Raw genomic sequence first — 57,671 nt, 5'->3', positions numbered from 1 at the left:
TTTTATGGCTTTTACTTTTGGCCCAGAATAAATTCCGGGTAAATAGCGTCATGCCAATGAATCAGAACGCGCCCGGAACTCTTAAAGGTTTCGGGCTTTTTTGTTGTTATTTGAGAAATCCCCAATCCCCAATACTTAATTGTTCAGGAGAATGAAACCATGATTAATGCCAAACTTGCTGCACAATCCCATCTAAATCATCAGACAATCGTTAAAATCTCGAAAGAAGTCGCTTTCGGCGGCAAAGAACTGGTAATTATCGGCGGCCCCTGCACTGTTGAAAGTTTAGAACAAATGGAAATAGTCGCCCAAAAGCTATCTACTGCATCAGTACAGGGATTGCGTGGCGGTGTTTACAAACCCCGCACGTCTCCCTACGCTTTCCAGGGTATGGGAGAGGAAGGATTAGAGATTTTGGCAAGGGTGCGATCGCATTACAATATGCCAGTTGTCACCGAGGTGATGTCAATTTCCCAAATTGAAGTAGTCGCCACCCACGCTGATATGCTTCAAGTTGGTAGTCGCAATATGCAAAACTTTGACTTGCTCAAAGCTTTGGGACAAGCTGGTAAGCCAATACTACTCAAACGTGGTTTAGCAGCGACAATTGAAGAATTTGTCATGGCTGCTGAATATATTCTCAGCCACGGGAATCCTGATGTGGTGTTGTGCGAACGCGGTATCCGCAGTTTCGATGATTACACCCGCAATGTCCTAGATTTAGGGGCAGTAGTCGCACTCAAGCAAATCACTCACCTGCCTGTAATTGTAGATCCTTCCCATGCCGTCGGGAAACGGGAACTTGTGGCACCTTTAGCCAAGGCTGCGATCGCTTGCGGTGCAGATGGATTAATTATTGAATGTCACCCAGAACCAGAAAAATCTGTTTCTGATGCCCGTCAAGCCCTTTCCTTAGAAGATATGGTGCATTTAGTTGATAGCTTAAAACCTGTAGCAACAGCCGTTGGGCGCAGTATATCAGAAGCGATCGGGGCGGGTTTGACACCTGCCCCGATTTTTTGTGCTGCTTAAATTTCAGCAAAGGGCGATCGCTTGAATGTCTTAGTCAAAAGATTTCTTTTGGCCTAATTACAAATAGCGATCGCTTTCGTAAAATAAACTTGTTGCTTAGGCTATTCCATTGGTTCTCAAACAATTTTTGCTACACAACCCTATATATAAAAATAAAATTACAACAGTTTAACAACAATTTCTTTCCAAAAGGGGTAGGCGAAAAAAACAATTATTAGTACACTAATGTTTAGCTTAACTAATATTACGCTCATCTAATTAGAATTCATCGCAACTAACCATTTTGCGAAAAATGCGATATTTAATGACCAGCTAGTACGTGTCTGTGCTTCCCCCTTTCCCCCAGATTGTTGATATGCGCTGTTTAGCTACTGTTCAGACGATAAAGCCTTCGTCCTTGGCTGCTCAAACTGTTCCTGGTTTTCAGAGCATTATTCAAAGAGGGCGGTTCTCACTATTTATGTTAAGTCTGGCCTACTTATGTAGTGCCTGTAATGCAACTGACGCCCAATCAAGTGGAAAAGAAGCAGGAAAAAAACGAGCTGTACCTGTGGTGGTTGCCACTGCAACTCAAAAAACAATTCCAATACAGCTATCGGCTACGGGAACAGTAGAAGCATATTCTACGGTATCTGTCAAGTCTCAAGTAGGCGGACAACTTACTGGCGTCTATTTTCAGCAAGGACAGAACGTTAAGAAAGGAGACTTGTTATTTAAAATTGATTCCCGCCCTCTACAAGCCGCGCTGATGCAAGCTAATGCTGCTAAAGCTAAAGATTTAGCCCAGGTGAAACAGGCACAGGCAAATGTCCTCAAAGCGATCGCCCAAGTGAACCAGGCAAAAGCTAATGTAGTGAAGGATAAAGCCCAGGCAACAAATGCAGATGCCCAAGCTCAACGTTATAGTAGTTTGCTCAAGCAAGGGGCAATCAGTAAAGAGCAAGCCGAACAATATCAGACGAGTGCTGATGCTCAACAGGCAACGGTGAACGCAGATCAAGGTGGAGTGGCAAATGCTCAAGCAGCAGTGGCGGCAGCCCAAGCAGATGTACAAAATGCTCAGGCAGCAGTAGCATCAGATGAAGCTGCGATCGACAATGCCAAAGTTCAGCTTTCCTACAGTTCCATCTACTCACCAATTGCCGGACGCACAGGTAGCCTGAAGCTAAATCAAGGGAACTTGGTACAGGCGAATGCCGATGATCCGCTAATTACAATCAGTCAAATTCGCCCGATTTACGTCAATTTTTCCATTCCCCAGCGACTACTGCCAGATATCAAAAAGTACAGTGCGAATAACGGTAAGTTAAAAGTCGATGCTTTACCTCCTAAAGATGCAGGGCATCCGGTACGAGGCGAACTCACCTTTGTTGATAGTGGAGTCAATACCCAAACGGGCACTATTCAACTTAAGGGTACTTTTAGCAATGCTGACGAGCGCCTGTTTCCAGGGCAGTTTGTCAATGTAGTACTCAAACTCAGCGAAGAACCAAATGCCATAACTGTTCCTTCTCAGGCGGTACAGAGTGGACAACAGGGGCAGTTTGTGTATGTAGTCAAACCCGACAAAACAGCAGAAATGCGTCCAATTACCGTTGGTGACAGCGTTGGAAACGAAACGGTGATTAAGCAAGGGTTGAAACCAGGTGAACAAGTAGTCACTGATGGACAATTCAACTTAGTGGCTGGTGCCACAGTCCAAGTGAAACCGGAAGTAGGAAGCAAAGGGGCGGGGGAGGAGAGGGGCAGGGGGCAGGGGAGCAGGGGAGCAGAGGAGAAATAAATAACTCCTAACTCAGCACTCCTAACTCAAGACTCCTAACTCAAGACTCCTAACTCAAGACTCCTAACTCAAGACTCCTAACTCAGCACGGGCTAAACCCTAGTTATCCGCTAACAGCACTCATTCAAAGGAGCGCAATGAACATTTCCGAGCTATTTATCCGCCGTCCAATCATGACAACCCTCGTTATGGTTGGCATTTTGATATTTGGGCTGATCAGTTACCAACAGCTACCCGTTAGCGACCTGCCTAATGTGGATTATCCAACACTCCAGGTAACAGCTAACCTGCCCGGAGCTAGTCCAGAAACGATGGCTGCCTCAGTCGCAACTCCCTTAGAGCAGCAGTTTTCTAGCATAGCAGGATTGAGTTCGATGAACTCTACCAGTTCTTTGGGTACCACACAGCTGACACTGCAATTTGACCTAAATCGGGATATCGACGGCGCAGCCCAGGATGTGCAGTCTGCTATTTCTAAGGGAGCAAAGCAGTTACCGACTAATATGCCTAATCCCCCATCTTACCGAAAGGTAAATCCGGCGGATCAGCCAGTCCTTTACATCTCCCTCAATTCGTCTATTCTGCCCCTCTCAACTGTAGACAAGTATGCTGAGACATTGCTGGCACAACGCCTGTCAATGGTGGATGGGGTAGCGCAAGTGCAGGTGTTCGGTTCCCAAAAGTACGCGGTACGAATTCAGCTTGACCCGGAATCGCTGAGTGCCAAAGGGATAGGAATTGATGAAGTAGCAACTGCGATCGCTAATGGAAATGTCAATCTACCTACCGGAACACTTTACGGTCAGCAGCAGAATTCTACGATCCAAGCAAACGGTCAACTCAATGATGCCGCCAGCTATCGCTCCCTAAGTGTGGCTTATCAAAATGGCGCACCAGTGCAGTTAGGAGAACTGGGTCAAGTCCTCGACAGTGTGGAAAATGATAAGATTGCGAGTTGGTATTTTCCTGTCAAGAAAGAGAGTAAGGAACAGGGAGGAGGAGAGAAGTCCTCAATCCCAAATCCAAAATCTCAAATCCAAAATTCTGGCGTCCGAGCGATCGTTCTGGCAATTCAGCGCCAACCGGGAACTAATACCGTTCAAGTAGTGGATGCAATCAAAAAACTGCTACCCACCTTCCGCACACAGATTCCGGCGGCTGTGAATATGGATATTCTCTACGATCGCTCCCAGTCAATTCGGGAGTCGGTGGATGATGTCCAATTCACGCTGTTGCTTACCATCGCTCTGGTGGTGCTGGTAATCTTTCTGTTTCTCCGCAATATCTCGGCTACAGTCATTCCCAGTTTGGCAGTACCGCTTTCGATAGTAGCGACTTTTGGAGTCATGGTACTACTGGGTTTCTCCCTCGATAACCTATCGCTGATGGCGTTGACCCTTTCAGTAGGTTTCGTGGTAGATGATGCCGTAGTCATGCTGGAGAATATTGTCCGCCACATGGAAATCGGTGAAAGCCGCATGGAAGCAGCCCTAAATGGTTCTAGAGAAATTGGTTTCACAATTTTATCTATGACCATTTCCTTAGTAGCAGTATTTATCCCGATACTATTCATGGAAGGCATTCTGGGGCGGCTGTTCCGCGAGTTTGCCGTTACTATCAGCGTTGCAATCTTGGTATCTGGTGTAATTTCCCTCAGCTTAACGCCAATGCTGTGTTCCAGATTCTTAAGTCCACCTCATCATGAGCAAGAGAGTGAGGGAGCAGGGGAAGCAGGGGGAGCAGGGGAAATCGAGGAGCAGGGGGGAGAGGGAGAAATTCTTAACTCCCAGTCCCCAGTCCCCAGTCTCAAGTCCCGAATCAAAAATTTCAACCGTCGTCTTTACAACTTTTCAGAAAATATCTTTAATGTAATTTTGGGCGGATACGATTGGAGTTTGAAGAAATCGCTCAAGTATCACCGCACAACAATGGTGATTTCGGGAGCAATTCTTGTAGCAACGGTGTATTTATTTATCATTGTGCCGAAAGGGTTTGTTCCCAATGCAGATGTTGGGCAAATTACGGCAACTACTCAGGCATCAGAGGATATATCCTTTGATGAGATGGTAAAACATCAACAGGCTGTAGCTGCGATCGCTTATCGCGATCCGAATGTCGATTCTATCAACTCCAGTGTTGGGGCTGGTGGGCCCAATGCTTCCGCTAATGCTGGCAGAATTTTAATCGAACTCAAGCCACGCCATGAGCGCCATCTCAGTGCTGATGAAGTTGTGCAGGAACTCCGACCGAAGTTGTCAGTTGTGCCTGGAATCAAAGTTTTCTTACAAAATCCCCCAGCCATTAATGTCGGTGGACAACAGACAAAAGCGCAGTATCAATTTACTCTGCAAACTCCCAATATTGAAGAGCTTTATCAGTATGCTCCAGTTTTAGAAGAAAAACTGCGATCGCTCTCAGATTTACAAGATGTTAACAGCGATTTGCAAATCAAGAATCCTCAAGTAAAAGTAGACATCAACCGCGACCACGCTTCGGCTCTAGGTTTGACTGCCAATCAAATCGAAACTGCCCTGAGTAATGCCTATGGCACTCGCCAAGTTTCCACCATTTACGCCCCCGATAGCCAGTATCAAGTAATTATGGGCGTGGAACCAAAATATCAGCAAAATGCCAATGCCCTCGATTTACTTTCAGTTCGGGCCCCCAGTGGACAACTTGTACCTCTCAACGCTGTAGCAACCTTGAGCAAAGATGTGGGCCCCTTGACCATCAACCACAAAGGGCAACTTGCTTCTGTCACCTTCTCCTTCAATCTCAAGCCAGGAGTTTCTCTCGGTAACGTCACAGGTAAAATTGAGCAACTCGCCCGTCAAACCCTGCCACCTACTATTAGTACAGCCTTCCAAGGTTCAGCGCAGGCATTTCAATCTTCGATTCAGGGCTTAGGATTGCTACTGCTGGTTGCCATCTTGGTGATTTATATCGTGTTGGGAATTCTCTACGAGAACTTCATTCACCCGTTGACAATCCTTTCTAGCTTACCCTCTGCCGGATTTGGGGCAATACTGACCCTGTTGCTGTTTCAAGTTGACTTGAATATTTATGCCTTCGTGGGCATCATCTTGCTGGTTGGCATTGTGAAGAAAAACGGGATCATGATGGTTGACTTTGCAATCATTGCCCGTCACAACGGCAAAACCCCCTATGATGCTATCTATGAAGCCTGCTTGGTGAGGTTCCGCCCAATCATGATGACGACAATGGCAGCACTGATGGGTACGCTACCCATCGCCCTCGGTTTGGGAGCCGGAGCAGATACACGCCGTCCTCTTGGTTTAGCAGTAGTTGGGGGGTTAGTCTTCTCGCAGTTTCTTACACTTTATTTGACACCAGTTTTCTACACCTACATGGAGTCTTGGCAAACAAAGCTCAAAAAACGCAATTGGCGCAAACAGCCAATTTGATCCTCTCCCGACGGAACAAATAACGCTTGGCTCATTTGTTCCGTCGAGGGATTCTACATTCACAGACTCGCCGTTAGCTTAAACACTCCTAACTGTTAAAAACCGCTTTTAGGAGTTTCTGTAGCATTAGGACTCTCTGTAGTGGCAGGTTGCTTAGTATCGGGAAGTTTCTCTTGGGTACTCTTCTGATTACCTTGATTTTCTAGCTTAGTTAGTGCCTGTTTTGCCAGATTTTCGGCTGCTTGTTTAAATAATGGTTCTATTCTATTTCGCCAATATTGAGTATTAGGCAACTTTTCTGGATGGTTTCTATAATCTAAAACTTTATCCCATTTACCATCATCTATTGCTTTGTTGATCTCATTAGATAACGCCTCCGCCTTCGCCCAATCTTCCTGCCACTGGGCAATCATTTTGCCCGTCTCTTGGATACTAGAAGCAGCATTTGCCGGAATCGACCTCAAAAGTGCGATCGCTCCAATTATATCCCCTGAATCATACTTCTTTTTTGCTTGTTCGATAATATTGGCACTGTTATCATTAGGCTGCGATCGTTCTGATTTCTCAGCAGCGTCAGTTGACCCTTTCGGCTTTTCTGGTAATGGAGTTGCGACATTCCTCGATTTTGGTTTTGCCTGAGGAATTGTTCGAGTCGCAATCAGGGTACTATCATCTACAATCCTAGTTGCAATGCCCTTTTCACGTAGGCAAGAAGCCCATTCTTGATTATTGACTATCACAGCCGGGTGTGCCCAAGCCAAACGGCCAGATTTAAGTTTAACTTCTATCCAACCTGCTTTTGTCCGCTTGCCAGTCACCTCAAAATTTGTATTATCAGCAACAGTTTGCAAAATATTACCAGAATTTATCGAACTAGGTTCAGAACGAATATTAGAATTTCCGACGACAACAGCCGAGCATTTATTTGCTAAGACGGTATCTTTACCTGTAAGATTTAAAGCTAAATTTTTCACATTTGGATATACATTTGCTACCAAGGCAGCTGCACCACCCGCCAGTAATATGCCAATTAATATCGGCCAGGGGTCGGATTTACTAGAGTCTTTACGCGCAGGTTTGACAGGATTTGCTGGTGCAACTGCAACAGTTTGCAGCCGAGATACTTGACGCTGGGATTTGACTGCTTGGTAACTGGAATTTTTGGCGGCTTCTTGAGGTGTGGAAAGTGCAGGTACAGGATTAATCGCGTCTTTACATGCTTGCAGTGCTTCCGTGGCGTTTTGGTAGCGGTCTTTGAAGTGATAACGCACCATTTTGGACAATACTGCCGCCAGTCGATGGTTCACGGTTACTGAATGCCGCCAGATAATTTCCCCCGTTTCCGGGTCTTCTTGCAATTCTGTTGGCTGTAATCCTGTTAGTGCTTGAATAGCAATAATGCCAAGGGAATAGATATCGCTGTTGGGACGGGGTTTACCTTGCCCTTGTTCTGTGGGCATATAGCCAGGAGTACCGATAACCACTGTAGCAGAAGCTTGTCCGCCTACTGTTACCAGTTGTGTACGCAGTTGCTTTACTGCTCCAAAATCAACTAAAACTAACTTATTATCTGAGGCACGACGGATGATATTATCCGGTTTGATGTCGCGGTGAATCACACCTTGGCGATGAACAAATTCCAGAATCTCCAGAACTTCCTGCAACAGTTGAATTACTTGTCTTTCATTCCAACGCTTACCAGGTATAAGTTCCTCAGCTAGGGTATGTCCTTCAATATATTCTTGTACTAAATAAAACTCTTGGTTTTCGTCAAAATACGCTAGCAGCCGGGGTATTTGGTCATGGTTGCCCAGTTTTTCTAAGGTTTCGGCTTCGCTATTGAACAGGCGTTTAGCAGTATCAAAAACTCTGGGGTCAGTTCCGGGTTTAAGGTGCTTGACAACGCAAATGGGATTTCCTGGCCGCCTAGTATCTTGGGCAATGTAGGTTTGACCAAATCCTCCCATCGCGAGGACTCGAATTACTTTGTAACGATGGTCTAGTAGCTTGCCTATCATATTCCCTCCCCAGAGTTATTACCTAATTTTCCAGCTGGTAATAAATATCTCCAAATTTTCTTCAATGAAATCCGCTATCTTGAGAAAAGATTTAGATTAAAAACGCAGCTTTTTAATAAACGCAGACTGTTTATTTTTCTTTTAGTGCCCCTGTTTATTACCAATGCCACCTAAAATAACAAATCCAGTTGCATGGCAGCAGGCTGAAATCCTCATGCAACCTGCTTTCATTCGCGTTATCGACAATATCCGCAAGCAGCTTGATGAATCTTCCTGGACAGGAACTTACCACGATGTCCTGATTTGGCCGCCTAGCACCACTGATGAAATCAAAGCATTGGTGACTGAACTGTTGCAAGCAATGGAAACTGCAACGCCCCAAGAAGCAGATGAAATCAGAGGAACTCTGGCTCGTCTGCCGATGCCCCATCCAGGATATCATCTACGTTTGCAGCGTCAACAGCAAGAAGCAAGTATCGATTTGTGGGAACTGTGTTATGAAGTGTGTTTTCTTGAATACACACCACACAAGGAAGTTGCTGATATTGATACTAGTTTAATCGATGAATTCGGTGAAGTGGATTGGCTGCGTTTGGATGCTAAGTCAAAAGAGTTAGTTGAGCAGGCGTTTGCTAAATTGCCAGAGAGTTGAAGCCCTGAAAATAGAATACACGAACTAAACCCACTTGCGTGGGCTTATTGAGTAAGGCAAAGCTATTTTCAACCTATCTGGAATGTGGGAGAGGTCTATCGCCTATCTGATTCTCTGCAATGGCTTCCAATTATCTAAGGATACTCGAATAGCAGTTACTTCATTCAAGTATTCATTCAGTTTGACTTTTTGAACATTAAGAGTTTCACGAATTTGTTCAGCTTCGGCTTCTCTGGTCTCCCGCTCTTTCAACAAGCGGTCAAACTCATCTTGAAAGCTTTTAATATAGTTATTGATCTGTTGCTCCGCATTCTTAAAGTCATCTAAGACTTGCTTGTGAATGGTTCGTTGTAGAACTTCTTGACTTCCTGATACCTGAGTGTCTATTTTCTGCTTAATTAGTTTAGTTGTTTCGCGCAAATCAACTTCGTAAAAGGAGCGTTGATCTTCAACTTGAATAGTAGCTTGATACGGAACTTGCTCAGTATAACTTTTATCACTTTTGCATATGCTACCTGATTTTTCGATTTTAGATTCTGAGCAGAACTTGGTTTCCGTTTGAGTCCTTGTAAATACTTCTACCTGATGTTTCACTTGTGCATCTATTCCTTGAAATTCAAATCCGGGAAACTGAATAGGATTAATATTTAGCTTAACCTGTAAGGACTCTCCAACATATTTAGATAGTTCATTAGATATTTCTTGAATATCTGCTTGAATTTCCCTAACTAACTGTTCTCTAATTAAAGTTCCGTTTCTGACAAGCTGATCTTGCGTATCTATCCACCAACTTTGAATAAGTGGACTACAAAACTCATTGATAGTACAACCAATATCTTGAGCCTCTTTTTCAGTATCTACTCTAATTTTGTATGGATCAGCAATTTTCAACTGAGTAGAATGATGGCTCTTAAATGGTGCTGAAATAACTTTACTTAATACTTCTACTAAAGGACGCTGTACTCCAAAAGAGAATGCTAAACCACCCAAAATAGGAATATTATTAGGTACAGTCAGACCCATACTTATATTATTGCTGGGAATCTCTGCTTGTGGAAGCAGTTCAGTGATATCCTGAGTATTAGTTTTCGGGTATTCAGTAGAACTAGACTTGGCAATTCGATCGTTAATAGCTTCGATAGAATGTTCTATCTCAAAGCGTATAGTTTTATCAGGATTGCCTTTCTCTCGAATCTCGCGGGTACGCATCAGAAATTTTTGCTGAATTTCTCCAGCTTCACCTTCAGTAATAACAAGAGGTCGTTTTTGTCCATCTCGATATTCCAGAAGTCTGGGAATTTGTCCAGATGGAATATGTCGGACATCTGTACGGCAAATTGTACACGCGGCTGTCTCACTTGCCAGAATATCAGCACCAATCACGGCATTCAAAAAGGTACTTTTGCCAGCTTTCATCGCTGCAATTACGGCCACCTGATACTTCTGCTCTTTCAATGCGTGTAGGGCTTTGTTGATCTCATCCTCAACATTCTGCAAACTTTTTGTATCGTCTCCTTCGCTGAGACGGCCTTGGCGAATTTCCTGAAGGTACTGTAATAGACGTGTGCCAGTGTTGTAAATGCTGTCGTGTGCTGCTTGAAACTGTTCAGAGGACATAATTATGTGAGGAAAAGATTAGTTAAAGCACGTACAGCTTAAATTACTAATGAAAACATTTACCTCAGTGATTGCACTGCTATACTATAGGCGATCGCACTCCATCCCAATCAACAAATCATCCAGGTAATCGCATTGAAAGAAAGCTATATGAACAACCCTGAAGAAGAACTAAAACTACACTTAAGACCCCGTGCGACAGAAACAGTATCAATAAAGATACCAACAGATACATTGCGATCACTCGAAAAAGTAGCAGCCAGTCAAGATATGTCACTTGAAGCCTTGCTCAAGTTATATATTGGGAAGGGTTTGCGGCAAAATTTAGCCAAGTTATGATCTGAGTAGGTACTTGAATCAACTGCTGAAGTTCTAGGAAGACATATCGAATCGAAAAAGGAAATTTTAACCATCATTCAAGAAATTCAAGCTGAAGCAACTCTTAAGTGATGTAAACAAGCTGGGGTGGAAAAATAGTGATGCCTACGGCGTTTAAGCGACACCTATTTCTACCTGAAGTGTCTTAATTTGAGGAAGAACAGTAGCTACTGGTGGTTCAAAATGCAGTGACAAAGCTTCCTCAAGATTAGCCAATGCCTCAGTTTCAGTCTCGCCCTGTAGCAATATCAATCTCCAAACACTGTGCCACAAACCAGTTCCCTTCCTGCCATACGCTTGCAGTAAAAGTTCGTTTCATAAGTTTTTATTGTTCGGCACTGTCTTTTGATTATACGCTACAAGAAAACCAGAGGTAGATTGAAGCCACAAACCCTTATTTGCTAAGATTTCCAGTGCGACAACATTGAAACAGGGCAACTTCTCATCGCTATGCCAACATCTACACTTGACGATAAAGACGCAGCAGCTATCGAAGCTGCCAGAGTTGGGGTTGCAATATGCGATCGCACCGCCTGGGGACGCATCAAAGTAGCTGGCGACGATCGCCTGAATTTCTTACACAACCAAAGTACTAACAATTTTCAAATACTCAAGCCAGGACAAGGTTGTGATACGGTTTTTGTCACTTCCACAGCCAGAACAATTGATTTAGTAACCGCCTACGTTAGAGAAGATGCGGTAATCCTGCTAGTTTCACCCAACCGCCGCCAATATCTCATGGAATGGCTGGATAAATATATTTTCTATGCCGATAAGGTGGAATTATCTGATATTACCCAATACACCAACACTTTCAGCCTGATTGGCCCAGGAAGCGACGCTGTTTTAGAAAAGTTGGGTATTGGCGAACTCATCGGCCAACCTTACGGAAGTCACAAAGTATACACTATTGCTCCGGCTGAAGGAGTGAGGATTGCTGTGGGTAGCGGGTTAGCCGCGCCCGGATACACCTTCACTTTCCCCTATACTGACAAAGAAACGGTGTGGAACAAATTGTTAGAAGCTGGGGCAGTAGAGATGAGCGATCGCGCCTGGGATGCCTTGCGAATCTTACAAGGCCGCCCCGCCCCAGATGCGGAACTCACAGATGATTACAATCCTCTGGAAGTTGGCTTGTGGCAAACAATTTCTTTTACTAAAGGTTGCTATATTGGGCAAGAAACTATTGCTCGGTTAAATACATACAAAGGTGTAAAACAACACCTTTTGGGTATTCGCCTCAGTGCCCCTGTGGAAGTTGGAAGTGCGATCGCAGTTGGAGATGAAAAGGTCGGCAAACTTACTAGTTACACCCAAACCGCTGATGGTTACTTTGGACTAGGTTACATTCGCACCAAAGCTGGTGGTGTAGGCTTAAAAGTCCAAGTGGGAGAAACTGAGGGTGAAGTCATAGAAATCCCGTTTGTTTCTCACGAGTACCCGTAAGCAGTTCAAATCAAAATATCCTTCTCTTTTTCCCTAGCGCCGTAACAAAATTCATCTACCCAAGAAGCTATACTACGGGCATTAGTGGTTGCTAAATTCACTTTGCTTTTAACCTCTTGTGATTGAATATTCGGATCTTTGTCGTTGCTTTTAACCTCAGTAGTAATTGCTAGCGATCGCACTGGTTTGCCATTACTGTTAATCTCAGTAGTAATTGCCAGCAATGCACCTACAGGGATTCGGTTAGATGACGCATTGCTTTTAACCTCAGTAGCTACGGCCGCAGATGGCATAGTTTTGGATTTGGTGTTAACCTCAGCAGTCATTGTCAGCGAGGTTCCTGAAGGGAGGCGTTCTAGGGGCGATTGTAGTGGTTGATATTCGCTTACAAAACCGGAGGCTGGCGTTTTTGCCGGAGTATCTGGAGCAACTCTAGTAGCAAATGCAACTACTAACTCAGGTTTGCGTGTCCGAACTACCTCAGTGGTAGCTGTAAATGATGGCACAAGTTGATCGGCGCGTGGCAAGTTGGAGTCTAGAGTCTTAGCAAGAGAATTAGGCGCAATCTTGGTAGCAGTTACAACCGATGACAGATGTTTATCCTCAGAATACTTCTCATTTGGCGACTCATTTTCAGCTTGGCTGGTAGCTATGGAATAGTCTGATTTTATTAAACGTAACTCTTCATCAGGATTGAAGTTAAGACCTAAAGCAGCGACTATTTTATCTGGATCGTTATTTAGATCCAGCATAAAACAAAGTATTTCATCAAACTGGGGTTCCAAAACAGACAGTGTTGCCAAAATAAAACCGGACAAAGGACGGCGCAGACCATCGTAAGTGGCCCAAATTCGCATTTTGACCAGCCAGGAAATATTTTGCTTGTAGTAAATAAGCCACTTTTGTTTTAAGGATTGACGCAACTGCTGGATATTCATAGGATGCCTCACTTCAGTCAACAAGATTGCAGACCTTGATATTGAAAATTTAGCTTTATTTCTGGGGATGAAACCGATAATAGAGCATCTGTTGGACTCTTTGACCACCTAGCAAATGATTTTCTATCAGTAGAGATACTTCATCCGACTGAACACTGCTATACCAGACCATATCGGGTAATACCAGTACCATCGGCCATAGGTGTCAAGTTAAGCTCAAACTTCCTATGTCAATAAGCATTTATGCTTAACAATTTGGTTTGAAAGGGACAAAAAACGAACTTTTTCAGGGACTATTAATGCTTTGTTTATTAGCATCACTCCCAGCTTGCGTATAAAAGTCAGAAAAAAGTTCACCTTTATACTTCGTTCCTAACAAAACCTATCGTTGACAAATGGGTTTTAACCTTAAGTTGACACTAATGACCATCGGCCCATTGCCACATTGTCCTAAACAGCTGCTAGCCGTTACAGTTACACCAGGGATTGGCAAAGCTATAAAAGCTGCTAAAACCTTGACTGCACCTTGCTTTTTACAAGTACGGTTTTGACAAACCCGCACACATTTAGGAGAAGAGTGTTGGTCTATTATCGGCAAGTTTGATGGTTGAGTGATGTTGGTCATTTGTCCTTTGTCCTTTGTCATTTGTCACTTGTCAAAAGTCGGAAGCTAATGACCAATGACTAGTGACTAATGACTACTCTATTGAAAGTCCTTTTGAGGCTAGCCATTCAGGGTTGAATATCCGCGACTGATACCGAGAACCACTATCACATAAGATGGTAACAATGGTATGTCCTGGGCCCAACTGCTTCGCTAAGGCAACAGCTGCCCCAACATTAATACCCGTTGAACCGCCCATTAACAGGCCATCTTTCCTCAGTAGTTGGTAAACTACCCGTAAAGCTTCTTTGTCATCTATTTGGATGGCATCATCAGCAGGTGCGCCTTCCATATTGGCTGTGACACGACCATTACCGATACCTTCGGTAATGGAGTTTCCTTCTATATTGATTTCGCCGGTTTTGACATAGCTATAAAGTCCACTACCCAGCGGATCGGCAACAACGCATTTAACCGCCGGATTTTGTTCTTTCAAGTACAACGCCACACCAGCATAAGTACCACCAGTACCAGTTGCGGCTGTCCATGCATCTATTTTACCATCTGTCTGCGTCCAAATTTCCGGCCCTGTGGTTTCGTAGTGGGCGCGGCGGTTGGCTAAGTTGTCAAACTGATTCGCCCAAATGGCATTTTCTAATTCAGCAGCGACTCTGCCAGATAGCTTGACGTAGTTGTTCGGGTCTTTGTAGGGTACAGCAGGGATGGGACGAACTTCTGCTCCCAGTGCTGTCAGTGCGTCTATCTTTTCTTGTGACTGGGTATCGGGAATAATAATTAAGCATTTGTAGCCTTTGGCGTTGCAAATATGTGCTAGTCCAATGCCAGTATTACCAGCAGTTCCTTCTACAACGATGCCACCAGGTTTGAGTAGACCTTTCTCTTCTGCGTCTTCGATGATGTAAAGTGCGGCGCGGTCTTTGACGGAACCGCCAGGATTGAGGAATTCTGCTTTACCAAGAATTTCACATCCTGTTTCTTCACTAAAGCTGTTTAAGCGAATCAGGGGTGTGTTGCCAACAGCCCCGACAAAGCCATTTTTAATATCCATTTTGACTGTACCTGTGTGAGTATCTATAAAAATTTTGGCTTATAGCGGTGGCATGATTTGCCTAAAATCCTATGATGCTACTAAAAAAAAGACAAATTTAGAACTAACCTTAGTGATTAACTTCCAGCTTTAGTTTAGCAGGCAATGAAAACTAAAGTAGTAATTGTACTGGGGTTAAAAAATATTTGTGTAAGCTAGTATACTGCATGACTCACGAGTGAATGCTGACATCATTTCATTGTCTTAGATGGAGTAGACACCGATGACATCTGAAAGCGTAGGCGTTGGCGTAGCCTCTCGTAGAGAAGCCCGCCGTAGGCATCGCCAAAAAGAACTTGATCATCGGAAACGTTTACTACGAGAACGAGAAGTTGAATTGCGATTCCAGGAAATGGAAACTAACATCCATCCTACCGATGCGGCTTTTCATCAAACTGTGAAGCATCAGCCAGAAAATTCCCAGAAACCTTGGATGCAAAAAATGATTCTGGGTGGGAAGTTGTTTGCTCTTGGTGTGGTAGCGCTGGTTGTAGTCAGAATAGCCTCAGTGGTGGCTGGATTTCTTATTATTACTGCACTGGGGTGGATGTCTTACAAGTTATTTTTGGAATTTAAAAAAACTAATCTTTAATAAAGGTGTAACTATGATGAATGAGCAAGTAGCAACTGACAGATTTATTCAAGATTTAGAGCGTGTTGCTCAAGTCCGCTCCGAGATTTCTGTATGTTTGAGTAAACTGGCTGAAACAATTAATCAAGCTGAATTGGCTGGAGATTCTTCATCAGGAAAACTCAGTTTAGAGCGAGATATTGAAGATATTACAGTAGCTAGTAAAAACCTTCAGCAAGGTGTATTTCGCCTGTTGGTATTGGGCGATATGAAACGAGGAAAAAGCACCTTTCTCAATGCCTTAATTGGTGAAAATTTATTACCGAGCGATGTTAACCCTTGTACCGCAGTATTAACAGTTTTACGATATGGCCCAGAAAAGAAAGTCACCATTCATTTTAATGATGGTAAAAGTCCGCAACAGCTAGACTTTCAGGACTTTAAATATAAATATACTATTGATCCGGCTGAAGCTAAAAAACTAGAACAGGAGAAAAAACAAGCATTTCCAGATGTAGATTATGCAGTAGTTGAGTATCCCTTAACGATACTAGAAAAGGGAATTGAAATTGTCGATAGTCCAGGATTAAATGATACAGAAGCGCGAAACGAATTATCTTTAGGTTATGTAAATAATTGCCATGCAATTTTGTTTGTGATGAGAGCTTCTCAACCTTGTACCTTGGGTGAGCGTCGCTACCTAGAAAATTATATCAAAGGTCGAGGATTGACAGTTTTCTTTTTAGTTAATGCTTGGGATCAAGTGCGGGAATCACTGATTGATCCTGATGATGTAGAAGAATTACAAGCATCTGAAAACAGATTACGGCAAGTATTTAACGCGAATTTAGCAGAATATTGTACTGTAGAAGGTCAGAATATTTATGACGAACGCGTGTTTGAGCTTTCGTCAATTCAAGCACTCAGACGACGGTTAAAAAATCCCCAAGCTGATTTAGATGGGACTGGCTTTCCGAAATTTATGGAAGCACTGAATACTTTTCTTACCAGAGAACGTGCGATCGCAGAACTTCGTCAAGTCAGAACCTTAGCTAGACAAGCTGTTAATCATACTCGCGAAGCAGTTGCTAGACGAATACCATTACTCGATCAAGATGTCAATGAATTGAAAAAACGGATTGATTCAGTAGAACCTGAATTTAACAAACTCACAGGTATTCGGGATGAATTCCAAAAAGAAATTATCAATACCAGAGACACTCAAGCAAGAACGATTTCCGAATCTTTTCGCAGCTACGTTTTAAATTTAGGCAATACCTTTGAAAATGATTTCTTACGTTATCAGCCGGAATTAAATCTGTTTGATTTCCTCAGTACTGGTAAACGAGAAGCATTTAACACCGCACTGCAAAAAGCCTTTGAGCAATATATCACCGACAAATCTGCTGCTTGGACATTAACTGCTGAAAAAGATATTAATGCAGCTTTTCAAGAACTTTCTCGTAGTGCTGCACAATATGGCGCATCTTACAATCAAATCACAGACCAAATTACAGAAAAGCTCACTGGACAAGACGTAAAGGTACATGCCACTACTACTACTGAAGAAGATAACTCTCCCGGTTGGGCAAAATGGGCAATGGGATTGTTATCACTCTCTAAGGGAAATCTTGCTGGTTTCGCAATGGCGGGGGCTGGATTTGATTGGAAAAATATCTTGTTAAACTACTTCACTGTAATTGGTATAGGTGGGATAATTACAGCAGTGACAGGGGTTTTGCTTGGCCCTATCGGGTTTGCACTGCTAGGTTTAGGAGTAGGATTTTTGCAAGCAGATCAAGCGCGTAGAGAGTTAGTTAAAACGGCGAAGAAAGAGTTAGTTAAACACCTACCACAAGTGGCACATGAGCAATCTCAGGTTGTATACAATGCTGTAAAAGAGTGTTTTGACTCTTACGAAAGAGAACTGAGTAAGCGGATTAACGATGATATTGTATCTCGCAAATCTGAATTAGATAATTTAGTCCAGCAGAAACAAACCCGCGAGATAAATCGTGAGAGTGAGTTAAAACGTTTAAAAGATTTACAGGAAAATGTAATAGCTCAATTGCAAAAAATCGAGGCGGCATATAGCAATTTATTAGCTTACTATAGCTAATATATTTCATGACTCTCGTTCTCAGCTTCTAGCTGGGAATGTATAGCAGGAGGCTCCGCCTCCAATAAAGGAAGTAAGGCGGTAGCCCCAATGATCTACATTACCAGCTTCTAGCTAAGAACGAGAAACTATGCAACAACAATATGAAGGTTACAAAAAATTAGTAGATTCTCTCAAATCTGCATCTGCATTACTGAATTTAGACCACAAATCGCAACTACATCAAGATATAATTACCATTTGCAATCATCTGGTTAATCCTAGCTTTCGGATTGCGGTATTTGGCCCCTTTAATCATGGCAAATCTACTTTACTGAATGCCATGCTGGGGAATCGCACCTTACCAATTGATTTAATCCCTACCACAGGCGCATCGATTACTGTTAATTATGGCTCTGATGTGCGAACTCGCATCATGTTGGTAGATGGGACAGAAATCTATCGCAATGGCACAGAAATTTTACAGCAATTTGCAATTCTTGATGGTAATAGGCAGATGCGAAAAGATGTAGCATCTGTAGAAGTTTTCTGTCCGCATCCTTTCTTGGAAACAGGAGTAGAATTTCTCGATTTACCGGGAACAAATGATAGAGATGAACAAGATAATTTAGTTCGAGAACAACTTCTAAGTGCAGATTTAGTTATCCAATTATTAGATGCACGGAAGTTAATGACTTTGGGTGAACGGGAAAATTTACGAGATTGGCTATTAGATCGCGGTATTAAAACAGTTATTTTTGTTGCTAATTTTCTTAACTTACTCGAACCTGATGAGCAAAAACAAGTTCAAAATCGTCTGTTGTTTGTTGCAGAAAGCTTTAGAGCCGAATTACCTCCAGGTTTTAGTAATTTATATCGCGTTGATGCTTTACCTGCCTTAAGAGCCAGATTAAAAGGCGATGTTGCTGCTGCCAATAGTAGCGGATTAGCGGCTTTTGAAACAGCTTTGCAAAATATTGTGGGGATTTTGCAACCAAATAGTGGTAGTGTGCGTTTGCCAAGAGTGGAAGCGATCGCTTCTCAAATCCAACACTCATTAAAAGCCAAAATTGACCCAATTGTTATTGAATTAAAATTCTTTGATAATAAACAAAATAGCAAAATTGAAATTAAACAAAAAGCAGCTAACTTAATTTATAAAGGTTTTACTACTAGCGTGGGAGAGTTACGCGATTGGCTAGCATTACCTAAATTACTAACAAAATATCAAGCTGACGCGGCAGTTGCATTGGCAGAAAATAACTTTAAAGCTTGGCAAACAAATACTCTTAAAAAAGACCTGACTCAATTGCAATTGGCTGCGATAAAATGGCTTTATCAGGCTTACGAATTTTTTCAAGAAGAACGGCCGCAAGATTTATTAATTCCCTTTCCTCACCAACCACAAGTAATACTACCCCCAAAGCCAAGCAGTACTGATGATTTGAGTGAACCAGGTTCTATCGCTGTTGGTGGCGGTATTGGTTGGTTGTTGGGCGGCCCAGTGGGTGCTGCTGTCGTCGGGAGTATTTCTTATTTGTTAAACAAGAATATCCAAAAACAAGACGAACAATTAGCAAAGGAATCTTATCATCAGGACGTTGCTAAACTTTGTATAACTGCAATTGAAGATTATTTATCTAACTTCAGCAAACAAGGATTATCAATTTTGAATGAATATGAACAGAAGTCCGATAAAGTAATTTGCTTTGAAGTCAGTCAAGAACCAGTAGAATTTACTAATAAACGGGAAAATTTGCAGCAGTTACAAAACGGTTTTAATCAGTTATTACGAGAGTTAGAAAAAGTCAAAATCCTCTCAAATCATCAACCTTATAAAGAAATACCCAAATACAGCAATACCAAGATAAAATATTCGCCACAACCAAAGAGAGTTAAAATTTCCCCTGAAAAAGATTCTGACGTTAAGCAACAACAGGAAAATACTGCCAAGAATACTGGGACAAGGGTAGAATCTGTTTCTACATCACCGCCAAAAGCTTCTCCTTCTCCACGCCCAGAAGAGGTAGAGGCTAAATTTCGTGATTGGGAACTCAATGAAGAAATAGCGCAAATGAAAGCAGAGATGCGTAGTTCTAAGGCTTGTCGTCAGACATCGCCTGGTTTTAAAACTGGTAAACAGCAACATACAACTCAAAGCAACAAAGCACCCACGCAACCCAAAACCCAGACGGAAAAAGATAAAATTACTCGCGCCTACAGCATTTTAGGATTGCCAGCAAATGCTTCTTTAGCTGAGGTAAAACAGGCTTATCGAACTTTAGTGAAAAAATGGCATCCAGATTTGTTTGTGAATCAGCCGCAGCTACAAAAACAAGCACAAGAGAAAATGCACTTAGTTAATGAAGCTTACACAATTTTGAGCGAGAAATGAACAACTAGATCCCCAACTCCTCAAAGGAGTCGGGGATCTTTAGATTATCGTTAAAAAAGGGTGTGATCGCAGAAAAAAAGGCTGTGCTTGCACTCACAATCAAATTTCTGCCTCAGTCAATACCTCATGGCTGAGGTAGAAACATTTTCAATTGCCTATTCAAGATTTTAGCCTTAACGTAGAACTGCTAAGTATATATTAAGGATGCGAGGAGTGGTCATGAGGCAGACACAGGAGCTAGGACAGATTATCATCCTGAATGGTGCTCCGCGATCAGGGAAGTCAAGCATTGTCGCAGTCATCCAGGAGACATTTGATGGTCTGTGGATGAACTTGGGTGTCGATAGGTTTATGCAAATGACTCCCGCACGATACTTGCCTGGGATCGGTCTGCGGCCAGGGGGAGAACGTCAGGACATCGAACCCCTTGTTCCCATTCTGTACAGCGCCATGTATGAGTCCATCGCCGCCCACAGCCGCTTGGGTGTGAATGTCGTGGTTGATGTCGGACACCATGATGCCTACGCAATAGAGCGAGGCATTCTGGCCGATAGTGCCCGACGTTTGAAGGGATTGCCAGTCTTGTTCGTAGGCGTTCGCTGCCCCATTAAGATCATTATGGAACGGCGACAAAACACGGGGGGGAACGTGGTCAGTGTAGCCGACTCGTTGATGCCACATCTAGTTCAGTTATGGCAACGTGAAGTCCACATCCCTGGCATATATGATCTTGAAGTCGATACCTCGGTGTTAAGTTCGGGTGCGTGTGCCGAGGTGATCCGCCAGTACCTCGCAAATAGTCCAGCACCATCAGTATTCCAACGACTCGCTGCACACCATACTTAATTAGATTTAGATTGAATTTTTCTTGCCGACTTGCTTAATATCTACATGAATAATTAATTACAAATTACCAACTAAGAATTATTCAGTCATCATGCAGGAGCAATCGCTTTACCAATACCCTTGAGAATTTGCAATATTTTATACCCCTCTCTAGCAGAGGTAAATAGAGCAAAGACTCGCGATAGATCGTATTGAGGAGTAGGTGTTTGCCTTCATTTAACGTCAATCCGTCCACGCAATACTTCCTCTCCATCATCCAGCAGCAACTCTACTGATGACTCTGCGGCAATTTTAAAAGGAGGGTCGTCAAATGCTGCGATCGCTAGTCAGGGAGACACCACCAACAAGATAACTGTCTCCTCTAATATCGTGTCCGGTTCAAGACTTATCATTAAGGGGGCAGGGGGAAAGAGGGTTTTCTGGTTTTTGCACAGATGCGGGAATTATAACTAATTAGGCGGACATGATATAACACATCATCTTCGCCACGATGATCTAGATATCTGCGCCGCACTACATTCAGGGAGGTTTTTTCAGCTTCAGTAATTTTAGGTAATTTTTCAGACCACTCTGGGAAAAACTGCACGTCCTCAACTCGGACTAAACCGAATCGGTTATGGGTATTGGTTAAGCTGGTAATCGCTTCTGTAGTTGCTGCTGTCTGTATAATTCACTTTACTATTTCTTCCTGTCTATGAAAACCTAGCCTTCCGGTGTTATGGCTTCCTTATATATATTCTGAGATTATTTGATTTTTTATTTCACTAGAACTACTACAATTACTATTGATGCTAGATAATGGGAAGGCTTTGACATTTTCTTCCCAATCTAGCCCAGACAAACAGAACTAACACTTATGCGAACTCACTATTGCGGCGAACTCCGAAAAGAACATATTGGAGAAACAGTTACCTTTTACGGATGGGTAGACCGTCGCCGCGATCACGGTGGTGTGATATTTTTAGATTTACGCGATCGCTCTGGAATTGTCCAAATCGTCAGCGATCCGCAACGCACCCCAGATTCTTACGAACATGCGAACGCCCTGCGAAATGAATATGTTGTCAAAATCACTGGTAGGGTAACACAACGTCCCGAAGAATCGCTGAATACCCGCATCCCAACAGGCGAGGTAGAAATCTATGCCGATAAAATTGAACTCCTCAATGCTGTTCGCAAACAGTTACCCTTCCAAGTTTCTGTAGCTGAGACCGAGACAGTGCGGGAAGACTTGCGGCTGAAATATCGTTATTTGGATTTGCGACGCGAACGGATGGCGCAAAATTTGCAACTGCGTCATCAAATTGTCAAAGCCATGCGTCGTTATCTGGAAGATTTGGAAGGTTTTATCGAAGTCGAAACCCCGATACTTACCCGTTCTACCCCAGAAGGGGCGCGGGATTATGTTCTACCCAGTCGCGTCAATCCTGGTGAGTGGTATGCTTTGCCGCAATCACCCCAGCTATTTAAACAATTGCTGATGGTATCCGGCTTAGATAGATATTATCAGATTGCCCGTTGCTTTCGTGACGAAGATTTACGCGCTGACAGACAACCGGAATTTACCCAATTAGACATGGAAATGAGCTTCATGTCCCAAGAAGAAATTATCGAACTAAACGAGAATTTAGTTTGCCATATCTTCAAAACCGTTAAAGGAATTGAGTTACAACGCCCTTTTCCCCGCCTCACTTACGCTGAGGGGATGGAACGTTACGGGAGTGATAAACCAGATACCCGCTATGGTTTGGAATTAGTTGATGTCTCAGATATTGTGAAAGACTCTGGTTTCAAAGTCTTTCGAGACACTGTTACTAATGGTGGTATCGTCAAAATTCTCCCCATTCCCAACGGTAACGATGTAATTTCTAACGTTCGCATTAAACCAGGTGGCGACTTATTTAAAGAAGCCAGCGAAGCCGGTGCTAAAGGTTTAGCGTATATCCGCGTCAGGGATGATGGCGAAATTGACACCATTGGCGCGATTAAAGACAACTTAAGCGAAGAACAAAAACAAGAAATTTTACGCCGTACAGGTGCAAAAGCTGGACATTTGCTGTTGTTTGGGGCTGGTGATGCTGCTACAGTTAATAAAACTTTAGATAGATTACGGCAAGCGATCGCTAAAGAATTTGGTTTAATCGATCCAGAAAAAATCAACTTGCTGTGGATTACAGATTTCCCAATGTTCGAGTGGAATGCTGACGAAAAACGTTTAGAAGCACTGCATCACCCATTCACAGCACCGCATCCTGATGATTTGAGTGACTTAAAAACTGCACGCGCCCAAGCTTATGACTTGATACTCAATGGCGTAGAAGTTGGCGGCGGAAGTCTGCGGATTTATCAGCGAGAAATTCAACAGCAAGTCTTTGAAGCTATCGGTTTATCTCCTGAAGAAGCACAAAGTAAATTTGGCTTTCTTTTAGAAGCATTTGAATATGGTACACCGCCACATGGTGGCATCGCTTACGGTTTAGATCGTTTGGTAATGTTGCTAGCTGGAGAAGAATCCATTCGAGATGTCATTGCTTTTCCGAAGACACAACAAGCACGTTGTTTGTTAACAGATGCGCCTTCGAGTGTAGATGCTAAACAGTTGAAAGAATTGCACGTTGCTTCGACTTATAAACCAAAGTCTTAGTAAACTAGGGAATTGTCTAAGTAGGGTGGGCAATGCCCACCAATTACTTGATTTAAGAAATTGAAGATAATAATAATATACCTCTTTACTCATAGACATAATTTGTTTCCAAATTTTTAGATGACAACAAACAAACTCAAAGCCTTAGAGCTTTTTGCTGGTATCGGTGGGTTTCGCCTGGGTATGGCAAATGCAAATATTCAAACAGTATGGGCGAACGATATCAATGAACTTTGCTGTAAAGTTTATGAAAGTAATTTTGGCAAAGACTCTATTTTTTTAGGCGATATCAACGAAATCTCCATCTTAGACATTCCTAATCATGATATTTTAACTGCTGGCTTCCCTTGCCAACCTTTTAGTCCTGCTGGGAAAAAACTTGGCGTTAGAGATATAGTTAGGGGAACACTATTTGAGCGCATTATAGAAATATTAGACCAGAAGCAGCCAAAATATTTTTTTTTGGAAAATGTCAAAAGACTTTTGACAATGGAAAATGGCTATCATTTTAGATTAATTTTAAATGCACTTTCTGAATTAGATTATTTTATCGAATGGCGAATAATTAGCCCCTTGAGCTTTGGTATTCCTCAAAATCGAGATAGAATTTTTCTCTTTGGTACAAAATTAAACTCAACAGATATAACACCTAATACTTTAGAAAATCTATCAGTTTTTTTAACTAAAGAAGACAATATCTTATTGCCAAACATCGAAGTTCCATTGTTTAAATATATGTTACCAATTATGACAATGAAAAGGAAAAATGATAATTGGGGAATTGCCTATAAAAATAAGATGTTCACTCAAAATATTTCGTCATTGCCAGACATCAAGCTGAGACAGAGGCTTCAGGATATTCTTCAGGATGAGTCAATAGTGGATATCCAGTTTGATTTTACTGCCGATACACTGGAGCGGATTAAGCAAAGTAAACCTGTAAATCGCTATTGTAATGGAGTTGAAATTTTGTACAACCAAGACGGAGGCGCGAGGCTTGGTTATACTATATTTGGAACTAATGGCATTGCCTCAACATTGACTGCCTCAACATCAAGGCATTATGAACGCTACCAAGTAAGTGATAAATTTCGACGTTTAACTAATATTGAATATGCTAGACTGATGGGTTTTCCTGATGATTGGTGTCAAGTTGCTAGAATTTACGATCAATACGCATTGTTTGGAAATGCCGTTGTACCAGCTTGTGTAGAGTGGGTGTGTAAAAGAATCGGCCAAAGAAATTTTGAATTGAGTAAATCTGCTTGGCAACAATTAAGTTTGGCTATTTAAAAAATGGAAGTGCTAACCTTATCCTCTCTCAAAACTGCTGCACGAGATTTTTGTGTTGCGCTAAGTACAACACCGATTCTTAATTTGTATGGCGTTACAGATGGCAAAGCAGTAGGAACATATGTTGAGTTGACTTTTAATCAATATTTGTCTACAAAATATGAATATACCCTTGGTAGTGCTGCTTTAGGAATTGATTTTCCTGGACTAGAAGTTGATTTAAAGGTGACATCAATTCGTCAGCCCCAATCTTCTTGCCCTTTTCGGAATGCCAGTCAAAAAGTATATGGATTGGGCTATCATTTGCTGATATTGGTATATGAAAAAATTGATGAGCATAGCTCTCGCACTGCTAATTTAAAATTCCAGAATGTTGTCTTTGTATCAAGAGAAAGAACTGGAGATTATCAAACAACCTACGGTTTAAGAGAAATCTTACGTCGTAATGGCAACAAAGAAGATGTAATAGCATTTTTAGAAGAACGTAACTTTCCTTTAGATGAAATTGGGCGTGAGATACTTGCAGAAAGAATTTTGCAGCAACCGCCAGAAATTGGCTACCTGACAATTTCTAATGCACTACAGTGGCGGTTGCAATACAGTAGGATTATCCAGGTAGCAACTACGATGACAACAGTAGGTGTAGAAAATCTACTGCTAGGGTGAAGGTAATTGATGCTGCTGCCAGAATAGAATTAAGCTGCTACCTCCAGGATTCCTTATGAGTGAATCTATTACCTTGACAGATGCTGGCTCAATTGGCAGCATAATTCAATTAATTGCAAAACGCTGTAAGAGTAAAATTGCCAGTAAACCCCATAAAAAGAAAAAACCCGCCGTAGCGGGTTACACAACAAAACTATGAACAATGAAAACTTGATTTAGCTGGAATACCTCATCTCTGCTTCCAGTTGACGAATCAGTTGTTCGTCGCCTTTTGCTCTGGCTACTTCCAAGCGATGCTCTAGGCTTCTTTGAATATTCGCTCTGTGAGCTTCTCTTGCTTTGCTCACACTTTGTAGTCTATTTTGACTCATAGTGATTACCCTCTTTAATTTTTTGCTTTATATCTTGCATCCTTAACATAACACATATTTTGTAGCTGTTGCTACAGAAATTTATATCTTAATGTATATCTTACCTCAAATATGTCTAAAAAGCAGATAGATCAACAACCACTCGTGACTTTACTAAGCGATTTTGGCGATCGCGATGTTTATGTAGGCATAATGAAGGGAGTTATTGCCCAAATCAACTCCAGACTGACGGTGGTAGACTTAACGCACCAAATTCCACCGCAAGACATCGCCGCAGCCAGGTTTAGCTTGATGAATGCTTATGCCTATTTCCCAGTGGGGACAGTGCATGTAGCAGTAGTAGATCCGGGTGTGGGGAGCAAGCGACGAGCGATCGCAGTAGAATTTGCTCAAGGGTTTCTGGTAGGCCCAGATAATGGTATATTCAGCGGGGTACTCAGTCAAAGTCCAGCGATCGCAGCCGTCGAACTCACAAATCTTAACTATTGGCGAACTCCTCAACCAAGCAAGACTTTTCACGGTAGGGATATCTTTGCACCAGTGGGAGCTAATCTTGCTAGTGGTGTCTCCCTGAAACTGTTAGGACAAGAAATTGATCCAGCAAGTTTAGTAAAACTGGATATAGGCGACTGCAAGCAAACAACCACTGGTATAGTGGGTTGCATTCAATATATTGACCATTTTGGCAACCTAGTGAGCAACATTCCAGGGAGTTATGTACAAGGCAAAACTTGGTGTGTGCAAGCAGCTGGGTTGAGTATACTAGGCTGTGAAACTTATAGTGATGTCAAGGTAGGAGAGATAATAGCTTTAGTTGGTAGTCACGGCTGGGTAGAAATTGCCATTAATTGCGGAGATGCTCACTCACAGTTACAGTTAGATTGCCAAGAACCGCTTCAAGTCGTACTAACTTAAATACCGCACCTCGTAAGTGCCGCATCCAAAGAAACATCAAAGTTGTATCCTCTTTCCACAGTTGGTAGATGTCCTGGAGGGAAGGTTTTAAAGTTTGGTTCCTTGCCAGGTTTATACTCGTATCTTTTAGTTTGCTGATTATAGTTCCACTGAATCAGCCAGTCACCTGTTAAAGTTTGCCATCCCACCGCGTCATACATCTTGCGATAGTCATTTTTTTCTGCCCTCAAAATCTTTTCTTAAGCGCTAAATCCCAACTTACCATCACTGGCTGTACTCCAAAGCCTGTCAATGCTTTTCAAATCGACACACGAAAGTGCATTCATTTCATCTTTGCCAATAGCACCCTCAGCTTGGGCCTTAGTCCCTGCAACATCTAGCATTCTTAAGTAAGTTTCTCTGTCAGCCCCTTGCCAATCTTTACTTTGTAAATATTTCTGCAACTGGCCGTAATCGACATTACGGGCTGTGGTAATTTCTATTTGCTTCAATGAGCTAGAATTAGTAGTTGTGTTGACTAAATTAGTGTTTCCTGGACTTTTGCTCTCAGACTTAGACCATGTTAACGAATATCCAATCCAGGCTAAAACAGCAAATATACCTATAAGACTTGCTGTGATGAGTAAAGTTAGTGTCAGAACAGTCTGATTATTCTTTGCCATTTTTGGATGCTTCTGATTACTGTGAATGCCCCAGGCCAAATTTAGTCTAACCGTTCCCAGATAATAGATGTATATTTTAGCTTTTTTTGATAATTGTCAAGATTAATACATATACAAAACAATCGTCATCAGCAAACTATGACTACACAAACACTCTCTGCACCAGAAATTTATCAAGGTCAGTTTGGGGAATTTACAATTACTCAGAGCGATCGCACTGGCGTAATTATCTACCGGGCTGGGTTGATGGTAGCAGCACTAAGCTTTGCCATAGGCAGCGCTTTGGTTTTACTCAACAATAACCCGAATGTTTTTACCATACTGACACCTCTATATGCTTGTTTTAGTCTTGCTCTTGGTGTAAGTTTATTTACCATCCATATTTACATGGCATCACTGCATCGAACGTTGCAAATTTTTTGGGCGATCGGTACTATAACATCAGTGATTCTGGCAATCACTAGTAGTGAACCTTTAGCTCTTGCTGTTTATAATCAGCCGATTACCTTATTTGGAGTTGGTTTTCTCTTCGTTGCTTTGACAGGTATTTATTTTAAAGAGGCTTTTTGCTTCAATCGCCTAGAAACCAAAGTATTAACCCCAATAGTACCGATACTATTGTTAGGACATTTAGTAGGAATTTTACCAACTCAGGTAGAAAGTGTTTTATTAGGAATTTGGGCAACGTTATTTTTGGTGTTTGCCCTGCGAAAGACAGTGCAAGCAATTCCTGCTGATATTGGAGATAAGTCTGTGTTTACTTATTTGAAAGAACAACGTTTAGCTAAAGTTTAATGCAGACAAAAAATCGTCAGTGTCAAAAATTTCCAACAATCAAAATAATCAAACGCCAAGAAATGTGGACACTTACGGCTCAGGGGTGGGCAATTGCGATCGCTTTGATTGCTTATTTAATATCTTTCATTCTTACTCATGTACACTCATTTCTCGCCGTAACTTCCCCAATCGAATCAGCAGAAGTATTAGTTGTTGAAGGATGGCTACCAGATTACGCTATAGAAAAAGCCTTGACTGAATTTCAAAACGGTTCTTATCGTCAAATAATTACTACTGGAGGCACATTAGGAAAAGGAAGTTATCTTACTGGATACAAGAACTTTGCAGAAGTGTCAGCCGCCACCTTCGTAAAACTGGGTTTAGAAGAAGAAAAAGTAGTAGCTGTTCCCACACCTTTCGTAGTTAAGGATCGGAGTTATGCATCTGCTGCCGAATTTCATCGCTGGCTATCCAGTTCAAATTTACAGATAGAATCAATTAATCTTTTTTCCTTAGATGTTCATACCCGTAGGAGTTGGTTAATTTTCAAAAAATTACTGAATCCTGATATCAAAGTTGGTGTGATTGCTGCCAAAACGCAAGATTACGATCCAGAGAAATGGTGGGGTTCTAGCGCAGGTGTGCGGACAATGATTGATGAAGGCATCGCTTATATTTATGCACGGTTTTTGGATTGGAAAGCTTAAAAAAAGAGGACAAGGGGATGGGTATACAACCTCTCCTTGTCTGGTTGTCTCTTTTTTCAACTACTTACCTAGTATTTGTAATAATGCTTGCCGATAAATTTTCAGTCCCTCTGTATTCAGATGGTCGCCGTCACTGGTCAAATTTCCTCTAAGAACATTATTTTCATACAATGGTGCTAATCCTGCTGCTGCAACTGGCACTTTTTCTGTTTCAGCAACTTGATTAATCAAAACATTAATTTGTTCAACTTTAGAAAGTGGGGCTGCTACAGTTGGATCTAAGCTTGCTGCAACTGTTGAATAAAAAGCCGGAATCAGAAAAATCTCTTTAGTTCCCATTGTGCGGACAAGTGCGATCGCTTCTTGCAGATTTTTGCTAAACAACTCATCACTAATTCCATACCAAGCATCATTTCCACCTATGGCAATAATGGCTTTTTCACATTTAACTTTGGTAGGAATTAAAGTTTTCAGTTGTTCTAGTAATGAGATTGTACTCAAACCATTTAACCCAAAATTAAAAGTACCATTCCCAAGGGTATTACCGAGTCCAGCCGAAATAGAATCACCAAATAAGCAACCTGAGAATTGTTTATCTTGGACAGCGAGTGTCTGATATTGCAGTGCAATTTTCCCTAAAGGTGAAGAACTTACATCGTCCTTTGGAGGCGCAGCAGCAGAACTAGAAGAGGAATTTGCCATCCCGACTAGCTTCTGAATTTTTGACACGTCAACAACTAGTTGACTACTGGGATAGGCTTCTAGAAAGCTAGTTATTCCTAGACCATCTGGTGATTTGGCTCCCAAAATAAGGGCAGATCGTAGCGCTGGTATACTGGCTTGATCGCGACGGGCGATCGCTTGGGAAGCAAAAGATAAAATTTGCTTGCCCATTCCTGTGTTTATCAACTTATCTAAAGCGGCAATATCAAGAGACATTTTCACCTGAAGTGCATCTTGAAACTTCTGCTTATCCTTAGCGCTGAGGTAATCTAGGAAAGATTGCAGATCGCTAGAAGCCTTTTGCGTCTGGCTATAGTCGCGGATATCTGCTACTGGGATCGATTGCTCAAACAATCCGTATCTAACAGTAACTTTTTCGGCTGCCAAACTAGGCAACAAACCAAGACAACTATGCAGGAGTAAAAATATTAAGCACCCAGATAGGCTGATTAGAAGACGATAGAAATATTTCATCACAGAAGATAAGAAGATATCAATAGTTAATAGTCAAGAGTCAAGGGTCAAAAGTCAAGGGTAATTAGATATTGGGCATGGGGAAAGACTTGTTGCAAGTTTCTCACTCAAGTCCCCTTGTCTCTCCTGTCCCTCCATATCAATAGCCAACCTCAATTTGGGAATACTCAATCGAGTAGGTGTGAGGATGGAACGGTGATAGATGAAGGCGCATATTGGCTAGCTTGGGCGCAAATTTCTGGAATTGGCCCGGTATTACTGCGACGACTGCAACAGCATTTTGGCACCCTAGCAACTGCTTGGAACGCCACCAAGGGACAGTTGGCAGAAGTAGAAGGTTTTGGTTTGCAAACGTTAGAAAAAGTAGTACAACAGCGATCGCGTTTGCACCCAGAACAACTATTCACTAAGCACCAGCAGGAAAACTCTCATTTTTGGACACCAGCAGATGCAGATTATCCCCGCTTATTGCTGGAAACTCCAAGTCCACCGCCGATTTTGTACTATCGCGGTGAAGTCGAACTCCAAGAAAATCTCGGACAAAAACCGATGGTTGGTATTGTCGGCACACGCCAACCCTCAGAATACGGTATCCGTTGGACTCGCCAAATTAGTACAGCTTTGGCTAAAAATGGCTTTACAGTTGTTTCTGGCATGGCAGAGGGAATTGACACAGAAAGCCACATCGCCGCCATGAAAGCAGGTGGACGCACGATCGCAGTTTTGGGGACTGGTGTAGATGTCATCTATCCACATAAAAATCGGGATTTGTACAAGCAGATTTTGACAGCTGGGTTAGTGGTGAGTGAGTATCCAACAAAAACCCCACCCGATCGCACGCACTTTCCGCGTCGCAACCGGATTATTGCAGGCTTAAGCCGCGCCATCTTGGTAATGGAAGCGCCATTAAAATCTGGTGCCCTAATTACTGCTACCTACGCAAATGAATTCGGTAGAGATGTCTACGCATTACCTGGGAGACTGGACGATCATCCATCTCAAGGGTGCTTAAAGTTACTAAGTCAGGGAGCTTCTTTCATTCTTAAGGAACTAGACGAATTGTTAACAATGCTAGGAGCAATACCACAACTCGATGGAGTTGAGACTTCCACAGCACCAGAACAGTTAAGTTTGCCAACTTTATCACCAGAATTGCAAACGGTAATGGATGCGATCGCAAGTGAAGCTTTACCCTTCGATTTTATTATCCAACAAACGAGTATGGCTGCTGGCTCAGTTTCCAGTGCTTTGTTACAGCTGGAACTTATGGGTTTGATTTCGCAATTACCAGGAATGCGCTATCAGAAAAGTTAAGAGTTAAAAGACAAAAACATTGTTTAGCTTTTTTTTAGTAATTTAACTATGCCTGTAGCTAATATAATTTTTGTTTGTATAAAAACTGGATTTTGTAATAACTATATACGGAGATGATGATTGGCGATCGCTTTTGAGGAAAACTTTGCAATTTACTAAATGTACCTCCCTCGCAACATCTTTTTTCTAGCAAAAATTTAGTGAAATTGTATAAATCATACTTGTAACCGATGGCAAACAGGACGCAAAACTGATGAAATAAGATTACTGTTGCTAATTTGGAGTAATGACAGACAACGTTTTAATTCTTGGTGGACGAGGGCGGATTGGTAGCAGTGTTGCTCAGGATCTAGCTACCCACACCCAGGCACAAATTACGATTACTGGACGTTCAGCGGAGTTTGGCAGGGCTGTTAGCTTGTCTTCGGGAGGACAAGTGGAGTTCTTGATATTGGACTTGGTAGAGGTTGACAAGCTGCGAGAAGCGATCGCCAACTCTAACTTAGTCATCCACTGTGCTGGCCCATTTCACTATCGAGATACTAATGTTCTCGAAACCTGTATTTCTCAAGGCGTTAACTACGTAGATGTCAGCGACCATCGTTCCTATACCAGCAAAGCTCTCAATTATCATCAACAAGCTGCTGCTGCTGGTGTAACAGCAATTATTAATACTGGCATTTTTCCTGGTATTTCTAACAGCATGGTTCGTCAGGGTGTTGAACAATTTGATCAACCAGAAAAGATCCATTTAAGTTATTTAGTTTCGGGTTCTGGCGGTGCTGGCATTACGGTGATGCGAACAACTTTTCTGGGGTTGCAGTATCCTTTTGAGACTTGGATAAATGGAAAATGGGAGGTAGTCAAGCCTTATAGTGAAAGAGAATTAGTTGAGTTTCCACCTCCCTATGGACGCAGTGGAGTTTACTGGTTTGATATGCCAGAAACCTTTACACTGCCCCACGCCTTCCCATCAGTGAAAACTGTAATTACTAAGTTTGGCTCTATTCCAGATTTTTATAATCACCTAACTTGGATTGCGGCACACATTTTTCCCAAGTGGTTAATGCAGCGTCGTTACATGATTGAATTTCTCTCTCATGTCAGCCATTCAATGACAGATGTCACTAATAATTTTAGTGGAATTGGGGTAGCAGTTCGTTCAGAAGTTACAGGGCAAAAAAATGGTGAAACAGCCGTTTATTGTTCAACTGTAGTGCATGAGAATACAGCGGTGGCTTCTGGTTGCGGCACAGGTAGTATTGCCCAATTATTGCTAGAAGGTAAACTTAAGAAACCAGGTGTTTTTGCTGTGGAAGAAGCACTACCCACAAATTTATTTGAAGAGGTAATGCAAAGCCGAGGAATTAAAATTAATCACAGTTGGTTATAGCTTAATCCGCTTGGGTTAAGCACGCCAGCTTAAAAACAAGATTTTTAGCTATGTAGGGGCTATCTATAATAGAGTGAAAATTTCAGTTTACTTGAGTGGAGAGTAACTCTGAGCCACTCAACTTGAGTTCTGGGGGGATGTCAGTAAGTAGGACAATCTGGCTATTACAAAAATGCGCGTCAGACTCAGGTCTAAAAGGTTCAGATAGGATTAACTGAACTATAGGTAAAAATTAATATACCCTGCGGTAGAAGGAAGAACTGTACTTAAACACTTAGGATGCCTGTGAGCCTTAAATATTGGATATATTTATGCATGACCAAGGCTCATAAAATCAAAAGAGGAGATTTTTTTGTGCAAAAAATTCTATTAACTTTAAAGCAAGCGTTACGCTCAAGCTTTTTGGTTGTTGGCTTAATGATTTTCATCAGCTTGTCAGCTTCCTTCATTTTCGTTCAGCCAGCTAGTTATGCAACTACTCTGGAAGAATTAAAGCTAATACCCCCAGAGTACAAACCAAATTCTGAAGAGAAAATTAATCGCGCTAACGAATACGACCCAGGTGTTGGCGTTCAAGAGGAAGAACGAGAAGAAGCTTATGAGCAAGCAATAAAAGATTCAAAAAACCTTAATACTATAGAAAAGACTTACGAAAGGAATTTGAAAGCTGAACAAGAACAAAATCCTCCAGAAAGTTTCGGTGAAAAAGCAAAAGAAGTTATTGAAAAGGTTACAGGTAAATAGGAAATATAAACCTTAACCCTAATTCCTTCCCAACAAATTAAGGGGAATAAGACTCAAAGCCTCTCTCCAGTTGGAAGTCAGGTTTAAAAAGTTAAATTGTAATGGCGTGACAAGACTAAAATGTTGCAATAAATTTTCTTGTGGGGCGGGCATCTTGCCATTGGTGTCAAGTTAAGCTCAAACTTCCTATGTCAATAAGCATTTAGGCTTAAAAATTCGGTTTTCAAGGGACAAAAAACGAACTTTTTCATGGACTATTAATGCTTTGTTTATTAGCATCACTCCCAGCTTGCGTATAAAAGTCAGAAAAAAGTTCACCTTTATACTTCCTTCCTAACAAAACCTATCGTTGACAAATGGGTTTTAACCTTAAGTTGACACTAATGGCATCTTGCCCGCCAATTAGGACAGGCTAGAAGCCCATCCCACAAGAGTTTGCTAATGCACAAATTTAGTCTTGACACGCCAGTAGGGTGCGTTAGCCTATGGCATAACACACCTTACGAAAATTGGTTTTATTCAAATTCATCTATTGTGGCAGGAGGAGTAGTCTTTCTTTGATTAGCAAAATTGCGCTCATACCACTTCATTAATGGAGTTGTACTAATTCCATGCACAATCACCGAAACTACAATAGTAGTGTAAGTTATCCAAGCAATTTGTTCGGCTGCTTCACCTTTTAAGCCATGACGAAATGCATAGGCTAGATAATATAAAGAACCAACACCGCGAATACCAAACCATCCAATTAACAACCTAGTTCCTGGGTGCAAAGTTCGACGGTGTGAATCTTGCGGACGTTTACCAATTGTGCTAATCCAAACTCCTACAGGTCTGATGATTAAGAATAACAAAATTATCACTAACAAAGATTGCATAGCATAATTGAGTATTGGCTGCAATAACAATATTGAACCCAATAGTAAAATTGTCCCGACTTCCAGCAGCTTTTCAACTTGCTCAACAAATTCCAATTCTGCTAGCGGTTTTTCAGGATTTCTGTAACTGCGTTGAACAACTAAGCCAGCAACAAATACTGCCAAAAATCCATAGCCATTCACCATTTCTGTTAGGGAATAAGTTAGTAAAATTGTGCTGATAGCAATAAAGTCTTCCATTAACTTATCGGCAGCACGGCGTTTTTGAATTTTTTGTTCAATCAAAACTATAGATTTGGCAACAACAATTCCCATCACAATGCCACTTGCGATCGCCCAAATTAAATCAACTGTAAGCCACTGTTGAAACCAGTTGCCCCAGTTGTCATTTTCTAAGGCATGAATGCCAAAATAAACGAAGGGAAAAGCTAAAGCATCATTTAACCCACCTTCAGAAGTTAAACCAAATCTCAACTCATCTTGGTCGTTTATATCAGTCAGTTGTACTTCTGATGCTAATACTGGATCGGTAGGTGCGAGAATTGCTCCTAATAAAATCGCTTCTCCCCAAGTCATTCCTAAAAACAATTTACCCACAACAGCCAAAGCAAAAATTGAAATTGGCATCAGAAATACAATCAATCGCACTGTAATATCCCAAACCCCCAACCTTAGAGGCCGAACAATTCTTAAGCCACAGCTAAACACAGAAATAATTACTACAAGTTCTGTTATTCTCTCCAACAGTTGAGCGTTAAAAACTTCATCCCGACGTAATTGAATTAGCCCTAAGCCATAAGGCCCTAGAAAAATACCAACTAGTAGGTAAATAATGGCAAAAGAAAGAGGTAAGCGAGTAATCCAACCTGACCCTAATGTGACCATCAGCAAAAGTAGACCAATCACAAATAGGTCAATAATATAGACATCTACCATATAGCGATTTATATAAGAATTAAGTGTTACTTTGTAAGCTTAGTTGCAATAGGTTTGTATTATAAATAACCTATGGGCAGATTTTGTATGATTAGGGATTGAGATATGTCAGCAAATGGGAGAAGAAGGGAATAGATAAATTTGGCGTTGGCTCTGCCCAAACGAGGCATCGCGCTTTGATTATTCGCCTCTGGGTTAAAATACAGCCTCAAAAACAATGAGATATAGTACGGAAATATCGCTAATACATACCTGTGCGCTCCTAGTAATGGTCTATATTCCCTACTTTCTCACTCAGATATCACCCCATTTAGTACAAATATACTATAATGTAGATAGCCTCCACAAAGCCTAGCCAAATGCATAACGGTTTTGTGAAAACCTTCTGGAAGATGGATTCAAGGGTTAGTTCGATGATGAAGCATTACATTCTCAACCTCAATCCGACTGCCAAGCATGAATGGGATCGGTGTATTTTACGTGACCCGCTGACTGCCAAACGCCCAGACATTGCTAAACTAATTGCTGAAGCGGTTGGTGCTGATACAGGCAGTTATTTGGTGAGCGTGAATATCGAAGTTCAAGTTTTGCAGCAAGCGGCGGTACCTCAAGCCGAACAACTCTCGCTTTCATTTCCAGAGGTGAGTGTGCCGTCACAACCACAACTGCGGGAAGTGGCTTGAGCTACAGTGCAAAGTTTAGCAGAGAATAATTAGCCTGTATAACCAGCCTGACTTCGCTAGCCGCAGACTTCAGTCTGATGGCTAATGGAGTCATGGTTATAAGTGCTGCTTGTGAATCAAGAATATCAAAAAGCAATAGATACCCAGGTTTAATTAACTGTCGATAGAGCAAATGCCATCGCCCATTTGGAATATCTGCGTAACCAGTTTAGTGTAGTTAAGTTGGAAGCAAGATTAGCATAGCTTGCTGCCGTAGGCATCGCTCAACAACTCTCTGATTTTGAATCTCGTGAATTAGTTGGTTTGTAATTATACCCAAAAACCCCAGACATGAATCTGGGGTTATCCAAACAAAATCGGTGATTGTAGATTAGGCAAATAATTATAATCTGTGGGAAAGCAGTTGAGAAATTTGCTGATTAATAGTTGCAACATCAAAACGCTGACTAGCAATAGTCCTGGCATTATTGGCTATAGTTGCAGTTATTTCCGTCTCCTGTAAACAAGTGATAATTACTTCTGCAAGTTCCTGGGGTTCTCCTGGTGTCACTAGAAAACCATTAAGTCCATGTTCTACTAATTCCATTACCCCCCCAGCTTTGGCTGCAACTACAGGTTTTCCACATAGCATCGCCTCTACAATCACTCTACCAAAGGGTTCTGGCGAAGTAGAGGTATGTGCTACCAAGTCACAAGCTGCCATTAACTGGGGAATATCAGAACGAAATCCTAAAAATTTGATCCGGTTTTCTAATCCCAGTTCAGCAACTTGTTGGTGTAACTTTTGGACGTAATCTTGTTCGCCAAACAGTGCATCACCGACTAAAATTGCTGTCACTTCTGGCGGGCATTTGGCAAGGGCATCAATTAAAATATGCTGCCCTTTCCAAGGTGCAAGACGGCTAAAGTGTCCGACAACAAATTTTCCTTCTAATCCTAACTGTTGCTGTAATTGTTCAAAGTCAAACTCATCCGTTTGATAAATTTTTGGATTAAAGCCATTATAGACAACCTCAATGATGTCTGGGCGTCCTCCTGCTTGCACAAAGGCTGTTTGACTAGCTTGAGAATTAGCAATTACTAATGATGCAAAACGATTAGCTAAGTTAATAGCGATGCGAAGATTAGTTTGGCTAAAATGTTCTTTGGAAAGAATATCATGTAAATGATAAACTAAAGGACGACGACTAAAAAAACTTGCTAATGCTCCGACAACTAATGCTTTTTGGGTGTTGGCATAGATTAAATCGTATTCACGCGCTTTTTTGACTACCTTAGTAATCAAAGGTGCAAGTTGTCCAAAACTCTTTAATCCTTGTACCAAACTGCTTTCTTTGCGAACTTGGATTGCTTGAGTTGCGAGAACTTCTACTGGGATATGATTTTGCTGTAGTAAATCTTTAAATGAACCATCTGCAAATAAACCTACCAAAGCGCGATCGCCATACGGTTTAGCAATATCTATTAAACATAATTCGGCACCACCTGGTTTACCGCTTTGGTCTAAAAAAAGAATTTTCATTAAATCTCCTTATAATAAAATACAGTTAAGTAGAGAGGTAAAATGTTGCCTTTCTATTTCTCTAAGTTAATAAAATATTGCGTACTTGTTGGGCAATCTGATTCCAGTCGTAGTGTGTAGTAGCATACTGCCGACAGGCAGATCGTGAAGGTATGGGGATGTTTCCTAATAGTGCTTGTTCTAATTTTTTAGCAATAGCAGAGACTTCAGTTGAAGTAGTAATTAAATCAGGTGAAAATTCTGATAAAATTTCTGGCATTCCCCCGATTGGGGTACATAAAACAGGAGTGCCACAGGCTAGAGACTCAACTATTACTAATCCAAATCCTTCAAAAGATTGACTAGGCATAATAGTCAATTCAGCAGCTTGGTAAGCTATAGGTAATTGCTCATCAGGGAGAAAACCTAAAAATTTAACGTTGTCGTCTAGTCCTAATTCTGTAGCCTGTTGTTGTAGTGCAGCTTGGATGTGACCACGACCTGCGATCGCTAGCCAAACATCTGGTATTCTGGGCTTAATTATCGCTAGTGCTTGCAATAATTTGTCAACTCCCGTTCGATGTACTAAACGGCGTGATGTAAATATAATCCGGCGATTATTAGGCCAGCCTAGCTTTGCACAAGCCTCTTGGGGTGATAAATTTGGTTGAAACCAATTAATATCAACTCCACCAGGGATAACATTAATCTTACCCCACGGTATTTGATATTTTTCATGTAAAATTTTACCAAATGCTTTGCTCAAAACAATGAAGCGATCGCAGCGATTATAAGTGTTTTGTTCGATTAGCCAGTGCTTGATCAAAAGACTGAGATTTTTATTAACTACCTCTTGCTGACTCTCAGAAGCCCAAGGGCCATGAAAGTTAAAAGTAACTGGTACTCCCTTTGGTAAAATATCTAAAATAGGGAAGCTATATAATGCAAAGTGCAAATTAATAGCATCTGGTTTGCTGGTTCTTGTTTTCTGGAAATTAGTGCGAATCGACCATAATCTTTGCCAAATAGCACTGTCGGGACTCGCCAAGTTAGTCAGCTTAATGGTTGAATTTAATTCCGCCTCTGGTAGACCAACTCCACATAATTCAACTTGGTCTTGATTTGCTGCTAATTTATGAGTTAGTTCATAAATATACCTTTCTAATCCCCCAGGACTTGTGGGAAACCAGCCTAATCCAAGAGTGAGAATAGATGCGGACGCTGAATCAAAATTATCTTTTTTATTTTCCACTAATGTGTGTCCTATATTTTCTTGAGTATTTTTGAATAACAGTATAAAAATCTCATGCTTTAGATGTAGAGAGGAAGATTGATATATTTCTCTACAGCGTGTTTGATAAAAATATTAATCACGATAATTTACGAATACCCATTAGCAATCATAATTTTTTATAGAACACCAATTTATAAACGATTTATATGCGAACGTCAATAATGAATTAAAATCTGTGTTTTTCTTAACTAAAGAATACTGATTAGGACATATATTATACCTGCAAGTCAAGGAAGCTGAGAGGTAGGTAGGGACAAGAACAAAGCATACAGAATAAATTAATATCAAAGAGTTTTGTATTAATTATTACCTTTTTTACTTGTTTTCAAGTAAAAAAGAATACGAAAAATAAACATTGATGATTAATCAAAATATTTTATATACAGTGTCCCGAAACAACCTGTATCTTATCCAGCTAAAAATAGTTATATTTTTTTACGGATTTCGTAAAAAATGATTGTATGTAAATAATTAAAAGCTAAAAAATTATATGATAAATAAATTACTGACGGAGTTTTTTAAACTGCGTCATAAGCTCAATCAGTACATCAAAAAATTATCTAAAACTAGATATTTACACAGAAGTAAAACTTTCAACTTTTTACTCAGTCTGACTGTTGGAGTCCTTGTTACTAGCATTGGAATTACAACAGACTGGGCAACAACGAAAACATCTACGCTTACATACAAAACATCGTGGACAAATAATTCTATTGACAGTACAAATCTGCTGGTACAAAACAATACTGAAACATCGAAGCTTACTTACAAAACATCGTGGATAGGTAATACTATTGGCAGTGGAAATCTGCGGGTACAAAACAATATTGAGGCAATGTATGTTGCCCCTGATGGCACAATTTATACTAACAGCCATTGGGATGAGGCAGGAATGGAGGCAGGAATATATAAGGATGGTAAGGTTATTGGTGCCATTGGGGATACTCACGGCTGGAGTCGTGGCGGTGGCAAAGCTGTAACAGTAAATAGTAAATATATTTACATTGCCATGACTCAAGGTTCAAGGGGTAAAACAAATGAAGATTACCCACCTGAAGGAACAACTTGGCATTGTGTTAGACGCTATGACTTGTCGGGAAAACCTGCGCCGTTTCCGAATGGGCGTGGCTGGGATAAAAGTATGTTGATTACCAGTACTAAAAGTGAAGTTACTGGATTAGCAACTGTAGAAAGCGAGTTGTATGTGAGTGATTTTGTTGCTAACCGCATTCGGATCTATGATACTGATACGATGAAGGAAGTACGCAGCTTTACTGTTGCTCATCCGGGAGCAATAACTATTGATCCACAAAAAAATCTGTGGATTATTCAAAGTAAAAATGGTAGTAATCCTGCCAAGATTCTCCATTATTCCCAAAGTGGAAAGCAATTGTCTCAACAGATTGCAGATATCGTTGAACCAACTGCGATCGCAATTGATCATCAAGGTAAGCTGTTAGTGGCAGAAAATGGCCCGCGTCAGCAAATGTTGATTTATGACATCAAAGATCAGCCAGTGCAGGTGGGTAGTTTCGGTTCTAAGGGCGGTATCTATGCAGAAGTTCCTGGTGAAGTTAGAGACTTGAAACTTTACGGACTTACCGGAGTTGGTACAGATGCTTCAGGCAATATCTATATAAATAGTGATGGTTTCAACAAATCAGGAACAGATTTGCGGAAATTTTCGCCATCGGGAAAACTGCTGTGGCGATCGCTGGGATTGATATTCGTTGATAATGCAGATGCAGATCCTAAAACTGATGGTGTAGATTTATTCACCAAACAAGAACACTATCTGATGGACTTCAGTAAGCCTGCTGGTAAGCAATGGACTTACAAAGCCTACACTTTAAATGCTTTCAAATATTCTCAAGATCCACGTCTGCATACATCGCCAGATGGAACCTTTGTTCGCCGCATCCAAGGGAAGCCGTTTTTGTTCCTCACAGATATGTATAGCAGCTTTCTGCAAATATATCGGTTTAATCCAGCCACAGATGGTAAAGTTGCTATCCCAGCCGGAATGTTTGTCGGAACTAATAGCGCAGATAAACCATTTCTCACTGGAAATTGGCCACCGCATCAACCAGAAAAAGGGGAATGGATCTGGCGCGATCGCAACGGTAATGGCAAATTTGAAAAGAACGAATATGATACCAGCAAAGATTATCCCTATATCGGCGGCTGGTGGGTAGACAGCAAAGGAGATGTTTGGAAAGCTTTGCGAACAGAAGATGGCATTCGACACTATCCTTTACAGGGAATAGATCCTAAAGGCAACCCCATCTACAGCTATAGTTCGATGGAAAAGCAAACTACTCCCAAAATATTTAACGACTTGCGGCGGATCGAATATTTCCCCGAAACAGATAGTATGTATTTGTCAGGCTTTACGGTAGATCACCCTGCATTCGGTGACGATGCTGGTGTTGCTGGATCTGAAATTGCCCGTTTTGACAATTGGAGTAAAGGAAATCGTACACCCCGTTGGCGAATTGTGATTCCCTACGACACCACTGGCAAACGCGAAGTGTCTACAGCGGCCATAAGTGTGGCAGGAGATCGTGTATTTGCCGTGACAGTTAAAACCGCAGAGGTATATGTCTACAATGCTAAAACGGGAACACAAGTACAACAGTTAAAACCAGGCCCAGAAGTTGGCAGTGAAAGTGGCTGGATTGATATACCCTATGGTGTCCGCGCTTTTCGGCGTTCCAATGGTGAGTATCTGGTATTTGTAGAAGAAAATTGGAAAGGAAAAGTGATTATGTATCGGCTGGCGGGGTGAGTATTTACAATTACGACATAATATCGTGTCTGGTTCAAGACTTATCATTAAGACGGCAGGGGAGCAGGGGGCAGGGGGAAAGAGGGTTTCCTGGTTTTTGCACAGATGCGGAAATTATAACTAATTAGGCGGACATGATATAACACAGCTTTGACTCTAAGCTTAACCAAGCCGCAGATCCCCGACTTTGTAAAAGTTGTCGGGGATCTTGTTTTTCACAAAAAATATCATGTCCGGTTAAATACTTGTCATTGCGTTCGCCCCTGGCGTTCCCGAAGGGTACGAAGCGTTAGCGTCGTGAAGCAATCCCAAAACCTTTGTGATTGCTTCGCTTCACTTCGTTGCGATCGCAATGACATATCGTAAGTGATTTAGCGGACATAATATGATTCAGGATTGCTATATGTATTTGAACAATTGAGCCAAGCGGAGGTAGAGTCTATGCTAGGAATAACACTACAGCAAACGAGAGTTTATCGAGAAATCAAGGAAGAAGGACGAGAAGCGATGGCTAATGCTATTTCTCGACAATTAACTAAGCGGCTTGGAAAACTGTCTGAGGAAATGCGATCCTCCTTTTCTGGTTTATCTTTGCCTGTTCTCGCAGATTTGAGTGAAGCACTGTTAGATTTCACCAGTTTGACTGATTTATATCAAGTCCGGTTAATTACTTTTATGATTACCGCATCCGTGCAAAAGTCAGGAAAACCTCTTTCTCCCTGCTCCCTGCCCCCTGCACCCCTGCGGTCTAAATGATAAGTCTTTACCCGAACATGATATTACAAGCTTGGTTAGAAGGACGAATAAATTAAACTACCTCTTGGTATTTTTGACTTAGATACATCGCAATTCCTTTCTCGTAGTAAGCTGCTTCATTAATAAAAATAGGATAAACAGTAGACTCTCCCTCATAGAAAATATCTTTTCCTTCAAAAGTCAGAAACATTGGATCGCCGGGATGCAAAGGTTCATAATCTCTAAACTGAAGCTGAGGGTGAATCATGGCTTGAATTTCCCCGCGTAGGCGCAGCTCACCGTAGGCATCGCTTCTAGGATAGTCGACAGTTCCAATGTATTTATAAAGTGTAAGCTGGCTGCTTGTCTGCGGAATATTCCCCTGGTTGCACCCTTCAAAATAATCTAAAACTGCATAAAGAAGCTGTTCTGTTTCCTGAAATAATTCGGCGTTTAAAACATTCTGAGCCACAGCCCCAACTTCTATAACAAAACCCAATTCAGACAAAGAACGGAGAAAACCATTTTCTTTGGATTCCTGATTAATACAGACTTTCACTAAAGGATTAATAGAACTTAAATAAGCGCCTAAGCGAAGTAATAAAGGATGCATATCACAAAAAATCAGAGTTAACCCCATATTGGCAGTTGTGCTGTGCAAATCAATAATTACATCTACAAAGGGCTGATTTTGCGGTTGCAATATCTGTTGAATTGCTTTTGCCCGCGTATCTTCATAACTTGAAAGTTGGGGATTTTGTAAGCCTTGATTAGTGAAACAACGATTTAAATCTTTTTCAATGTATCTTTTGCCTTCTTCAATAGCTTTGAGATTACCAAGCAATGCCAGAGTTTCAAAACTTGCCCTGTTAATTAAATTAGGATATTGCTGAAACTTTTTGACTAAATGTACTCCTGTTAACTCATTACCGTGGTTTCCTCCAACGATCGCAACTCGTTCAATCTGACTCATAACAACCTCATATCTAAAAAACTAACCTACAGTTATTGAGAATGGTGCAAGATACAAGATAGAAGTATACCTGCTGCTGACTAAATCTTGTAAAAGACAGACGCGATGTCTACGACGGGCTACGCCTAGGCTCCATGTTCGAGTCAAAATATGATAACTGTTAAACTGTTGGTTTTGGTATAAAAGGGGAGCAAATTTATGGAGAAGGACTTTCAAGCGATGCCTCCGGCGGGCTACGCCTACGCTGAACTTTACAAAAACGCCCTCCTCAACGACGTACTCCCCTTTTGGGAAAAATATTCTCTTGATTGGCAGCAAGGCGGCTATTTCACCTGCCTCGATCGCGAAGGCAAAATTTATGATACAGACAAATTCATCTGGCTGCAAAACCGCCAGGTGTGGACTTTTTCGATGCTTTACAACCAGCTAGAAAAACGCGAAAATTGGCTGAAAATTGCCAGCAACGGCGCTAATTTTCTCGCCCAACATGGTAGAGATAGCGATGGTAACTGGTACTTTGCCCTCACCCGTGAAGGGAAACCATTGGTTCACCCTTACAATATCTTTTCTGATTGCTTTGCGGCAATGGCATTTAGTCAATATGCACTCGCTGGTGGTGAAGAATGGGCAAAGGATGTAGCAATGCAGGCTTACAACAACGTATTACGCCGCCAAGATAACCCCAAGGGCAAATATAATAAAACCTATCCCGGCACACGCCCGATGAAATCATTGGCTGTACCAATGATTTTAGCCAACCTGACTCTAGAAATGGAATGGTTGCTACCAAAGGAAACACTAGAGAATGTCCTAGCTGAGACAGTCCGCGAAGTGATGACCGATTTTCTCGACCAAGAACAGGGACTAATGTACGAAAACGTTGCGCCTGACGGTTCCCACATCGATTGTTTTGAGGGACGGCTAATTAATCCAGGTCACGGTATCGAAGCTATGTGGTTCATCATGGACATCGCCCGTCGCCAAAACGATACCAAAACTATTAACCAAGCCGTTGATGTGGTGCTAAATATTCTGAATTTTGCTTGGGATAACGAGTCCGGCGGCTTGTATTATTTTATGGATGCAGCCGGTCATCCCCCACAACAATTGGAATGGGATCAAAAGCTGTGGTGGGTTCATCTAGAATCATTGGTTGCATTAGCGATGGGCTATCGCCTGACAGGGCGCGAGGTGTGTTGGGAATGGTATCAAAAGATGCACGATTACGCTTGGTCACACTTTGCTGATTCCGAGTATGGTGAATGGTTTGGCTATCTGAATCGGCGTGGAGAAGTATTGTTGAACCTCAAAGGTGGCAAATGGAAAGGATGTTTTCACGTACCGCGTGCATTGTACCTTTGTTGGCAGCAATTTGAGTCATTGCAACGCCTGCGGCAGTAAACAACGCAGTCAGTTTAATCTTCAGGGAAAACGCATTTTATTTTTTATGCCCAAACAAAAAACTTTTAATATGAGAAAACTGTCTCTGATTCTCCCTTTAGCTATCCTAGCTTTTGGCAGTGTAGTTGTTAAAAGCCAAGAAATCTCCTCACCCAATACTTACACTCAATCTGTTACCCGTGAAGTTCTAGCGAGTGGTTATCCTACTCAAGATAAAAAGCAGATTCTTGAGCTTGTACGCTATACCATCGCACCAAGAGCAAAACTCCCTACTCATACTCATCCGGGAATGCAGATTGAACGAGTAGAGGCGGGAAGTTTAACTTACACTGTTGTGGAAGGAGAAGCTAAAGTAACGAAAGCTAACGGCACAGAATTGATTCTTCAAAAAGGAAAAACTATACAGCTTACAGTTGGAGATTCTTTAGTTGAATCTGCCGGAATGGTTCATTATGGAGAAAACAAAACAAACAAGCCGATTATTCTGTTGTCTGCTTCTCTATTTAATGCTAATCAACCAAAAGCTATTTTAACCAATCCTAAAAACAGATGAATTTAATGAGAGATTTCGACTTTTGTCAGAGGTTTATTCATTCGTATTTTAAATGGCATCACACAGATGATGATATGATATCGTGTCCGGTTCAAGACTTATCATTAACACGGCAGGGGAGCAGGGGGCAGGGGGAAAGAGGGTTTCCTGGTTTTTGCACAGATGCGGGAATTATAACTAATTAGGCGGACATGATATGAGTCAACAGAGTTATCAGCAAAGTATCATCGAGTTGCTAAAGTTTAATCATGTTAACCCTCTCAATTTAAATGTGGAAGAACTTACCAACTTTGCAAAGTGTCACATAAAACTGAAGATTTAAATAATATTCTAAAGAAGGTTTTTCAATCTGCTTATTCTTCTAGTTCAGTGTCTTCATTATTAATTACAAACTAAATTCGGCTGCGCCATCCTCATCCACATCTGCATCCTTACCCATAGCAGTAGGTTTAAATTTGGAGCCATGAATTAATTCAGCAAACGCAATTCCTGGATTTTGGTGAAGAATATTCAGCACACTCATAAAATCTCGCACAATTTCCCCTGGTGTCAGTAATGCTTCTGCACCCAAGCGATTAATAATTTCTCGCACAAACTCCTTCAATTCACGATTTGTCAAAGTCTGTTCATACCCAAAATTGAGTGCATGAATCTCAGCTAAACGTTGCAAAAGCGTCAAAATTTCTGCTTCACTCAACGGGTTCAACCGAATCACTGGCCCTATATATTCCTGAACATTAGCTTGGGCAACAAAACGGCTTTCTTTTGTGCGTCTTTGCCAAGCTTGGTCTGCAAAAAGTCCCCGTTTGGGGTCTTCTAAAAATTTAGTTGTTCCACCAACGATAATGCCAAGATGTTCAGCTTTGCATTGCATGGTGTCGTTAAACATTGCCAGAAGTCGATTATAATTCTTTTCTCGTGTGACTGTAGTAGATATTTGATATAAATGTACCGCTTCATCAACTAAAATTAACAGTCCTTTATAGCCAATTTCAGCTACAAACTTCGCAAACAGTTTTATATAGTCATACCAACTATCATCATCAATAATTACCCGTACCCCTAAAGCTGCTTTCGCCTCAAGTTTAGTAGTAAATTCTCCCCGCAACCAGCGCATTGCCGCATTTTTTAAATCATCATCATCCATTCGGTAGCCGCGCCAATAAGCGATAATCACGCTACCAAAATCAAAACCGTGAACTAAATCTTCAATATACTGAACTACTTCTCTAATTTTTGATTCAACTTGGTCATCAAAACCATCGTCATTCGGACGCATTTCAGTTTCTTTAACCACTTGTTGTTGAATTTTATTAATCCATCCTTCTAAAATAGAGACTAAAGCTCCACCATCAGGACGAGTTTTTGTAGCTAGGTGACTCATTAATTCTCGATAAGTCGCGACACCTTCATTATTGCTTCCAGCTAATCGGCGTTCTGGGGATAAATCAGCATCGGCTACTACAAAACCTTGCTCCATCGCACGGTTGCGAATTAGTTGTAATAAAAAACTTTTCCCGGAACCGTAGTTACCAATTATAAAGCGAAATGCTGCTACACCTTCTGCAATATCATCGAGATTTTGTAATAGGCTTTTTAGTTCTTTTTCTCGACCTACTGCGATATATTCAACTCCCACTCTTGGTACTACCCCCGCACCAAGGGAATTGATTAAAGCAGTGGATATTTTCTTCGAGATTTTGAGCTTTGCCATGTCTTACACTTTACTTGATTATAAACGCAGAAACACGTAGTAAATATGGTACATATTCACATTACTACTAATATGATGACGGCAATAATAATTTAATTTGAGGAAGCGTGTCTAGCCATGAGACCTTCATACATCGCAATCATTTTTTTGACATCTATTATATGCTCCTGATAAACTTTTGGGCTTTCCGAATCAGAATTAATGATTAATTCACCAATAGTATCATTTGCCCGTTCATTTATAGAATCGATTAAGAGATTCGGCATAGTGATATTTGCTTCAGCAATTTTTTTAATCGCACTATTGGGATTATCTTGTTCAACTATAGCTTTTAATACTTGTAACTCATGTCCTGGGAGATTTCCTAGAAAACTATTCCATTCTTCAGGGATATTTTCCGATGTCTCAACTTCCGAATTATCAATGACATCTGAAGATTCAATTATTTCCGAAAATGGAAATAATTCAATATCATCTTCTTGGGAATTATCCGACAAAGGCTCTGGATTGAATGTTTCTACTTGTTGGAGTAATTCCCATACTTGATTTTGCAATGAGTCTCGTTCTTCTTGTAATAACGAAACTTGCCCCTGTAACTGCTGTAATTCTGCTTTTTGTTCTGCTAGTTGGGTTTGTGAAGAATTCAAGATAGCTTGGATATTTTCTCTTTCGGTTTTTGTCGCTACAAGTAATTGATTTTTTTGGGTTGTCTCAACTTCTAGCTCTTGAATTGTAATTCGCAGTTCGTATAATTTTTCTTCTAATTGGGGTTTTAGTCTGCCTAAAAGAGTTAAGTTGCTTTCAACTTCTTGTTTTTCCTGTTGAAGTTCGGAAATTTGACTTTGCAATTGGGTGATTTCAGCGCGAGATACATTACAGTTAGACTCCAAACGACGCTTCTCTGCTGTGAGTACAGAAAAAGCATTGTTCAATTCTATTTGATTTTTCTGCAAATTATTGATTTCAGTATGCAGGCTACTGATTTCCGTTTCTAACTGCTTTTTTTGTCCCGCAAATGTTCTTAGCTCTCGATGTAGACTATCCCTTTGGTTACGGCTTTCTGTGACTTGATTTTGCAGTTGTTGTGACTCAGCATATAATAAATTATGATGTTCTTCAATTTGATTTATTTCTCTGACAACACGAGCCTTTAATCCCTCCATATCTTTAATTCGCTTGCGGAGAGAACCTAAAACAAACATTTCATAATTTCTGCGTCGTTTATCTACGAATAATGCTGCTGCATAGATAGTAACGCCAGTAATTAAACCTGTGAGAAAGGCTTTATTAAAATCCCAGCTTGGGACAAGGCTAAGACCAAAACTCACACTAAAGGCAATTATCACTAGTATAAATCGATTGCTGATCGTTACTGATTGCATATTGCTGGTTTTTAGCGGATTTAAATTATCAGAATAAGTAGCTCTCATAATAATTTTTAATTCGTAATTCGTAATTCGACATGTTTAGTTAGAACACACAGATAATAATACTTCCTATAAAAGGGTTCCAATCTGTTATAGTCTTTGGCAAAATAAGATATTCTTCTCAAGCTTGGTATCATAGTCACTCTCCAATATCCAGTTATAGTTACTGGTGCATAACATTGTTGTGTAAATAGCAAAAAAGCGCAATCATCAATGAATTAATTTTAATGCTAGGTGTTGGAGGTATTGTTATTTGCATGAAGAAGTGTTAAGTCTGCTTTTAAAAAATCAATAAACTGCCGTGCTGTGCGTCCAGAACGACCATTATGGCGAGTTGCCCATTGTAATGCTTGAAATTCCAAATCTTCTTGGGTAATATTAATTTCAGCTTGTGCGGCTAGATGTTGTACAATTTTTAAATAAGTTTTCTGATTGGCTGGTTCAAAGGTCAAGGTTAAACCAAAGCGATCGCTAAACGAAAGCTTCTCCTGCATCGTATCCCAAGCATGGATTTCCTCGTTATCCTTAGGGGTAGGTCTATCCACAAAAAACTCCCGAATCAAGTGGCGGCGATTGGAAGTAGCGTACACAACTACATTTTGAGGCCGCGCGGTTAAATTACCTTCTAAAACTACCTTGAGGGATTTAAAGGCATCATCATCTTCTTCAAATGAAAGGTCATCGACAAAGATGATAAATTTTTGTGACACATTCCGTAAATGTTCCACAATTTCTGGTAAGTCTTTTAAATCAAATTTTGCTACTTCCAACAAGCGGAGGCTGCGATTGCTATATTCATTCAACAAAGATTTCACCAAAGAAGATTTGCCAGAACCGCGACTACCGTAAAGTAATACATGCAGCGCCCTCTCTCCTGATAATAAAAACTCTGTATTTTTTAGCAAAGCATCTTTTTGAGACTCGTAACCGACAAGCGCACTCAGCTTAATTGGGTCAGAATACCGGATACCGATAAACTGGCCAGATTGCCAGCGTAAAGCGCGATATTCTGCAAATAAACCAGAGCCACATTGCCGATAATAAGCTGCTAACTCTTCTACAGCATCACCCCAATTATCTAACTCTTGTAGATATGTAGCGAACTTTGTCTGTACTCCTACCAATTCTTGCTCTTTATACCACACTACTGGTGAAATGGGCATGTGAGCAACGCCTTGTATCCACTCACTCAAAGAAGCACTACTACATTCATAGAGACTTTGCAATAGTTGTAAATCATGCCGAACTGCTGCTATTAAAGCTGGGGGTAAATCTTCAAATTCTCGCACTTCAGCCAGCCTTGTAAAAGGATTCTTTGAGAAGAGAAGTTGAGTAATTAAATAGTCTTCCCAGTTTTCATTTCTAGCAGCCAAAGCGTGGAAGTAACTGCCGTAGGCTTGGAGACAACCGCGGGCATCGGCATCAGTGTAACGTATAGCTTGCAACAGTTCCAGAAATGCCATCCCCACTTCACCTTGGAGAACAGATTGGTACAGTAAAAGTGAGGCTGCTTGGCGCTGGAGATATTGAACTTTTGTATATGAGGAAGTACTTGCCATTGGCATCGCTTGATTATCCATCAATCAACTGTGTGGTATAGCTAAATAGCTATGGTAAATTGTCTGCTGACCCTGGCAATAAAGTCAAAGTCTACATAGGTTTTAACAATGAATTTAAGTATAGTGGCTGCTTTTGCTTACGGCATATTAGCTATTGTTGGTGGCATTATTGGCTACATTCAGGCTAGAAGTAGGGTTTCACTCCTAAGTGGTAGCATTAGTGGTTTATTACTAATACTTGCCGCTTACTTTCAACTCCAAGGGCAAACCTGGGGTTCGATTTTAGCAGTGTTAGTTACTGTCATTTTAGTAGTCTTCTTTGCATTTCGACTGGCGAAAACACGCAAGTTTATGCCTGCGGGATTAATGACGATTTTAGGTATGCTGGCATTGGCGGTGATGGTGAATCAAATTGTGGCTTTAAGGTAGCATCAGTCTCTAAGCAATAACCACCCTCCTGTTTTTTTGGTATGGCATAACTTTCCCTGCTCTGAATTATATTAGTACATTTATATTACTGTGAGTTGTTACCTTTGCCTTTGAAAAATACCCTGTTTCAAGCTTGACAAAAGTACACTTACATAAGATGCGCTCATGTAGGCTTTGTTTGCGATCGCCTATAGTCATCTACAATTTATAGGTGACGAAAATAACGCAATAACAATATTTCCAGCCATCAATTATGAAAATTAAACAAAAAAATAATTACTAATTGCCTAAAAAGTCCGGTTTTTTTGGCTTTGTGATGATAAATAAAAGTAATAGCGTTGAATGTCATGCTTCGTCCTGCGAAGGATTACTGAAATTCTTCGCTGCTTTCAGGATGATTACTGAACATCAAACAACATCTGCCGCTAATCAGTTTTTTGCTGGGGATGCTTCTTTGCCACATCAAAAGGCTCTACCACAAAACTTACTTGAGATGTATCTAAGTAACTATGCTGATAAAGTGTAAAGATGTGATGGTATCTGGGAGCAAATTTTAAAGGAATTGCAAAGAACTTGGTGCCATCTTGGCAGGTTTTTATCCTAGATATGGGATATTAGTAGATTGTACAAATCTTTATTGTTATTCACATCTGCCTTCTTGCACTAGTTACTATCTACTGAAAAACTGTTAAGGCCAAGCAAATTTGACACAGATAAGTTTAAGTAATTTAATGAAGTAGGAAATAATACATGGTATTATCACTGTCTTCTCATAACGTTATCCAGTATCTGCAAGACGCGGGTCTGTGTAGCTCAGAAGATGGCCCATCAGACAAATCTGAGTTGCCAGGAAGTAGTCAGAACAATTTCAAGTTACTAGTGACTTTAGCAGATAATCGGAAACTGCTCCTTAAACAAGAACGTAACGTTAACAACAATGACGCCGCGCCTCATGAATTGTTTCAGGAGTGGCTGTTTCACCAGTTGCTCCAACAGTTTCCAGTTCTAGGTAATACTTCAGCGATCGCACCATTGGTGGTGCATTTTGACGAACAAAATTCTATTCTCGTTCGCAACTACCTGAGTGAATATCTGGAACTTGCGACATTGTACCACAACAATGAGATTTTTCCACAAGAAATTGCCTCTGCCATCGGCACTACTTTGGCGGGACTACATCGCGCCACTTACAATCGCCGAGAATATCGGGATTTTATGGCAACTGCTCCCCAAGGAGAGTTTCGCTATGGCTTTTACAATCCAGCGCAAGGGGTAGGGTCAATTGGGCCGGAGATTTTTGGGACTGTTCCCACGGATGCACTGAAATTCTATCTTCTCTATCAACAGTACGAGAGTTTGTCATCTGCGATCGCAGATTTGGCCTATAGCTGGAATCCTTGCTGTTTGACTCATAACGACCTGAAATTGAACAACATTTTGGTTCATTCCAGGTGGGAGCAACTAGACAATTGCCTAGTCCGACTAATTGACTGGGAAGCTTGTTCTTGGGGAGACCCAGCCTTTGATTTAGGAACTTTACTGGCAAGCTACTTAGGAATTTGGCTCAAAAGCCTCGTAGTAGACCCCACCATTGAGTTAGAAGAATCTCTACATTTGGCATTGACACCGTTAGAGATTTTACAACCTTCAATTATTGCCCTAATTAGAGCTTATGTGAATGCTTTCCCCATGATTTTAGAATACCGCAGTGATTTTATTTTGCGCGTTATCCAGTTTGCGGGGCTGGCACTGATTCATCAAATTCAGGATATGATTACGTGCCGAAAATACTTTAATAATACTGAAATTTGTATCCTCCAAGTAGCTAAAAGTCTCCTGACGATGCCGGAGCCAGCTGTAATGACCATTTTCGGGATATCAGAGTCAGAAATCCTGAATCCTGTCGCAAAAATCCATAAATTTCCTCAGCCTGTAAAAGAGCAGCAGTTACTTCGCATTTATTACGAAAAAACTCGGCTGCGTGGTTGTTAATAGTAGGGAGCAGAACAATTTAAAAACCAAATTAAAAATTTAATTAGACACTTTGAATTGTTCTGCTTATTCTCTTATTATACATATCCGAGTCTTTATGCCCAGAGTAGCTTGATAATTTTTGATTTTAAAGTTTAAGTTCTGAATGGATTAATGCTAAATTACTCTATCAATCAACCGCTAAATTCTCTATTTGACATTGCTAAGAATATCCAGATTGAGTCAAATTTTTGTATTTATCATCCCAACTATCAACCCTTTGCTCTGCCGACTAAAATAGCCGACAGATTTCAGCAAAATTCCGTAGATTTACAACAGAAGTATCTTACTCTCCTGCTGCGAAATTTTCTCTATGGAATCTATTACAATGGCTCCCTGCAAAGTACTTTGGCAGTCAATATTGATAGTACTAATCACCCGCCAAAACGTAATTTAACAGAAAATTCCATTTTAGAGATTGATTGGGAATTTTACGAGCAACTGCACACCAGTAATCATGGCACAGGTTACTTTGACCCGCGATGGCAGGTGTTGCGGAAAGAACCTGATGGGACTATGGCGGTGACTAAAGGCGGCTTGACACTTTATGTTGAGCCAGATTGCCATTTAAAATCCAGTAAGAAATCTACCAAAGTGGGTGATATGGTAGCAATCTGGATGCCTAAAAATCGACTGCAAAACGGCTGTTACTTGGCAGTTAGCAATGTCGGACAGGAACAGCAGAGCAACCCCGATGCCGATTTAGGGGCAGGGCGAATCTACTTTAACTTTACGGCATCAGGTGCGATCGCTCTGATGAAAAGCTTGACACTGCAATTGAACGCAGCCTTGATACCCTTTAGCTTTCAGGTTCTCCACAACCCTTCTGCATACAGACGCTATGATTCGGGGCTACTCTACTTTGAACTCCCCGACTATCCAGCAATCCGCACAATTCTTCAGGCTGTTTATATAGAAAATCAATCGCATTTCCAGCCTGAAATTCCCTTGTTTACAAAATTTTTAGCCCCAGGGTTAGGTTTAGCCGAAGAACCAACTCAAAAATTTGCCGCACAAGAAAGTTTTGGGATGAACCGTTGCCAAATTGTTGCTAATGCTTTATTGGAAGCTTGGCAAAAAGGTAAGAATGCAATGGAAGAACGAATGAGAACAATTGACCAACATTTTGCGCGACACTTAATAGATTTGCAGCGTCCTTATCTCAATCCCAGTTCTGAGGATATATACAAGCCTTTAAATTGATTGATGGGGCATGGGGCATTTGTACTGAGCAAACGCAAGTGCGTCTCCAAGAGTTGCCGTTGGCGCACCCTCTCGTGCAGAAGTATTGAGCATGGGCATAAGGGAGTAGAGGAGGATAGGAAAAGTTGCAGCAAGTTTTTATTTACACTCTACCTCTTCCCTAATGCCCAATGCCCCAATTCAAAATTCCACAATTACCGGCGTATGGTCGCTGGGTTGGGTTAATTTTCTGGGTGCGACATCGATAATGCAACTTTTAGCACGCTCATACAGAATAGGCGTGAGATAGTGATGGTCAATCCGCCAACCTAAGTTCCGACGAAAGGCAGCGGAGCGATAATCCCACCAGCTATAATTTCCACCTTCTGTGGTGAATTTGCGAAAAGCATCGGCAAATCCCAGTTCCAGAATATCCCGTAAGGCTTGGCGCTCTGCTTCTGTTGCCATAATGTGATTTTCTGTACTCACTTGCTCGTGAATATCCTTATCTTCCAGAGCGATGTTGAAGTCGCCGCACACACAAATTGCAGATTCTGACAACACCAGCAATCGCAAATACTCGTGTAGCGCTGTCAACCAGCGCATTTTGTATTCGTATTTCTCTGTTCCTACTGCTGCACCATTGGGAACATATAAATTCACAATCCGAATACCATCAATTACACCTGTAATCAGGCGCTTTTGCTCGTCCCATTCGTGGTGTAAATCTGGCAAAATCGCCCTAAATCCGCTACTGACATCTAAAAGTGGCTGGCGGCTAATCAGGGCTACGCCGTTATACGATTTTTGTCCTGATATATAAATGTTATAGCCTAACTCCTCAAAAGGCGATCGCGGAAATTCGGCATCCATAACTTTGGTTTCTTGCAAGCAGAGAACATCAACAGGATTCAGGGTTAACCAATCGATAACCTGTTCAAGGCGAGTGCGAATTGAGTTGACGTTCCAAGTAGCGATTTTCATTAGTTAATTATCAGGGTTTTTGTAAATTACTAATTACAAATTATGTAATTATTGTACAATTACTTAATATTTATAATTTATGTTCCATTTTCTAATTACGTTTAAACGAAGCTTTAATGACTTGATCCCATTGAGTTTTTTAGTATTCTCAGCTACAAAATATTCAATTTTGTAAGTTATGCTACAAAATATTCTACCTCATTATGATCCCCAGGACAGATGCAACAAGTAATAGATTAGCTATAGGTTAGAAGTGTAGCTTAGGGTTGACTTTTCCTGATAGTCGGTTAGATTTGTCGGTAGAAAATTTGCGGTAGGGTTAAACGTTATTGCACTTTTGGTAGTCTATTAGGTTAATTTAAATATCAAAAGAGTAAGTAGAAATGCTCTTTCCTCATAAAATAATGGTGTAGCTCATTATTGAGGACAGTTTCATCGACTGAACCAAAAAAACTTATGAAAATCGCTCAAGTTGCCCCCTTATGGGAAAGGGTTCCACCTCCTAATTATGGAGGAATAGAACTGGTAGTGAGTCGCTTAACTGATGAACTTGTTCGTCGCGGTCATGAGGTAACTTTATTTGCCTCTGGCGATTCTCAAACTTTGGCTCATTTAGAAGCAGTTTATCCGCGGGCATTGCGCTCAGACCCAAATGTTAAAGAGTATGCAGTGTATGAAATGCTAGAACTGAGCCAAGTTTACCAAGATGCTGCCCAATTCGATATTATCCATTCTCATGTAGGGATTTCGGCACTACCTTTAGCGAGTTTGATAACAGCAACTTCTACAGTGCATACCCTGCACAATAATTTTACAACAGACAACCGTCACGCATTTAGCTACCACCAAAAGCAACCATACGTCAGCATTAGTAACTCACAGCGTCAAATCGATCTCAATTATATTGGCACGGTTTATAACGGAATTGAGTTAGCAGATTACCCATTTGTAGCCCGACCGTCAGAACCTGCATATTTGGCATTTTTAGGTCGTTTTTCACCAGATAAAGGCCCGCAACACGCGATCGCCATTGCTAAACAGAGTGGTTGGCGCTTGAAGATGGCAGGAAAGGTTGATGCAGTAAACTCTGAGTTTTTTGAACAAGAGATTGCCCCCCACATAGATGGTCAGCAAATCGAATATCTTGGCGAAATTAACCACGCCGAAAAAGCTGAACTTCTGGGCAATGCTGCGATAACTCTTTTCCCCATTAACTGGCAAGAACCTTTTGGCTTAGTAATGATTGAATCAATGGCAACTGGTACACCAGTGATTGCCATGAATTTAGGTTCTGTACCTGAAGTGATTGCCCACGGTCAAACAGGTTTTATCTGCAAAAGCTATGCAGAAATGGCGGCAATGATTCCACCAGCTTTGGAACTCAATCGTCAAACCTGTCGAAAACATGTAAAAAATAACTTTAGTGTTAGCCAAATGGTTAACGGATATGAAGCTATTTACAGACAAATTATTAAAGACCGCATAGAATCGAATGGCCGCATTCATGCAGCTAACATTCAGTTTTAATCAACTGCTTTTTTTACTGAGCTTAAAACAACAATTTTTTTTAAGGAGGACATTGGTATGAGTACGAGAGCCAACAATTGCCCATGCTGCGGTGGTTCCCTCCTGCGTCATGCCCGTCATGGTGAACTATATTGGTTTTGCCTGTCGTGTCGACAAGAAGTACCGCTATTAACTGCTACTCGCCTGCCTAATGTGGAAACCCGGAACACCGGAGTGGTTCCCCAGCCAGCGGTGAATACCTAGTTTTTCAATCAATAATAAAACCTACTAAAAATCAATCCTGATTTAGTTTAGACCTATCAACTAACTTCAACTGGTAAAATCGGATGGAGCTAATTGATAGGTTTAAAGTTTTGTTAGCAGCGTTACTTCATGGTCAAGAAGATTTACGCCTAGAGCAAGTTCCTGACCCCACTCCGGCGGCTGGCGAAGTTGTGATCCAGGTGGGGGTAGCAACAACTTGTGGTACAGATTTGAAAGTCTGGCGGCGTGGTGGTCATGCCAAAATGCTGATACCGCCAACGCTGTTTGGTCATGAAGGTGCTGGGCAAATTGTTGCTTTAGGTGCAGGGGTGACAAATTGGCAAGTAGGCGATCGTATCGTCGCTAATAATTCTGCACCATGCATGGAATGCTTTTTTTGTCAACGTCAAGAATATTCCTTATGTGCAAATTTGACCTGGAATAATGGGACTTTTGCCGAATACCTGAAAATTCCTGCACCGATAGTAGAGCATAATTTGTTGCAGATTCCCGATGAGTTGCCGTGGGAATTGGCAGCTATGACGGAACCCTTATCTTGTGTGCTACATGGTGTAGCGCGTTCTCATATTAAGTCTAAAGATCAAGTAGTCGTCTTGGGAGATGGGGCGATCGGGTTGATGTTTGTGGCGGCGTTGAGTGGGAAAGCTGAAGTTTTGTTGTGGGGAGGTAATAACCACAGACTAGAAATTGGTCAGAAATTGGGTGCAGCCCAAACCTTTAATTATCATCAAATCCCAGATATTCCCAGTGTGGTGAAAGAACTTACCCAAGGATGGGGTGCAGATGTAGTAATTGAAGCCACTGGTGTACCAAGTGTTTGGGAAACTGCGATCGCCTGTGCCCGTCCTGGTGCAACAGTCAACTTATTCGGTGGATGTCCACGGGATACTAGCATTACCGTCAATACAGAACAGCTACACTATAGCGAACTTACCCTCAAAGGCGTGTTTCATAATACACCAGAGTATGTGCGATCGGCGCTTGCACTCATAGCTAGTCGCAAAATACCCTTTGAGTTACTTATTAGTGAACAGCGCCCATTAAAAGATTTAGAACAGGTGTTTTGTGAAATGAAAGCGCGTCAGGTAATTAAGGTGGCGATGATTCCTTAGTATTTTGGCAACTATAGAACCCATTTGATATCTTTTAGACGAGCAAGTAGAATCAACAGAAATTAGGTGCATTGAAACAGTTTAGGGTTGAAAATGGGGTATTCAA

At 41.3% G+C, this 57,671-nt stretch carries 50 protein-coding genes and 4 pseudogenes; 33 read left to right on the top strand and 21 right to left on the bottom strand.

Annotation, left to right across the window (positions count from 1 at the left end):
• Positions 1-159 precede the first annotated feature (159 nt).
• The 3 genes from aroF to HWQ44_RS17720 all read left to right on the top strand — a co-directional run bounded on the left by aroF (position 160) and on the right by HWQ44_RS17720 (position 6,240).
• The gene (aroF, locus tag HWQ44_RS17730; protein ID WP_292721016.1) at positions 160-1,032 is read left to right on the top strand and encodes a 3-deoxy-7-phosphoheptulonate synthase; all 873 of its coding nucleotides are present in this window, start codon (positions 160-162) and stop codon (positions 1,030-1,032) included.
• Positions 1,033-1,357: 325 nt separating this feature from the next.
• Positions 1,358-2,815, top strand: a complete 1,458-nt coding sequence (locus HWQ44_RS17725) for an efflux RND transporter periplasmic adaptor subunit (RefSeq protein ID WP_292721014.1) — start codon at positions 1,358-1,360, stop codon at positions 2,813-2,815.
• A gap of 137 nt (positions 2,816-2,952) precedes the next feature.
• Positions 2,953-6,240 (top strand): efflux RND transporter permease subunit, encoded by a 3,288-nt coding sequence (locus HWQ44_RS17720; protein WP_292721012.1) that lies wholly within the window; start codon positions 2,953-2,955, stop codon positions 6,238-6,240.
• Positions 6,241-6,335: 95 nt separating this feature from the next.
• Here the strand turns inward: HWQ44_RS17720 and HWQ44_RS17715 are convergent, their stop codons facing one another.
• A complete protein-coding gene (locus HWQ44_RS17715) occupies positions 6,336-8,258 on the bottom strand; it encodes a serine/threonine protein kinase (RefSeq protein ID WP_292721010.1) in 1,923 nt (640 codons plus the stop codon).
• A 163-nt stretch (positions 8,259-8,421) separates the two neighbouring features.
• Between HWQ44_RS17715 and HWQ44_RS17710 the strand changes: the two genes are divergently transcribed.
• Positions 8,422-8,910 (top strand): hypothetical protein, encoded by a 489-nt coding sequence (locus tag HWQ44_RS17710; RefSeq protein WP_292721009.1) that lies wholly within the window; start codon positions 8,422-8,424, stop codon positions 8,908-8,910.
• 102 nt (positions 8,911-9,012) lie between these two features.
• Here HWQ44_RS17710 and HWQ44_RS17705 read toward each other — a convergent pair whose 3' ends face one another.
• Positions 9,013-10,527, bottom strand: coding sequence for a dynamin family protein (locus HWQ44_RS17705; protein WP_292721007.1), 1,515 nt, complete (start codon positions 10,525-10,527; stop codon positions 9,013-9,015).
• 150 nt (positions 10,528-10,677) lie between these two features.
• On the opposite strand from HWQ44_RS17705, the gene HWQ44_RS17700 reads away from it, so the two are divergent.
• Complete coding sequence (locus HWQ44_RS17700) at positions 10,678-10,866, top strand: hypothetical protein (protein WP_292721004.1); 189 nt, start codon at positions 10,678-10,680, stop codon at positions 10,864-10,866.
• Between the two features lie 153 nt (positions 10,867-11,019).
• Here HWQ44_RS17700 and HWQ44_RS17695 read toward each other — a convergent pair whose 3' ends face one another.
• Entirely contained in the window at positions 11,020-11,151 is a 132-nt protein-coding gene (locus HWQ44_RS17695) for a hypothetical protein (RefSeq protein WP_292721001.1), read from the bottom strand.
• Positions 11,152-11,355: 204 nt separating this feature from the next.
• On the opposite strand from HWQ44_RS17695, the gene HWQ44_RS17690 reads away from it, so the two are divergent.
• On the top strand, positions 11,356-12,351 hold the full coding sequence (locus HWQ44_RS17690; RefSeq protein ID WP_292720999.1) for a folate-binding protein: 996 nt from the start codon (positions 11,356-11,358) through the stop codon (positions 12,349-12,351).
• A 5-nt stretch (positions 12,352-12,356) separates the two neighbouring features.
• Here the strand turns inward: HWQ44_RS17690 and HWQ44_RS17685 are convergent, their stop codons facing one another.
• The 4 genes and pseudogenes from HWQ44_RS17685 to HWQ44_RS17670 form a co-directional block, all read right to left on the bottom strand.
• The gene (locus HWQ44_RS17685; protein WP_292720996.1) at positions 12,357-13,289 is read right to left on the bottom strand and encodes a DUF5331 domain-containing protein; all 933 of its coding nucleotides are present in this window, start codon (positions 13,287-13,289) and stop codon (positions 12,357-12,359) included.
• 55 nt (positions 13,290-13,344) lie between these two features.
• Positions 13,345-13,485: pseudogene (locus HWQ44_RS17680) on the bottom strand ((2Fe-2S) ferredoxin domain-containing protein); the annotation flags it as partial.
• A gap of 186 nt (positions 13,486-13,671) precedes the next feature.
• The gene (locus HWQ44_RS17675; protein WP_292721056.1) at positions 13,672-13,914 is read right to left on the bottom strand and encodes a (2Fe-2S) ferredoxin domain-containing protein; all 243 of its coding nucleotides are present in this window, start codon (positions 13,912-13,914) and stop codon (positions 13,672-13,674) included.
• A gap of 73 nt (positions 13,915-13,987) precedes the next feature.
• Positions 13,988-14,962, bottom strand: coding sequence for a cysteine synthase A (locus HWQ44_RS17670; protein ID WP_292720994.1), 975 nt, complete (start codon positions 14,960-14,962; stop codon positions 13,988-13,990).
• 262 nt (positions 14,963-15,224) lie between these two features.
• On the opposite strand from HWQ44_RS17670, the gene HWQ44_RS17665 reads away from it, so the two are divergent.
• The 4 genes from HWQ44_RS17665 to HWQ44_RS33620 all read left to right on the top strand — a co-directional run bounded on the left by HWQ44_RS17665 (position 15,225) and on the right by HWQ44_RS33620 (position 20,911).
• Positions 15,225-15,593, top strand: a complete 369-nt coding sequence (locus tag HWQ44_RS17665; RefSeq protein WP_292720992.1) for a DUF3040 domain-containing protein — start codon at positions 15,225-15,227, stop codon at positions 15,591-15,593.
• Positions 15,594-15,609: 16 nt separating this feature from the next.
• Positions 15,610-17,691 carry a dynamin family protein gene (locus HWQ44_RS17660; protein WP_292721053.1) on the top strand — a complete coding sequence of 694 codons (2,082 nt, stop codon included), beginning with the start codon at positions 15,610-15,612 and terminating at the stop codon, positions 17,689-17,691.
• Positions 17,692-17,821: 130 nt separating this feature from the next.
• Positions 17,822-20,065 (top strand): dynamin family protein, encoded by a 2,244-nt coding sequence (locus HWQ44_RS17655; protein WP_292720989.1) that lies wholly within the window; start codon positions 17,822-17,824, stop codon positions 20,063-20,065.
• A 204-nt stretch (positions 20,066-20,269) separates the two neighbouring features.
• Positions 20,270-20,911 (top strand): hypothetical protein, encoded by a 642-nt coding sequence (locus HWQ44_RS33620; protein ID WP_335203506.1) that lies wholly within the window; start codon positions 20,270-20,272, stop codon positions 20,909-20,911.
• 89 nt (positions 20,912-21,000) lie between these two features.
• Here HWQ44_RS33620 and HWQ44_RS17650 read toward each other — a convergent pair.
• Both HWQ44_RS17650 and HWQ44_RS17645 read right to left on the bottom strand, forming a co-directional pair.
• Positions 21,001-21,279: pseudogene (locus HWQ44_RS17650) on the bottom strand (type I restriction endonuclease subunit R); the annotation flags it as partial.
• 23 nt (positions 21,280-21,302) lie between these two features.
• Positions 21,303-21,497: a hypothetical protein gene (locus HWQ44_RS17645; protein WP_292720988.1), complete on the bottom strand. Its 195-nt coding sequence runs from the start codon at positions 21,495-21,497 to the stop codon at positions 21,303-21,305.
• 270 nt (positions 21,498-21,767) lie between these two features.
• Here HWQ44_RS17645 and aspS point away from each other — a divergent pair, with 270 nt between their 5' ends.
• The 4 genes from aspS (at position 21,768) to HWQ44_RS17625 (ending at position 25,713) form a co-directional block, all read left to right on the top strand.
• Positions 21,768-23,555, top strand: a complete 1,788-nt coding sequence (aspS, locus tag HWQ44_RS17640; protein ID WP_292720985.1) for an aspartate--tRNA ligase — start codon at positions 21,768-21,770, stop codon at positions 23,553-23,555.
• Between the two features lie 120 nt (positions 23,556-23,675).
• The gene (locus tag HWQ44_RS17635) at positions 23,676-24,848 is read left to right on the top strand and encodes a DNA cytosine methyltransferase (protein ID WP_292720983.1); all 1,173 of its coding nucleotides are present in this window, start codon (positions 23,676-23,678) and stop codon (positions 24,846-24,848) included.
• A gap of 3 nt (positions 24,849-24,851) precedes the next feature.
• Positions 24,852-25,514, top strand: coding sequence for a restriction endonuclease (locus HWQ44_RS17630; RefSeq protein ID WP_292720982.1), 663 nt, complete (start codon positions 24,852-24,854; stop codon positions 25,512-25,514).
• Positions 25,515-25,569: 55 nt separating this feature from the next.
• A complete protein-coding gene (locus tag HWQ44_RS17625) occupies positions 25,570-25,713 on the top strand; it encodes a hypothetical protein (protein WP_292720981.1) in 144 nt (47 codons plus the stop codon).
• A gap of 16 nt (positions 25,714-25,729) precedes the next feature.
• Here HWQ44_RS17625 and HWQ44_RS17620 read toward each other — a convergent pair whose 3' ends face one another.
• Positions 25,730-25,885, bottom strand: coding sequence for a hypothetical protein (locus tag HWQ44_RS17620; protein WP_292720979.1), 156 nt, complete (start codon positions 25,883-25,885; stop codon positions 25,730-25,732).
• A gap of 111 nt (positions 25,886-25,996) precedes the next feature.
• On the opposite strand from HWQ44_RS17620, the gene HWQ44_RS17615 reads away from it, so the two are divergent.
• Positions 25,997-26,800, top strand: coding sequence for an SAM-dependent chlorinase/fluorinase (locus tag HWQ44_RS17615; RefSeq protein WP_292720978.1), 804 nt, complete (start codon positions 25,997-25,999; stop codon positions 26,798-26,800).
• Here the strand turns inward: HWQ44_RS17615 and HWQ44_RS17610 are convergent.
• Positions 26,797-27,030 (bottom strand): hypothetical protein, encoded by a 234-nt coding sequence (locus HWQ44_RS17610; protein WP_292720976.1) that lies wholly within the window; start codon positions 27,028-27,030, stop codon positions 26,797-26,799. The two genes, HWQ44_RS17615 and HWQ44_RS17610, sit on opposite strands and share 4 nt — an antisense overlap.
• 9 nt (positions 27,031-27,039) lie before the next feature.
• The gene (locus HWQ44_RS17605; protein ID WP_292720974.1) at positions 27,040-27,462 is read right to left on the bottom strand and encodes a GUN4 domain-containing protein; all 423 of its coding nucleotides are present in this window, start codon (positions 27,460-27,462) and stop codon (positions 27,040-27,042) included.
• A gap of 138 nt (positions 27,463-27,600) precedes the next feature.
• Here HWQ44_RS17605 and HWQ44_RS17600 point away from each other — a divergent pair, with 138 nt between their 5' ends.
• Both HWQ44_RS17600 and HWQ44_RS17595 read left to right on the top strand, forming a co-directional pair.
• The gene (locus tag HWQ44_RS17600) at positions 27,601-28,257 is read left to right on the top strand and encodes a DUF2301 domain-containing membrane protein (RefSeq protein ID WP_292720973.1); all 657 of its coding nucleotides are present in this window, start codon (positions 27,601-27,603) and stop codon (positions 28,255-28,257) included.
• The gene (locus tag HWQ44_RS17595) at positions 28,257-28,946 is read left to right on the top strand and encodes an ElyC/SanA/YdcF family protein (RefSeq protein ID WP_292720971.1); all 690 of its coding nucleotides are present in this window, start codon (positions 28,257-28,259) and stop codon (positions 28,944-28,946) included. The genes HWQ44_RS17600 and HWQ44_RS17595 overlap by 1 nt, the downstream gene beginning before the upstream one ends.
• A 60-nt stretch (positions 28,947-29,006) precedes the next feature.
• On the opposite strand, the gene HWQ44_RS17590 is transcribed toward HWQ44_RS17595, so the two are convergent.
• Entirely contained in the window at positions 29,007-30,065 is a 1,059-nt protein-coding gene (locus HWQ44_RS17590; RefSeq protein ID WP_292720969.1) for an alpha/beta hydrolase, read from the bottom strand.
• Between the two features lie 273 nt (positions 30,066-30,338).
• Between HWQ44_RS17590 and dprA the strand changes: the two genes are divergently transcribed.
• From dprA to HWQ44_RS17575, 3 genes are all read left to right on the top strand, one after another.
• Entirely contained in the window at positions 30,339-31,457 is a 1,119-nt protein-coding gene (gene dprA / locus HWQ44_RS17585; RefSeq protein ID WP_292720967.1) for a DNA-processing protein DprA, read from the top strand.
• A 286-nt stretch (positions 31,458-31,743) separates the two neighbouring features.
• On the top strand, positions 31,744-32,850 hold the full coding sequence (locus tag HWQ44_RS17580; protein WP_292720965.1) for a saccharopine dehydrogenase NADP-binding domain-containing protein: 1,107 nt from the start codon (positions 31,744-31,746) through the stop codon (positions 32,848-32,850).
• Positions 32,851-33,204: 354 nt separating this feature from the next.
• Positions 33,205-33,594, top strand: coding sequence for a hypothetical protein (locus tag HWQ44_RS17575; RefSeq protein WP_292720961.1), 390 nt, complete (start codon positions 33,205-33,207; stop codon positions 33,592-33,594).
• A gap of 515 nt (positions 33,595-34,109) precedes the next feature.
• On the opposite strand, the gene HWQ44_RS17570 is transcribed toward HWQ44_RS17575, so the two are convergent.
• Positions 34,110-35,408 carry a sodium:proton antiporter gene (locus HWQ44_RS17570; RefSeq protein WP_292720958.1) on the bottom strand — a complete coding sequence of 433 codons (1,299 nt, stop codon included), beginning with the start codon at positions 35,406-35,408 and terminating at the stop codon, positions 34,110-34,112.
• A gap of 413 nt (positions 35,409-35,821) precedes the next feature.
• On the opposite strand from HWQ44_RS17570, the gene HWQ44_RS17565 reads away from it, so the two are divergent.
• Positions 35,822-36,091, top strand: a complete 270-nt coding sequence (locus HWQ44_RS17565) for a hypothetical protein (RefSeq protein WP_292720957.1) — start codon at positions 35,822-35,824, stop codon at positions 36,089-36,091.
• A 102-nt stretch (positions 36,092-36,193) separates the two neighbouring features.
• Positions 36,194-36,400, top strand: a pseudogene (locus tag HWQ44_RS17560) (hypothetical protein); the annotation flags it as partial.
• A 73-nt stretch (positions 36,401-36,473) separates the two neighbouring features.
• On the opposite strand, the gene HWQ44_RS17555 reads toward HWQ44_RS17560, so the two are convergent.
• Positions 36,474-37,613 carry a glycosyltransferase family 4 protein gene (locus tag HWQ44_RS17555; RefSeq protein ID WP_292720955.1) on the bottom strand — a complete coding sequence of 380 codons (1,140 nt, stop codon included), beginning with the start codon at positions 37,611-37,613 and terminating at the stop codon, positions 36,474-36,476.
• Positions 37,614-37,674: 61 nt separating this feature from the next.
• Entirely contained in the window at positions 37,675-38,844 is a 1,170-nt protein-coding gene (locus HWQ44_RS17550) for a glycosyltransferase family 4 protein (protein ID WP_292720954.1), read from the bottom strand.
• A gap of 532 nt (positions 38,845-39,376) precedes the next feature.
• Here HWQ44_RS17550 and HWQ44_RS17545 point away from each other — a divergent pair.
• Positions 39,377-41,674 (top strand): hypothetical protein, encoded by a 2,298-nt coding sequence (locus HWQ44_RS17545; protein WP_292720952.1) that lies wholly within the window; start codon positions 39,377-39,379, stop codon positions 41,672-41,674.
• A 390-nt stretch (positions 41,675-42,064) separates the two neighbouring features.
• A pseudogene (locus tag HWQ44_RS17540) lies at positions 42,065-42,325 on the top strand (DUF4351 domain-containing protein); the annotation flags it as partial.
• A 157-nt stretch (positions 42,326-42,482) separates the two neighbouring features.
• Here HWQ44_RS17540 and HWQ44_RS17535 read toward each other — a convergent pair.
• Positions 42,483-43,382 carry an aspartoacylase gene (locus tag HWQ44_RS17535; protein ID WP_292720949.1) on the bottom strand — a complete coding sequence of 300 codons (900 nt, stop codon included), beginning with the start codon at positions 43,380-43,382 and terminating at the stop codon, positions 42,483-42,485.
• Between the two features lie 198 nt (positions 43,383-43,580).
• Between HWQ44_RS17535 and HWQ44_RS17530 the strand changes: the two genes are divergently transcribed.
• Both HWQ44_RS17530 and HWQ44_RS17525 read left to right on the top strand, forming a co-directional pair.
• A complete protein-coding gene (locus HWQ44_RS17530) occupies positions 43,581-44,783 on the top strand; it encodes an AGE family epimerase/isomerase (protein ID WP_292720947.1) in 1,203 nt (400 codons plus the stop codon).
• A gap of 70 nt (positions 44,784-44,853) precedes the next feature.
• A complete protein-coding gene (locus HWQ44_RS17525; protein ID WP_292720946.1) occupies positions 44,854-45,336 on the top strand; it encodes a cupin domain-containing protein in 483 nt (160 codons plus the stop codon).
• A 385-nt stretch (positions 45,337-45,721) separates the two neighbouring features.
• On the opposite strand, the gene HWQ44_RS17520 is transcribed toward HWQ44_RS17525, so the two are convergent.
• From HWQ44_RS17520 to HWQ44_RS17510, 3 genes are all read right to left on the bottom strand, one after another.
• Positions 45,722-47,050, bottom strand: a complete 1,329-nt coding sequence (locus HWQ44_RS17520; protein WP_292720944.1) for an ATP-binding protein — start codon at positions 47,048-47,050, stop codon at positions 45,722-45,724.
• 92 nt (positions 47,051-47,142) lie between these two features.
• Positions 47,143-48,480, bottom strand: a complete 1,338-nt coding sequence (locus tag HWQ44_RS17515; RefSeq protein ID WP_292720942.1) for a tellurite resistance TerB C-terminal domain-containing protein — start codon at positions 48,478-48,480, stop codon at positions 47,143-47,145.
• 227 nt (positions 48,481-48,707) lie between these two features.
• The gene (locus HWQ44_RS17510; RefSeq protein ID WP_292720940.1) at positions 48,708-50,057 is read right to left on the bottom strand and encodes an ATP-binding protein; all 1,350 of its coding nucleotides are present in this window, start codon (positions 50,055-50,057) and stop codon (positions 48,708-48,710) included.
• Positions 50,058-50,144: 87 nt separating this feature from the next.
• Between HWQ44_RS17510 and HWQ44_RS17505 the strand changes: the two genes are divergently transcribed.
• The 4 genes from HWQ44_RS17505 (at position 50,145) to HWQ44_RS17490 (ending at position 53,699) form a co-directional block, all read left to right on the top strand.
• A complete protein-coding gene (locus HWQ44_RS17505) occupies positions 50,145-50,465 on the top strand; it encodes a TMEM14 family protein (protein ID WP_292720937.1) in 321 nt (106 codons plus the stop codon).
• 394 nt (positions 50,466-50,859) lie between these two features.
• Positions 50,860-50,991, top strand: coding sequence for a hypothetical protein (locus tag HWQ44_RS17500; RefSeq protein ID WP_292720934.1), 132 nt, complete (start codon positions 50,860-50,862; stop codon positions 50,989-50,991).
• A 224-nt stretch (positions 50,992-51,215) separates the two neighbouring features.
• Positions 51,216-52,457 (top strand): aminoglycoside phosphotransferase family protein, encoded by a 1,242-nt coding sequence (locus tag HWQ44_RS17495; protein WP_292720932.1) that lies wholly within the window; start codon positions 51,216-51,218, stop codon positions 52,455-52,457.
• Positions 52,458-52,610: 153 nt separating this feature from the next.
• Entirely contained in the window at positions 52,611-53,699 is a 1,089-nt protein-coding gene (locus HWQ44_RS17490; RefSeq protein ID WP_292720928.1) for a T3SS effector HopA1 family protein, read from the top strand.
• Positions 53,700-53,879: 180 nt separating this feature from the next.
• Here HWQ44_RS17490 and xth read toward each other — a convergent pair whose 3' ends face one another.
• Positions 53,880-54,662: an exodeoxyribonuclease III gene (xth, locus tag HWQ44_RS17485; RefSeq protein ID WP_292720925.1), complete on the bottom strand. Its 783-nt coding sequence runs from the start codon at positions 54,660-54,662 to the stop codon at positions 53,880-53,882.
• Positions 54,663-55,118: 456 nt separating this feature from the next.
• Here xth and HWQ44_RS17480 point away from each other — a divergent pair, with 456 nt between their 5' ends.
• The 3 genes from HWQ44_RS17480 (at position 55,119) to HWQ44_RS17470 (ending at position 57,565) form a co-directional block, all read left to right on the top strand.
• On the top strand, positions 55,119-56,189 hold the full coding sequence (locus tag HWQ44_RS17480; protein WP_292720923.1) for a glycosyltransferase family 4 protein: 1,071 nt from the start codon (positions 55,119-55,121) through the stop codon (positions 56,187-56,189).
• 57 nt (positions 56,190-56,246) lie between these two features.
• Positions 56,247-56,432 (top strand): hypothetical protein, encoded by a 186-nt coding sequence (locus HWQ44_RS17475; protein ID WP_292720921.1) that lies wholly within the window; start codon positions 56,247-56,249, stop codon positions 56,430-56,432.
• Positions 56,433-56,542: 110 nt separating this feature from the next.
• Positions 56,543-57,565 (top strand): alcohol dehydrogenase catalytic domain-containing protein, encoded by a 1,023-nt coding sequence (locus HWQ44_RS17470; protein WP_292721051.1) that lies wholly within the window; start codon positions 56,543-56,545, stop codon positions 57,563-57,565.
• The last annotated feature ends 106 nt before the right edge of the window (positions 57,566-57,671 follow it).

It is taken from the genome of Nostoc sp. JL34, from assembly GCF_017114945.1.
Classification (GTDB): domain Bacteria; phylum Cyanobacteriota; class Cyanobacteriia; order Cyanobacteriales; family Nostocaceae; genus Nostoc.
The sequence above is the reverse complement of the archived record's forward strand: the minus strand, read 5'-3'. Positions and strand labels throughout refer to the sequence as shown.

What these genes read in the sequence shown, in the direction of transcription:
- aroF (WP_292721016.1), top strand. Translation starts at nt 160, where the DNA reads ATGATTAATGCCAAACTTGCTGCACAATCCCATCTAAATCATCAGACA.
- HWQ44_RS17720 (WP_292721012.1), top strand. Translation starts at nt 2,953, where the DNA reads ATGAACATTTCCGAGCTATTTATCCGCCGTCCAATCATGACAACCCTC.
- HWQ44_RS17715 (WP_292721010.1), bottom strand. Translation starts at nt 8,258, where the DNA reads ATGATAGGCAAGCTACTAGACCATCGTTACAAAGTAATTCGAGTCCTC.
- HWQ44_RS17710 (WP_292721009.1), top strand. Translation starts at nt 8,422, where the DNA reads ATGCCACCTAAAATAACAAATCCAGTTGCATGGCAGCAGGCTGAAATC.
- HWQ44_RS17705 (WP_292721007.1), bottom strand. Translation starts at nt 10,527, where the DNA reads ATGTCCTCTGAACAGTTTCAAGCAGCACACGACAGCATTTACAACACT.
- HWQ44_RS17700 (WP_292721004.1), top strand. Translation starts at nt 10,678, where the DNA reads ATGAACAACCCTGAAGAAGAACTAAAACTACACTTAAGACCCCGTGCG.
- HWQ44_RS17690 (WP_292720999.1), top strand. Translation starts at nt 11,356, where the DNA reads ATGCCAACATCTACACTTGACGATAAAGACGCAGCAGCTATCGAAGCT.
- HWQ44_RS17685 (WP_292720996.1), bottom strand. Translation starts at nt 13,289, where the DNA reads ATGAATATCCAGCAGTTGCGTCAATCCTTAAAACAAAAGTGGCTTATT.
- HWQ44_RS17675 (WP_292721056.1), bottom strand. Translation starts at nt 13,914, where the DNA reads ATGACCAACATCACTCAACCATCAAACTTGCCGATAATAGACCAACAC.
- HWQ44_RS17670 (WP_292720994.1), bottom strand. Translation starts at nt 14,962, where the DNA reads ATGGATATTAAAAATGGCTTTGTCGGGGCTGTTGGCAACACACCCCTG.
- HWQ44_RS17665 (WP_292720992.1), top strand. Translation starts at nt 15,225, where the DNA reads ATGACATCTGAAAGCGTAGGCGTTGGCGTAGCCTCTCGTAGAGAAGCC.
- HWQ44_RS17660 (WP_292721053.1), top strand. Translation starts at nt 15,610, where the DNA reads ATGAATGAGCAAGTAGCAACTGACAGATTTATTCAAGATTTAGAGCGT.
- HWQ44_RS17655 (WP_292720989.1), top strand. Translation starts at nt 17,822, where the DNA reads ATGCAACAACAATATGAAGGTTACAAAAAATTAGTAGATTCTCTCAAA.
- HWQ44_RS33620 (WP_335203506.1), top strand. Translation starts at nt 20,270, where the DNA reads ATGCGAGGAGTGGTCATGAGGCAGACACAGGAGCTAGGACAGATTATC.
- aspS (WP_292720985.1), top strand. Translation starts at nt 21,768, where the DNA reads ATGCGAACTCACTATTGCGGCGAACTCCGAAAAGAACATATTGGAGAA.
- HWQ44_RS17635 (WP_292720983.1), top strand. Translation starts at nt 23,676, where the DNA reads ATGACAACAAACAAACTCAAAGCCTTAGAGCTTTTTGCTGGTATCGGT.
- HWQ44_RS17630 (WP_292720982.1), top strand. Translation starts at nt 24,852, where the DNA reads ATGGAAGTGCTAACCTTATCCTCTCTCAAAACTGCTGCACGAGATTTT.
- HWQ44_RS17625 (WP_292720981.1), top strand. Translation starts at nt 25,570, where the DNA reads ATGAGTGAATCTATTACCTTGACAGATGCTGGCTCAATTGGCAGCATA.
- HWQ44_RS17620 (WP_292720979.1), bottom strand. Translation starts at nt 25,885, where the DNA reads ATGAGTCAAAATAGACTACAAAGTGTGAGCAAAGCAAGAGAAGCTCAC.
- HWQ44_RS17615 (WP_292720978.1), top strand. Translation starts at nt 25,997, where the DNA reads ATGTCTAAAAAGCAGATAGATCAACAACCACTCGTGACTTTACTAAGC.
- HWQ44_RS17605 (WP_292720974.1), bottom strand. Translation starts at nt 27,462, where the DNA reads ATGGCAAAGAATAATCAGACTGTTCTGACACTAACTTTACTCATCACA.
- HWQ44_RS17600 (WP_292720973.1), top strand. Translation starts at nt 27,601, where the DNA reads ATGACTACACAAACACTCTCTGCACCAGAAATTTATCAAGGTCAGTTT.
- HWQ44_RS17595 (WP_292720971.1), top strand. Translation starts at nt 28,257, where the DNA reads ATGCAGACAAAAAATCGTCAGTGTCAAAAATTTCCAACAATCAAAATA.
- HWQ44_RS17580 (WP_292720965.1), top strand. Translation starts at nt 31,744, where the DNA reads ATGACAGACAACGTTTTAATTCTTGGTGGACGAGGGCGGATTGGTAGC.
- HWQ44_RS17570 (WP_292720958.1), bottom strand. Translation starts at nt 35,408, where the DNA reads ATGGTAGATGTCTATATTATTGACCTATTTGTGATTGGTCTACTTTTG.
- HWQ44_RS17565 (WP_292720957.1), top strand. Translation starts at nt 35,822, where the DNA reads ATGATGAAGCATTACATTCTCAACCTCAATCCGACTGCCAAGCATGAA.
- HWQ44_RS17555 (WP_292720955.1), bottom strand. Translation starts at nt 37,613, where the DNA reads ATGAAAATTCTTTTTTTAGACCAAAGCGGTAAACCAGGTGGTGCCGAA.
- HWQ44_RS17545 (WP_292720952.1), top strand. Translation starts at nt 39,377, where the DNA reads ATGATAAATAAATTACTGACGGAGTTTTTTAAACTGCGTCATAAGCTC.
- HWQ44_RS17535 (WP_292720949.1), bottom strand. Translation starts at nt 43,382, where the DNA reads ATGAGTCAGATTGAACGAGTTGCGATCGTTGGAGGAAACCACGGTAAT.
- HWQ44_RS17530 (WP_292720947.1), top strand. Translation starts at nt 43,581, where the DNA reads ATGGAGAAGGACTTTCAAGCGATGCCTCCGGCGGGCTACGCCTACGCT.
- HWQ44_RS17525 (WP_292720946.1), top strand. Translation starts at nt 44,854, where the DNA reads ATGAGAAAACTGTCTCTGATTCTCCCTTTAGCTATCCTAGCTTTTGGC.
- HWQ44_RS17520 (WP_292720944.1), bottom strand. Translation starts at nt 47,050, where the DNA reads ATGGCAAAGCTCAAAATCTCGAAGAAAATATCCACTGCTTTAATCAAT.
- HWQ44_RS17515 (WP_292720942.1), bottom strand. Translation starts at nt 48,480, where the DNA reads ATGAGAGCTACTTATTCTGATAATTTAAATCCGCTAAAAACCAGCAAT.
- HWQ44_RS17510 (WP_292720940.1), bottom strand. Translation starts at nt 50,057, where the DNA reads ATGGATAATCAAGCGATGCCAATGGCAAGTACTTCCTCATATACAAAA.
- HWQ44_RS17505 (WP_292720937.1), top strand. Translation starts at nt 50,145, where the DNA reads ATGAATTTAAGTATAGTGGCTGCTTTTGCTTACGGCATATTAGCTATT.
- HWQ44_RS17500 (WP_292720934.1), top strand. Translation starts at nt 50,860, where the DNA reads ATGATTACTGAACATCAAACAACATCTGCCGCTAATCAGTTTTTTGCT.
- HWQ44_RS17495 (WP_292720932.1), top strand. Translation starts at nt 51,216, where the DNA reads ATGGTATTATCACTGTCTTCTCATAACGTTATCCAGTATCTGCAAGAC.
- HWQ44_RS17490 (WP_292720928.1), top strand. Translation starts at nt 52,611, where the DNA reads ATGCTAAATTACTCTATCAATCAACCGCTAAATTCTCTATTTGACATT.
- xth (WP_292720925.1), bottom strand. Translation starts at nt 54,662, where the DNA reads ATGAAAATCGCTACTTGGAACGTCAACTCAATTCGCACTCGCCTTGAA.
- HWQ44_RS17480 (WP_292720923.1), top strand. Translation starts at nt 55,119, where the DNA reads ATGAAAATCGCTCAAGTTGCCCCCTTATGGGAAAGGGTTCCACCTCCT.
- HWQ44_RS17475 (WP_292720921.1), top strand. Translation starts at nt 56,247, where the DNA reads ATGAGTACGAGAGCCAACAATTGCCCATGCTGCGGTGGTTCCCTCCTG.